This window comes from Ruegeria sp. SATB045 (assembly GCF_059613525.1).
In genome coordinates, this window is sequence record NZ_JBXWSR010000021.1 from 113131 (window position 1) to 168834 (window position 55704).

Consider the following 55704-nt stretch of genomic DNA (forward strand, 5'->3'; position numbering starts at 1 on the left):
AGTTGCGGTAAATATTCCTTGGTGATGATCGAGCGCGGCACATACCAGCTGGGATTGATCACCATATGCTCCATCTCATCCGAGAATTCTGGGCTCCGACGATCGTGAACATTTTTGCCAATAACAGCGCGGGTTTCAAAGGTTACCAGCCCACCATCCACAATTTTGGCGGAAAAATCCGCCTGATTTACCAGGATATGACGCTGTCCCCTCTCGCGGGGCAACCAGCGTTCGCGTTCGAGCGCAACATATACGGATTTCAGACGGTCTGACGCGCTTCGGTTCAACTCAGTGATCGTGCCCTGCCCGGCCACCCCATCCGACGCGAGACCATGCGCGGTTTGGAAAGCCTTCACTGCTGCAAGTAGTTCTTTGTCAAACTTGGGGCTTGCCGACGGTTTCATATACCCCATCGTGATCAGCCGATTGCGCAGCTTGATGACGTTTGGCCCGGTGTCACCGAATTCCAACTTGTCGATGGGCACACCAGCGCCCCATCCGCCCTGATCCACCAATGTCTGCAGGGCTAGCTTTTGCTTCATCAATGCGCGGTATTGCGCAGTCTGGGGCGGCAAACCGTCTATATAGGACGCACCGCCAGCAATGACGCCGCGCAAGTGATCCTTGGTTGATCTTCTCTGGACTTTACGCACCAGACCGTCGTCAATTTCGGAAGGGCGCAACGCCCCCGAGTACATGTCATTTGCATAGCGAACAAAAGCACGGGTCAACGAGATCTCGATTGCGCCGATTTCGCGCAGAGAACGAGCATTTTCCATTTTGGCCATAAGGCCCTGCGCGCCATATTTGTCTTCCGGCAACCCGTGTAAATGTACCGAAGTCAATGCCCGCATTAAATGCGCGCGGCGCGTTTGGTGTTCTTTCGACGTCCCTGTCCAGATTGGCGCGAACCCGGTTTCTCGATAGAAGTCCGCAATACCAGATCCCGCAGGTGCAAACTCGGCAACGGCCATTTGAAAGCTGGTCGCAGGCGCACGTTCCGCATGCGCAAAGCTGACAGATGCGGTCACACAAGCCGCGACTACAAAACCGGTATAAGCACGAAAAAACGTTCGCATGGGATGACCTTGACTAAACAATGACTTATGCGTCGCACTGGACGCGTTCAGACAATATGGTTTTCCTCATAACCTTATGTCCATTCACAAATACCTCAATTTGACGCTTCTTTATCCGCGTGATGCGCGTTTGCATCGGACACCCAAAAACCGAAGTAACCTGCCCTAAGTTTAAACAGAAAAGCGTCATCTGCGCAAAAAACTGCCGAAAATTCCCCCTTGAAAAGATGAATATGAAAGACTTCTTGGCGCTCTTCCGCGACTGTGCCATAAATTCGCCACCTGGGATGGGAAAAAATTAAGAACGCGCGCGTAACATCGTGTGCAGGCAGGAACAGTACGGGACGAAACATAAAATGACTACGAGCAGTTCCTCGGGCATGACCCGGCGGGCCCTATTGGGCGCATTTGCGGCAACAGCAGTGGTTGCAGCACCGACATATTCAAACGCAGCAGGTTTCCTCCGCGGTGGCGGCGATATTCGTCGTATCCGTATGTATTCCGGTCGCACAGGCGAGCGGATCGATATGATATATTGGGTTGATGGCAAGTACATCAAGGACGCTGTCAAAGAAGTGAACCACTTCATGCGTGACTGGCGGACGGACCAAGTCAAAGACATGGACCTGCGCACTATCGACATCATGGCCGCTTCGCATAATCTGCTGGACGCAAACGAACCTTATATGCTGCTGTCGGGATACCGGTCGCCACAGACAAATGCTATGCTGCGGTCTCGCTCGCGTCGCGTGGCAAAGAACTCCCTTCACATGAAAGGCCAGGCTGCAGATTTGCGTCTTGCTTCTCGGTCGGTTTCGCAGATGGCGAAGGCTGCGATTTCATGCCGTGCGGGCGGTGTCGGTAAATACTACCGTTCGAACTTTGTTCATATGGATTGCGGCGAGGTCAGGTCCTGGGGCGGTTGATACCTGCTAAAGACCATGTCTTCTCTAGCTGGCAGGCGCGATTCTTTCGCGCCTTTGTCTTTGCCGGGTCATCCAACCGAGATACCGACCAAGTGTTTGGCCTGAATTGTTCTGGTTGACGTAAAATCGGCCCCGTTGCGCCTTTTTCGACGCTACAAACAAGTTACTTGCCGATGATTCAGCGCGGGGGTGCTGTCATCTGCACATCGAAAACCGGCCACACCTCGCAAAAGGTTTCGACAAAAAAACGGCCGCAATTTCTTGCGACCGTTCGGAATTCGGAGTTCGAAACGATTAACGCTTCGAGAACTGGAACGAACGACGCGCTTTGCGCTTACCGTATTTCTTACGTTCCACAACGCGGCTGTCGCGGGTCAGGAAGCCAGCGGCTTTCAGAGCGCCACGCAGGCTGGGATCGTACAGCTGCAGTGCCTTCGAGATGCCGTGCTTGACCGCACCGGCCTGACCGGTCAGGCCACCGCCTTTGACGGTTGCAACAACGTCGAACTCACCTTCTACACCGGCAACCTGGAACGGCTGGCGCAGGATCAGCTGCAGAACGGGACGCGCGAAGTACTTGTCCTGGTCTTTGCCGTTCACGGTGACCTTACCGGAACCCGGCTTGATCCAAACGCGGGCAACAGCGTCTTTACGCTTGCCGGTGGCGTAGGAGCGGCCCAGCTCGTCACGCACGGGTTCACGCACGATGACTTCTTCGGCTACGGTTTCAACGCCTGCGACGGCGCTCAGCTCTTCGAGAGTATTGATCTGATCAGCCATCGGTCATTAGCTCCGGGTGTTTTTCTTGTTCATGGACTTCACGTCCAGAACTTCGGGCGCTTGCGCCTCATGGGGATGCTCGGCACCGGCGTAAACGCGCAGGTTGGTCATCTGCTGGCGTGCCAGACGGTTGCCCGGCAGCATACGCTTGACCGCCTGGGTCACGACGCGCTCGGGGTGTGCACCTTCCAGGATTTGCTGTTTGGTGCGCGACTTGATGCCGCCCGGGTGGCCAGTGTGCCAGTAGAAGTTCTCTTCGCGCTTCTTGCCGGTCATCTGGATTTTGTCAGCGTTGATCACGATGACATTGTCGCCCATGTCCATGTTCGGGGTGAACGACGCTTTGTGCTTGCCACGCAGGCGCATGGCGACGATCGAGGCAAGACGGCCCAGAACAACGCCCTCAGCGTCGATCAGGATCCATTTCTTGTCGATGTCTGCAGGTGTTGCAGAAAAGGTTTTCATGGCAGGATAGTCCTGTTTGATGTGAAAGACCGCCCCAAGTCAGAGCGGTCCGAATTCGATGGAGCGTATGTAGAGGGGAGTGTGGCGCAGGTCAACAACAGCAATGTCTTTTAAATCAAGCAATAACAGAGACTTATAAAATAGGTATTATTTTACCCCAATCTAAACGCTGATTTGCTCGGGCGGATTGTCTAGTAGGTTGCGCAGGCGTTGCATTGCGTCCTCGAACCTTTCCAATGAGACATGGCCGTTCATTGCAATACGCACTGCGTTCGGCGCACGACCATCCCGTAAAGCAAATTCATCAGCCGAACGCAGTTGGATGCCTTCCCGCTCCGCCGCACGACTGAACGCTGCGGCGCGCCAACCGGAGGGCAGGTTTAGCCAGACAAAAGGCACGTCCGGTGCCCAATTCAGGTCAAACCCTCCCAAAGCATTCACAGTCACGCGAACATATTCACCCATTTTCAGTCGAACATCGCGTGCAATGCGCCGCGTGCGGGGGTCGGACAACATTAACCGAGTTAACTCGGCAAGCGGCTGCGCAAGACCGAAATAACCGTATTCAGCCGACCGACGCAGATCTACACTTCGTTCGCGCGGCGCAATAGCGAAACCAACACGCAGCGCGGGCGTCAGCGTCTTGGAGATGGAGGACACGTGCCACCCCCGCTCTGGTGCAAGAGCGCGATAGCTGGGTTCACGCGCTTCGCCCATTCGGTAGCAATCATCCTCGATGATTTGTAGATCAAAGCGTCGCGCGACTTCGACAACCTCTTTCCTTCGCTCAAGTGGCGTATGCGCGCCGGTGGGATTTTGCACTTCAGGAGACACGCAAACAGCCTGGGCAGGGTTCTGGCGCAGAACGTGCTCCATTGCGCTGGGGTCGATTCCCCACTTGTCCATCTTTACGCCGACCACTTCAGAGCGCATGAGTTCCCCGGCTCTGCGGAATCCCGCGTAAGACAAGTCTTCCACCAAAACGATGGGCTTGGGTCCTCGCAGGATGGTTTGGAAGACAAGGCAAAGGCCGTTCTGCCCCCCGTGCGTAAGTACAATGTCATCATGGGACAATGCGCCCAAGGGCAGATCTGACAACCACTCGACCACCGCCTGACGCATGGGTTTGTAAGCATCTCGGGTGGGATAGTTCAGAAACAATCCCGGATCCGCATGCGAAACTTTTTGCAAGCACTCGCGGATCAGGGCCACTTGCCCCACATCGGCTAAGCGTGGGCTGAACAGGCTGACATTTGCGCTATACTTGTCCTCGCGCAAATGCAGTTGCCGTGCCCAAACGTCGTCCAGTATCGGCGATTTTGGAGGGGCAACAAATGTACCACGCCCCACCTCGGCATGCAGCAACCCCTCATCGGTCAGAATAGTATAGGCGCGCGCCACAGTGCCCGGTGTGATTTGTAACCGATACGCCAGCTCCCTTACCGGAGGCAACTTGGCTCCGACTTCCAGTAAATTGTTATCAATAGCTTTTCGAATTGTATCGACCACCAGAGTATACTTGGGGCCCTTGGATTTCGGCAGTGATTCCGGCCAAATTGTATCCATTACAATTCTTCCTTTGATTTTAACACAATGTGGAATGTATCAATCACACATACCGAACATATTACGTTTGTGTCAATACAATTTGAAAGGATACCCAAGATGACACGCGCAATGCACACCCCCGCCCTTTTGTTGCTGAACGACAGCCCTCGGCTGCCGCTGATCGCATCGCTGGCCGTGCAGTTTGCGGCGACTGTCACCAAGTGGGAGCGACAGCGCCGCAGCAGGGTAAATTTGTCAAAGCTGGATGATCGGTTGCTGCGTGATGTCGGGTTGACCCGCTATCAGGCCGACCGCGAAATCAATCGCCCGTTCTGGCACGGGTAACAAATCCCCAGTCCCATTTGGGACCTCTTCCTTGGCCGGGCTTGACCCGGCCATTTTTTATCCGAATGCTGCTGCAGCCGAGCCTTCTGGGGGCAGAGAATAAGTCATTGTCGCACGGGCCACAGGTTTATCTGAGCCCTCTGAAAACATCAGCACATCACCAACGGCCAAAGTTTTTCCAAGTTTCAGCAAGGTGCAATGTGCGATCATGTCCCGCGCTCCATCTGGTTTGCGCATAAAATCCATCGAGCAACCTGTCGTAACAGCCAGAGACTGTCGGCCTTTGCGTGCAAGAATAATCGCGTAAACGCAGACATCCGCCAGACCGAACATCGACGGACCCGACACAGTTCCCCCCGGCCGCAAATGACGGTCTTCAACAACCAGCCGCATGGTGATTTTGTCTTCGGTCAGATCTTCGACTACGAAATCGCGATGAACTTGCGGAAAGATCTGATGCATGTAGTCGCTTAACTCTTCCCGGTTCAGAACCAATGACATACTTCCCCTCCTCGATTTGCCGACCTAGAGTTGGCCCCACATCAGATCGGAGGGCAAGATGGGAATTCTGGAACGTCGCGACACGGGTGCGGTTGCAAGGTTGAAAATGAACGCACCAGAGCGGCTTAATGCCCTGAGCGACGAAATGCTGACCGCCTTGCAGGTTGAGTTCGACACGTTGCGCGAAGACCAGACGATCCGCGCTGTGATCCTGTCGGGCGAAGGCAAAGCGTTCTGCGCAGGGCATGACCTAAAACAAATGACTGACGGTCGTCAGAGCGAAGACGGAGGCAAAGCGTATTTCCAGGATCTTTTTGCCAGATGCGCGCGAATGATGTTGTCGATCCTGTCCCTACCCCAACCCGTCATTGCGCAGGTTCATGGTATTGCGACCGCGGCCGGGTGCCAATTAGTGGCCACCTGCGATCTTGCCGTCGCCGCCGAAGGTACAAGGTTTGGCGTAAATGGGGTAAATATCGGGTTGTTCTGCTCAACGCCGATGGTGGCGCTCAGTCGCAATATTCCGCGAAAGCAGGCGTTTGAAATGCTGACGACAGGCGATTTCATATCCGCTGAGCGCGCAACAGAGCTTGGGCTGGTCAACCGCGTCGTCCCTGAAATGCTGCTTGAACACGAAAGTCAGGCACTGGCGGAAAAGTTGGCAGACAAGCTTGGGTCGGCGGTCAAGATCGGCAAACAAGCTTTTTACCAGCAACTCGATATGCCAATCGAAAAAGCCTATGACTATGCCGGTGAGGTAATGGCGCAGAATATGCTGCATCGGGATACCGAGGAAGGAATATCAGCATTTATCGAAAAAAGACCGCCAAATTGGCAGCAATAACGCAAATGTTCTTAAGTATTTTATACACTGTTCGCATTTTTGGACTTTTCAAAAGGGCAACACTGTGGCAATGCTGAGACAAGGCTAAGGCCGAATTACGTATTTTGGGTCGCCGTAGGCGGAAGGTCCCTCCGAGCTGGTCTCTCTCACCAGCGTTGACATTCCCGCAGCGGCGACCCCAAAATTTCCCAGAAAATGTAAGAGCTCCGCCCCATGAGGGTTTGCGTTGCTTTGTGCTGTGCCCTATGTGGCAGCGCATGACACAGAAATTGCATATCGTGGGCGGCGGCATGGCCGGGTCCGAGGCGGCCTGGCAGGCTGCGGAAATGGGCGTTGACGTGGTGATCCATGAAATGCGACCCAAAGTGGGCACCTTTGCGCATCAGACTGGAAATCTGGCCGAAATGGTGTGTTCGAACTCGTTCCGGTCCGACGATGATGAGCAGAACGCTGTGGGTCTGTTGCATTGGGAAATGCGGGCAGCCAACGGATTGATCATGACAACCGCAGACACTCATCGCTTGCCTGCGGGCGGAGCGTTGGCCGTGGACCGCGACCCTTTTGCCGAGTCTGTCACAGACAAGCTGCACGCCCATCCACGTGTCGAAGTGACCGGAGAAGAAGTTACTGCCCTGCCCGATGACGGCCACTGGATCATTGCAACCGGTCCACTGACCTCGGCCGCGCTTGGCGAGTCGATCCGTTCTGAGACAGGGGCCGAGTCACTGGCGTTTTTCGATGCAATTGCGCCTATCGTCTACGCAGACAGTATCGACATGAGCAAAGCCTGGATGCAGTCACGATATGACAAGGGCGAGACCGAGGAAGAGCGGACCGCATATCTCAATTGCCCCATGGACCGAGACCAGTACGAGGCATTCATCGACGCTCTGCTGGCTGCCGATAAGACCGAATTCCACGAGGGCGAAACGGCGGGCTATTTCGATGGATGTCTGCCGATCGAAGTCATGTCTGAGCGTGGCCGGGAAACGCTGCGCCATGGCCCGATGAAGCCGGTCGGTCTCACCAACCCGCATCAGCCCGAGGTCAAGCCGCATGCGGTTGTACAATTGCGTCGGGACAATGCGCTGGGGACGTTGTTTAACATCGTCGGCTTCCAGACCAAGATGAAATACGGCGCGCAAACGGACGTCTTTCGGATGATCCCCGGGCTTGAGAATGCCAGTTTTGCCCGTCTGGGCGGCATTCATCGCAACACGTTCATCAACTCCCCAACCCTTTTGGATGAGCAGATGTGTTTGAAATCACGTCCCAATATCCGGTTTGCGGGGCAGATCACCGGTGTCGAAGGTTATGTCGAAAGTGCAGCCATGGGGTTGTTGGCAGGAAGGCTCGCCGCAGCCGAGATGCTGGGTCGCACCCTTCCGGACGTTCCGCAGGACAGCGCCATGGGGGCCTTGATCCACCACATCACAGGTGGGGCCGAGGCCAAGACGTTTCAGCCTATGAACGTGAACTTCGGCCTGTTCCGTCCTGTCGACGGTCTTAAGGGCGGACGTCGGGGGCGCAAAGATCGCTACAAGGCTTATACGGATCGCGCCAAGGCGGCTTGGACTGACTGGCTCACCCAATGCTGACTGGACGTGTGACGCTGAACAAGCCTAACATGGTGATATGAGCGATGATTATCTAAAGGACGTCTATGGCCTCGACACGCCCGAGGCCACGCGCGATCACTATCAGAAATGGGCCTCATCCTATGATTCAGAAGTCGAGGCGCACGGGTATGCAACCCCCGGCCGCGTGGCCGAGGCGCTCTGGTCCAAGCTTCCCGAACCTCAGACGCCAATTCTGGATTATGGATGTGGAACTGGCCTGTCTGGCGAGGCCCTGAACGCTGTCGGATTTCAGGTGATTGACGGCATCGACCCAACGCCGAAAATGCTAGAAGGCGCAAAGGCCAAAGGCGTTTACCGAACCCTAAGCACTTTTGATATCGCGGATCCAAACCCGTTGAAAGTCGGAGGCTACAAAGCCATCGCGGCAATCGGTGTAATAAGTGTAGGCGCCGCGCCGCCCGAGACGTTTGATATGCTGATGAATGCTTTGCCCACAGGCGGTCTACTCGCATTCTCCTTTAATGATCATACGCTTGAGGATCACACCTATACCTGCCGTCTGAACGATTGGCTTGATATGGGGGCCGCTCGGCTGCTATTGCGCGAATATGGTCCGCACCTTCCTGGAATGGACCTTAAATCCGACGTCTACATTGTTGAAAAAGCGTGACATTCACAACCAGGTTTGCACCTTCTCCGACCGGCCCATTACATCTTGGGCATGCCTATTCGGCACTGCTGGCCAGCGATATGGCTACGGATCAGCAAGGCGTATTCCTGTTGCGGATCGAAGATATCGACCGATCCCGCTCTAGAACGCATTGGGAAGATCAGATTTATGATGATCTTGAGTGGCTTGGATTAAGCTGGCCAAGCCCGGTTCTGCGTCAGAGCGAACGCCTGCACGTATATGAAGCAGCACTTGAGGACCTCTGGTCGCAAGGCCTGCTGTATCCTTGCACATGTAACCGCAGGGATATCGCCGCAGCCGCCAGCGCACCGCAGGAGGGTGCTCCTCTCTTAGGGCCGGACGGGCTTATCTATCCCGGAACCTGTCGTAACGCAGCCATTCGGACGGGTGCTATACCTCGAAACGTTCCTCTGCGATTGGATATGGAACAAGCCGGTCGGGTCGTCCCCCCCGAAATCGAGATGAGTTTCCTGGAAACCGGCTTTGGACTGAACCGTGAAACCGGGCAAATTTCATTCAGCCGGGCAGATTTGGTTAATACGATTGGAGATGTCGTTCTCTCGCGCCGAGATATGGGTACGTCTTATCACCTATCGGTGGTTCTGGATGATGCCGAACAGGGAGTAACGCGGGTCGTGCGTGGGCGCGATCTGTTCGAGGCAACTCGAATCCATATTCTTCTACAAATGCTTCTGGGGCTGCCGCGCCCCTCTTATCACCACCACAGCCTGATCCGTGACGATATCGGTAAAAGACTGGCCAAGCGGGATGATGCCCGCGCTATTTCCAAATACCGGGCTGATGGAGCCAGCCCGGAAGACATTCGTGAGATGGTGGGCCTACGCCATCGGTGACATCAGCTCGACCTCGTCACCGTCACGAACTGCAGTGTAAAAACAGCTGCGCCTGTTCGTGTGGCAGGCCGGTCCCGTTTGTCGCACGACGACCAGCAGGCAATCCCGATCACAGTCGACGCGAAAATCAACCAACTCCTGCACATGGCCTGAGCTTTCGCCCTTGATCCAGAAGGATTGCCGGGATCGAGACCAATAAGTTACGCGCCCGGAGGACAGCGTTTTTTCAACCGCCTGCATGTTCATCCAGGCCATCATCAACACCTCGCCCGAGTTTTCGTCCTGGGCAATGGCGGGGATTAAACCGGCCTCGTTGTATTTTAAGGTGGAAGGGTCGAAGGCGACTGTTCCTGTCATGGTAAAAACCTTTTGCATCCCGATGGATGCTGACTATGTATGGGGAACAGTCAATGAGGGAAAGCCATGTCCGGCGAAAATGACCTGATCAAGCTCTACTCCGGCCGCATTCTTGCTTTGGCTTCCGATATTCCGCATCTGGATCGGTTGGAAAACCCGGATGCCACAGTGAAAAAACGGTCGCCTTTGTGCGGGTCAACGGTAACGGTTGACGTCAAGCTAGAGAATGGGCGCGTCTCCGAATTCGGGCAGGATGTTAAAGCATGTGCTTTGGGCCAAGCCTCGGCCGCTGTCGTCGGAGCTGGCGTTATCGGAGCCACACGGGCGCAGGTCGAAACTGCGCGCGATCAGTTGTCGGCAATGTTGAAGCAAAACGGCCCTGCCCCAGACGCGCCATTTGATGGCCTTGAGGTTCTGATGCCCGCGCGAGACTATAAGAACCGACATGCCTCGATCTTACTGGCGCTGGATGCCACCGCCGAGGCAATGGAACAGGCCGAACAAGCCAATTGCGCCTAAGCGTAGCGTTTTCTTGTGATCCGGTCTAACTTCCTGTGAAATCAGCGGGGCGACCGATTTGAATAATCTGCTCGAACACTTTGTGACGCTTTGGGTCGTTATTGATCCCATCGGTACTATTCCCGTCTTCATCGCAGTCACCGCCGGGCTCGAGGCCGCGGCTCGGCGCAAAATGGCGCTGCTGGCGTCAGTTATCAGTGCCGGTGTTCTGCTGTTCTTTCTTGTCTTTGGCCAGTTGTTGATCGAGGCGCTGGATATCGGCCTTAATTCCTTCCAAGTGGCTGGAGGGATCATCCTGTTTCTATTCGCACTCACAATGATATTCGGCGAAAGTAAGCAGGACGTTGAACAGAAAGCGGCCGAGGACGACGAGCAGGACAAGTTACATCAGCACAATCCCGCGATATTTCCTCTGGCAGTTCCATCTTTGGCCTCGCCTGGCGCGATGTTGGCTATTGTCATTCTAACCGACAATAACCGCTACAGTGCCGCGGATCAGGGCATCACTGCGCTAGTTATGCTTTCAGTTGTCGCGGTTGCGTTTGTGCTGATGTTGTTAGCCGAGCCTATAATTCGCCTGATCGGACATTCCGGAGCAGCGATAATCAGCCGCGTAATGGGCATGATACTTGCTTCGGTCGCGGTGAATTCCGTCCTGTCGGCGATGTTGGAAATCATGAAAACCGGTCAGCTATGAAAAAGCCGCCGCACCTTCCGGGCGGAAAGGGCGGCGGCAGGCTGTGCGTGTCTCATGTGGGGTCCGGAGGTCCGCGCAGGGCCGAGGCATGGCCCTTCAAGGGAATTGGGACAGGCAGGTCACCCTTGATTCAGATGGGGATGACAGCGCGGGATATTCGGCACGAGATCGCAGGCAGAAAGGGTCAGAACACTGCAGGAAGGTGAAGAGCGACCATCAACATGACCACCAAAGACACCGCACCCACCGCATCTTGCAGTAAAGTTGTGTGCGAGCGGCTTATCGCGGTCTTGATCTGGGTCAGCATGGGTCACCTCCGGTCAGGGTTTTAATCCTTTGTTGACCTTTTGTTCTCATATTTCCCCGAGTCGGTAAAGAACTTTTTGAGAACATTTGCGAACTTTATTGTTAACCTACTGAAATTAAACGGATCGCTTCATCCTGCTTCATTAACCACAATAGAACGCGAACGGCTTTGCCCCGTTTAGTCGTAAGTTTTGGATCCTTACCCAGTAAATTCCGGGCATCGCTTTGGGCGATCGCCATCAACCCGGCTTGCCGCTCAAGATCGGCAATTCTGAACTTGGGTAGACCAGACTGCGCCGTGCCGATCAGATCACCGGCGCCGCGCATTTGCAGATCGGTCTCGGAAATTCGAAACCCATCTTCTGTCTCGCGCAGTACCTCTAACCGCTTGCGTCCCCCATCGCTCAGCGGCGCTTGGTACATCAACAAGCAAGTCGAATCCGCCTCTCCTCGCCCGACTCGACCCCGCAACTGATGTAGCTGGGCGAGTCCAAAAATTTCCGCGCGCTCGATTACCATGATGGAGGCGTTCGGGACATTCACCCCGACTTCGATAACAGTCGTCGCCACAAGAACTTTGGTGTGACCCTCTTGAAAGGCTTTCATCGCGGCGTCTTTTTCGGCAGCGGGCATCTGGCCATGTACCAGACCGACCACGCCTTCACCCAATATGGCGCGCATCCGCTTGAACCTTTCTTCAGCCGCAGTCAGGTCTGAGACCTCGGATTCGTCTACCAATGGACAAACCCAATAGCATTGACGACCTTCGTCGATGGCACGGCGCAGATGGCTGACAACTTCCTCCATTCGATCGGTGCTGACGATGGCGGTTTTGATGGGTTTTCGGCCCGGTGGTTTTTCGTCAAGAACCGAAACGTCCATGTCGCCATATTGCGCCAAAGCAAGGCTGCGAGGGATCGGGGTGGCCGTCATGACCAATACATCCGCGCCCTGCCCTTTTTCAGACAGTTCCATTCGCTGACGCACCCCAAACCTGTGCTGTTCATCCACAATCGCCAACCGCAGCGCGTTGAACTCTACATCACTTTGGAACACCGCATGTGTACCAACAAGGATATGAATGTTCCCCTGTTGCAGCGCCGCCAACTTGGCGCGCCGCTCAGTCCCTTTGTCGCGTCCGGTCAGGATTTCAAGCACGATACCAGCCTGTTCGGCCAGCGGGCGCAAGCCTTCCAGATGCTGTCGCGCCAAGATTTCAGTCGGTGCCATCATGACACCCTGACCACCGGCTTCGACGGCAACCAACAACGCCATGAACGCCACCAGTGTCTTCCCGGCCCCGACATCGCCTTGCAACAGTCTGTTCATACGCGCATCAGAGGCCATATCGGCAGTGATTTCGTCGATCGCCCGCATCTGCGCACCAGTCGGAGTGTATGGCAGGTTTTGCAGAACCTTGGATTGTAATCGCCCTGTGCCGATGCTCACAATACCGCGGGCCTTGCGTTCGCGTTGCCGTGCCAGTGCCAGTGTTACCTGATGCGCAAACAGTTCATCATAAGCCAGCCTTTGCCGCGCGGGAGCATGCGCGGACACATCGTCGGCCCCGTTTGGTCCATGCGCAGCTGTTATTGCATCGATCCAACTTGGCCACTCCTGCTGTCCCACCTGAGCCGGGTCGATCCACTCGTCCAAAGCGGGAGCGCGGGACAAAGCACTACGGGTCGCCTTGAACGCGACTTTTTGCGTCACGCCTTGCGTCAAATGATACACCGGTTCGAATTCGGGGATGTCACCAGCGCTTTCGATGGGCAGGATATGGTCCGGATGGACCATCTGAGCCATTCCGTCAAACAACTCCAACTTACCCGAAATGATCCTGCGCGCGCCCTCTGGCAGCACCTTCTTGAGGTAATCGCCACGTGCATGGAAAAAGACCAACTGGAATTCCGTTTGCGCATCCTCGACATGGATGCGGTAAGCACCGCCCTTGTTGCGCGATGGGCGGTGCACACCAACGGTTACCTCAACCGTCAGTGTAGTTGGCAGATCGACACCCTGAATCGTGTTCCTTCTACGCCGGTCGACAACCGCATAAGGCAGCCCGAATAGAACATCGCGCGGAGTTTCGACACCAGATTGCGTGAGATTTTGCGCAATTTTGGGGCCGACGCCGTCTAAGGTTTCCAAACGGGCAAATAAGGGAAACAGAAGTTCAGGACGACCACTCATGCCGAACCAATCAGTTGCAACCAGCCATCTTCATCAAGGGTCTGAATGCCAAGTTCGGCAGCTTTCTTTGCCTTCGATCCGGCTCCTAGTCCCGCCACAAGAATATCGGTCTTTTTACTGACAGACCCAGATACTTTGGCGCCCAATGCCTCTGCCCGGGCCTTGGCCTCGGCTCGGGTCATTTTTTCCAACGTCCCTGTGAAAACGACAGTTTTCCCGGCGACGGGGCTGCCACTTGTATCGGGGCGTTTTGCATCCTCAACGTCCAGCTGGGCAACGAGTGAATCAATCGTTTCACGTTCTGCCACTTGCGCGAAAGCCGAGACCAGAGCCCTGGCCATGACCTCACCCACGCCATCAATGGCCAACAGGTCTTCCCACTCAGGCCCGTCAAAGCTGCTGGCTGCCGTGATTGCAACTTCGAACTCATCCCAAGCGCCATAATGGTTCGCCACAAGGTTCGAGGCGGCCTCTCCCATATGTCGGATGCCGAGTGCAAATAGCAGGCGACCAAACGGAATGCGCCGCTTTTCATCAATTGCGTCCCACAGGTTACCGACGCTTTGTGCGCCCCAACCCTTTCTGTTTGCCAGCTTGTTAAGGTTCGCAGAATCCCGCAGTTGCAATGTAAAGATATCGACCGGAGTTTTGATCGGCAGATCCGGGTCATCATAGAACATTTCTATTTGCTTGGCGCCCAACCCCTCGATATCGAACGCCTTGCGAGATACAAAATGTTTCAATTTTTCAACGGCCTGCGCGGGACAAACGATTCCACCTGTGCAGCGCCGGACGGCATCCCCTTCCTCACGCACTGCATCACTGTCGCACTCGGGGCATCGTGTCGGGAAGATGAATTTTTTCGCGCTGGCTGGTCGTTTAGCTATATCAACGTCAGCCACTTTGGGAATGACGTCCCCAGCGCGATAGACCTGAACCCAATCTCCGACGCGAATATCCTTGCCGTCGCGAATTGTCCCGCCTTTGGCATCACGCCCAGCGATATAGTCTTCATTGTGCAAGGTCGCATTGGACACGACCACGCCGCCCACGGTGACCGGATGCAGCCGGGCAACGGGGCTAAGCGCTCCTGTGCGTCCAACCTGAATATCGATAGCCTCTAACCGGGTCCAAGCAAGTTCCGCCGGAAACTTATGCGCAATTGCCCATCTTGGTGTGGTGGATCTGAACCCAAGACGCGCTTGCAGCGAGAGGTCGTTTACCTTGTATACAACTCCGTCAATGTCGTAGCCTAAAGTCGATCTCTGAGCCTCGATATCGCGATAGTGGTCCAGCATCTGCCGGGTTGTGTCGCATAACGCGGTCAATCGGTTTGTTGAAAAACCGTAAGCGGCCAGTTGCTCAATCGCCGCCATCTGCGTCGTCGCCAAAGGTTGAGACAGATCGCCCCACGCATAAGCAAAAAACCGCAACGGTCGTGCGCGCGTGATCGATGCATCCAACTGCCTGAGAGACCCGGCGGCCGCGTTGCGAGGATTGGCAAAAGTCTTGTCCCCCGCCTCGGCCTGCCGCACATTCAGAGCGTCAAAATCAGCGTGCGACATGTAAACTTCGCCGCGTACCTCCAGTATCTCTGGTGCATTTTTCAGAACATGCGGAATGTCTGCAATAGTACGCGCATTGGCCGTAACATTTTCGCCAACCTCGCCGTCGCCACGCGTCGCCGCCTGAACCAATTCCCCATTCTCGTAGCGCAGTGATAATGACAACCCGTCGATCTTCGGTTCGGCAGTAAATGCCACGGGTACAGCATCGTCGAGTCCGAGATATTTCCGAATCGAGCGTGTAAAATCAGCGACATCCCCGTCTTCGAAGGCATTTCCAAGGGACATCATGCGAACCGCATGTGTCACCTTTGAGAATCCATCAGCCGGGCGCGCACCGACTTGCTCTGACGGGCTGTCGGAACGTTTTAGATGTGGGAACCTCTGCTCAATGGCAGAGTTTTTTGCTTTGAGCGCGTCGTATTCCGCATCGGAAATATCCGGTGCATCTTCTGCATGATATTTTTGGTTTGCCTGTGCAATCAGCTCTGCCAACCGCGCAAGCTCTGCCTGCGCCTGACCTTCTGTCAGCTCTGAAACCGGAATTGAATTGCTCATGGCCTCGCCCCGTCACGTCTTCTTGGACCTCAGTGATAGGGCGAGGCCATGGTCAGGTCCAGATGTGCTGTTCAGTGAGTGAGCAGGCCGCCACGGACCAAAGCGGCTGTTGTTTTGGAAAAAGTCAGGCCCCGACGGCAAGTCGGCGGTCATCCATACTGTTGCTTTGCGGATCGCGAAGCACATAACCCCTGCCCCAGACGGTTTCGATGTAATTTTCTCCGCCGGTTGCATTGCTCAGCTTTTTGCGGAGTTTGCAGATGAAGACGTCAATAATCTTAAGTTCCGGCTCGTCCATTCCGCCGTACAGATGGTTCAGGAACATCTCCTTGGTTAACGTCGTGCCTTTACGAAGGCTCAGAAGCTCCAGCATTTGGTACTCTTTGCCTGTCAGGTGAACGGTTTGCCCCTCGACCTCTACCGTTTTCGCATCCAGGTTAACGGCGACACGTCCTGTATGGATAACGGATTGCGAATGCCCTTTTGAGCGCCGGATGATCGCGTGGATACGGGCCACCAGTTCTTCCCGATGGAATGGCTTGGTCATATAGTCGTCAGCACCAAATCCGAAGCCTTTGATTTTGCTTTCGGTATCGTCGGCACCCGAGAGGATTAGAATAGGCGTTTCCACCCGCGCAATGCGCAACTGCCGCAAGACTTCATGGCCATTCATGTCCGGTAGGTTCAGGTCCAGTAAAATCAGATCATAATCGTAAAGCTTGGCCAGATCGATCCCCTCTTCGCCCAGATCCGTCGCATAGACATTCAGGTTCGCGTGGGTCAGCATCAACTCGATGCTCTTCGATGTTGTGGGATCATCCTCGACAAGAAGTATACGCATTTACTGCTCCAATTCGGTTCAATTTACCAATTCAAATCAAACCTGCTCAAAAATGGTTAATCTGACGTTAACGTTGAATCATTTATTCACTTTCATCTTTAGGTTGTAGATTTTTTTTTAATGCGGTCGCCTTCAAAGCTTCTGTTCCGTGTTCTGCGACCGCGGAAACCCACGAATTGAATTCTTCATCACTAAGCCCATAGCGTTTTTTGGCATCGGCCAAGGTGATCAACCCATAAAGGACGCCACGTACAACAATCACCTTTCGCGACGCCACCCAACGTGTGGTGGTTTCCGGAGGTAGGTCCGATCTGGATAAAACCGTTCCATCCGGCAGGGTTACGGAGCGTGGCCCTTCAACTTTGTGCAAATACATCTTTCCAACCTTTTCTGCTGCGACAAAGCTGACACCACCCTACTTAATGTGCGGTGAAACCGCCCCTTGAGAGTGTGTAGAATTTTCCTATATTCTGCCGGTCTTTCTTAACCCGCACTGGAATCGTCATGGCCCTCGATACCGAGACCCCGCTGAACTCGCTTGGCTTTGCCAAACCGCCCTCGGAAACGCGGGTGGTTGTCGCTATGTCAGGTGGCGTGGACAGTTCCGTTGTGGCAGCGCATCTGGCCGATCAGGGCTATGACGTGGTCGGCGTCACCTTGCAGCTCTATGACCATGGCGCGGCCTTGGCCAAGAAAGGCGCCTGCTGTGCGGGTATCGACATCCACGATGCGCGGCGTGTGGCGGAAGAACGTGGCTTTCCCCACTACGTCCTGGACTATGAGAACATCTTCAAGGACGCGGTGATTGACGAATTCGCCGACAGTTATTTGGCCGGTGCCACCCCGGTGCCCTGCATCCGTTGCAATGAGCGGGTGAAGTTTAAGGACCTGCTGGAAACCGCCAAGGACCTTGAAGCCGACTGCATGGCCACCGGTCACTATATTCAGCGCAAGATGGGCCCCAACGGTCCCGAGTTGCACAGCGCCGAGGATGCGAACCGCGATCAGTCCTATTTCCTGTTCTCGACCACACCCGAACAGTTGTCGTTTCTTCGCTTTCCCTTGGGACACTTGCCGTCCAAGGACGCCACACGTGAAATGGCTGCGCAATATGGGCTGGCAGTAGCGGATAAGCCCGACAGTCAGGACATCTGCTTTGTGCCCAACGGCAATTACGCAAGCGTCATCGAAAAGCTGCGCCCGGGTGCGGCTGAACCCGGCGAGATTGTTCATGCCGATGGCCGCGTGTTGGCGCAGCATGACGGTGTGATCCATTATACGATCGGGCAGCGCCGCGGTCTGGGTATTGGTGGTCTGACTGAGCCGCTTTATGTGGTCAAGCTGGACGTGGATAAAAAGCAGGTCGTCGTTGGTCCAAAAGAAATGCTGGCCACCCGCACCATCCCCGTGCGCGAGATCAACTGGCTGGGGGATGAGCCCTTTACCTCGCGCGACGAATGGCACCTAAAGGTCAAAGTCCGCTCAACCCGTCCCCCGCGCGAAGCGATCCTCCGCCCGCTTTCGGACACGACGGCCGAGGTCGAGTTGCTGACCCCCGAAGAAGGTGTCTCGCCGGGGCAAGCCTGTGTGTTTTATGCGTCTGAAGGAAGCCGTATTTTCGGCGGCGGTTGGATCTGGCGTGGGTACTGATTGCTAAAGCACGTCGGTTGGCGTGTTAAGCAAAATATAGAGACCGACCAAGATCATGACATAGGGTGTGATCCTCTCTAGCCGTGCGAAACGTGGCGCAAGGCTTTGAGCATGCGGCGCCCCTATCACGGCGATTGCGGAAACCCCCAAAATGGCGACAACCGCTCCGATCAAGGCAGCAAGTCGAAACGTCGTGGTTGAATCGGCAAGTAACGGGGTCATTGCAGCCAATGTGTCGATGGACAGGCTGAGGAACAGGGCAATAATCGACGAGACGTGGCTGTAATCCTGCGTCTCAGTCGAGCCGTGTAGGGTGAATTGCCGCCAGAGACCGCGCAGGCCCAAAACCAAGGGAATGACGCCCAGATAGCCGATCCACGACAGTATGCCAGTTTGGCTCAGCCCGCTGGCAATGGCGAGCGACACGATCAGAATACCGAGTTGGGCGATGATAAAGCCCATCGCAGCGCGACGGGCGCTGACCACCACGATCAGACCAAGTAATACCGCCAGATTGTCCAGATTGGTCGACACTGTGACCAAAGCCGCGGAAATTGCGAATAGCAGATGCTCTAGCATCGGTTCAGCGCATTCTTTCTAAGACGGCACGGGCAGCGCGCAGGCCGGGTGCCTCGCCGCCTCGCCCAAGCCGGTCCATGGTCAAATCCATCGCATGTTTTTGCGCCTCCGGCGCATTGGCCACGCCTGACAATGCCGACGCAATTTTCTCTGGCTGACACTCGTCCAGCAGGCACTCAGGCACCGTGCGGGTTTCAGACACCAAGTTGACCAGCGTAACCGTGTCAAGTTTCACCATCCGTTCGGCCATTTTCTGCGTCAACCAACTGAGCCGGTAGGCGATAACCATAGGCGTCGCCTGTGCTGCCAGTTCCAACGATACGGTGCCCGACGCGGCCAATGCCAGATCGGCAGCGGCGAAAGCAGCCCGTTTCTGAGAGACCGCCTTGTCCGAAGGTATGTCACGCGGGTCGACAACGACCGGGTTGCCGGGCCAGTTCTGGATATGGGTTTGGACAGTATCAACCATATGCGCCACAGCCGGCACCACGACGCGCGTATCTGGGCGGTCCTGCAAGTACAGGGCCAAAGCCTGACCAAAGACCGGAGCCAGCCGGTCAACCTCACCGCGCCTGGAGCCGGGTAAAGCAAGCACCAGCGGCGAATTTGCTAAATCATAGGCGTTGCGAAACGCCGCGATCTCGTCGTTGGTTGCAACAGGTTCGCTGGCGACAGGGTGCCCGACGAAATCGCACTCCATACCCGCGCGCTTCATATAGGGCGGCTCGAACGGTAACAGCGCCAACACGTGGTCGATCACCTTGGCCATCTTGTCCGCGCGCCCCGGACGCCACGCCCAAACACTGGGGGCCACATAGTGAACCGTGCGGATGTTGCTTTGCGCTTTTACCAACTTGGCGACCCGTAGCGAAAAGTCTGGGCTGTCGATGGTGATCAGAACATCGGGTTTTGTATCCAGAACCGCCTGCGCAGTCTCGGCAATACGGCGTTTCAGATGGAAGAATTTGGGCAGCACTTCGACCAGCCCCATCACCGACAGTTCCGACATTGGAAAACGGCTGTCCAAACCCTGCGCTTGCATCAAAGGGCCGCCAACCCCGTCAAACTGTACCTTAGGTTCAAGGGTGCGCAGCCCCTCCATCAAAGCGCCGCCCAAGCGATCGCCCGAGGGTTCACCGGCGACCACGAAAACACGCATCAGATGGTCCGCTCGCGCACGTAAAGGAACAGACCCAACCGGTCACATTCGGCAATGACCTGTTGGCGTCGCAGCACCATCACCCCACCCTTTTCGATGACAATCCCCGCTAAACCGGCGGCGACCGCGTCCGAAACAGTATCCGGCCCTATCGCGGGCAAATCCGCACGACGGTCTTGATCGGGTTTTGGGGCCTTGAACAGAACACCCCCGCCTGCATCCGGTCGTTGCGTCAGAGATTGCAGCATCCAGGCTGTGCCGAAAATCCCCTCAACTGCGAGCGCCTGTCCCTTCGAGACAACGCAGGCTTGCCCAATATCCGCAGCGCCCATGGCCCGCACAATGCCTGCTGCGCGATCGGCATCGGTTAGGTCCGCCTCTGATGGCCGGGCCTCGGTCAGTGACCCAAGTTCAGGCAGCAGATTGGGGGCTATTTCATGTGCGGCGCGGGCCTTGAGGCCCGCCTCCTCGAAGATCCCTATCACGGCGCGCAACGCTCCATCATCGCCAGACATGATGGCCTGCTGCAAAATGGGCACCAAAGGCATGGTTGCAGCATCGATACGGCTGGGATCAATCGCTGGTCGTTGGACCGCGCCAGCCATACAGATTTGCGTTACGCCACGCGCTTTCAAATCTGCAATGAAAGTCCCCAACTGCTCGAGTGGAAAGGTGACATCGGTATCCAGAACATCTGGTGGAAACCCTTCCATCGCACAGATGACAGGACGTTCAGTCAGTTGGGCAACCACCTCGGCGGGCAAAGCCCCTGTTCCCGCGATCAATGCCAGCATCGGTTCATTTCCTCGGGGTCAGGAAGGAACGATCTGATTGCCCGGTTACGAAATCCACGATCCGCTGGACATATTCACTCTCATTTTCGGCACCGACGCGATGCGCGCGCTCCATGAACGTCCCGTCTCCGGTCGACAGCTCTTTGAACGCGGCACGCAGAGCCGAGATATCCTCGCGCGAGACGCCTTTTCGTTTCAGGCCGACCAAATTGAGCCCGTCCAGTTCGCCCCGCGGTGCCTGAACCAAACCGTAGGGAATGACGTCATTTGGCACCATGGTCAGGGCACCAATAATGGCCCCTCGCCCGACCCGCACCCATTGATGCAAGCCCGAGATACCGCCCACGATCACGTCATCCTCGATGATGCAATGTCCGGCGGCTCCTGCGTGGTTCACCATGATGACCCGATTGCCAATCTGCACGTCATGCGCAACATGCACACCGGCCATCAACAGGCAGTCATCGCCGATCCGGGTTACGCCGCCACCGCCCTCGGTTCCCGTGTTCACGGTCACATGTTCACGGATCCGGTTACGTTTCCCAATTTCCAGCCGCGTGTTCTCGCCGCCGAACTTCAGGTCCTGCGGGATCTCTCCAATGACCGAGAAATTGAACACAACGGTCTCATCACCGATAGCTGTGTCGCCTGTGACAACAACATGCGATTTCAATTCAACGCGCTCGCCCAGCTTGGCTTGCGCACCGACATAGCAGAACGGACCGATGATACAGCCTTCACCAATCTGCGCGCCGTCTTCGATAATTGCGCTTGGATGGATGCCGTTCATGTCGTCTTTTCCATGTCCCAGTCTACATAGGCCGAGAATTCAGCTTCGGCGGCCACTTCGCCATCTACAGTCGCGCGACCTGCAAACTTAAAGATCTTCCCGCCCTTTTTGCCCCGCACGGTTTCAACATGCATTTCCAGCACATCGCCTGGAACCACTTTGCGGCGGAATTTGCATTTGTCGATGTTCATGAAGTAGATCAACAGCTCGCTGTCGATCACATCCATACCCACCCCCAGCATTACACCTGCAGTCTGTGCCATCGCTTCAACAATGGTAACGCCGGGCATGATCGGAGTGCCGGGAAAGTGACCCTGAAAATGGGGTTCGTTCATTGTGACATTCTTGATCCCAACAGCAGACTGATAGCCGGAAATATCAACGACCTTGTCAACCAGCAAAAACGGATAGCGATGCGGCAAGATCCGTTGGATCAGCTGTATGTCTGCGCTCTTGGTTTCCGTCGTCATCGTATCGTCGTCCCGTACTGGATTGCTGTTTGACGCGTGGTTAGCAACACCGCGCCTCGGGGGCAAGCAAACCTATTCGTCAGTTTGGCTTTCTAGCGCTTGACCGTCTCCGATCGCGGCGTTTATCCGCGCGATGGCTGTCTCGGTCACATCCGTACGGTCCGAGCTGAGAAAAACGCTCGACCGTTCGATGATGACCGTGGCCCCGGTCTCGCGCAACAGGTCGATCAGGACTGGTTGGATCGTCTCAAAGAACAATTGCTGCGCTTCTTCACTTCTGCGAGACAAAGCGTCCAGCTTGGCGCGTTGTCCATCGCGGTGTGTCTGAACCTTGTTGTCGAACGCCTCGGCCAAAGGACGGAACTCTTCTGGAGTCACTTGCGTGCGCAGTTCCGTCAGATCCTTTTCCTCTTTACTAAGTTCGACGACGATCCGCTCATTCTCCTCTGCCAGCAAAGTTCCTTCGGCCTCGATCTCACGCAAAACGCGCTGACCGAATTCCGAGTCCGCAAACAATCGCTCGCTTGAAATAGTCAAAACCGTCGACGATGGAACCGAGAGTTGCTGCGCCTGTGTCGCAGAAACGAAAAATGCACTCAGCAAAACGCACAGGGCCCATAAAGGGCCCTGCAACTTAGACTGTATCAAGTATGACATCGCCTGATCAGAACCGCGCCTGAATGGTCAGGTCAAAGTTCTGCTCTTGGTCAAAGTCCTCTTTCACCAGTGCCTTCGAGAAGTTGAAGCGCAGCGGACCAAACGGGGTGTCCCAAAGAAGGGATACACCGATGACATGTCGGATCGACCCGTCCTCACCCACAATGTCAGCACCGGCTGTGTTCACGTCGTCAAGATTGTACAGGTTGCCCACGTCGTAGAATACACCACCCCGCAGACCTAGCTCTTCAGGTAGGCCAAGGGGAAAATCGGATTCAAACCGCGCGACCCAGTAATAGTTTCCACCGATCGCGTCGTCTTGACCATTGGACAGGTCACGCGGGCCAATACCCGACGGCTCGAAGCCACGGAACGTGCTTGGGCCCAAGACAAAGCGGTCAAGTGTTCGGCTGAAGTCATCTCCGGTCCAATGAAGCGCGCCCAGTTCAAGCGATGCCCGCAGCACCACTTCTTCACTCAGAACTCTGGTCTGCGCGATTGCACGTGCGGTGGTTTTGAAGAACTCATTGTCCCCGCCCAATCCCGCGGCATCGACACCAACTTCAAACAGCACGCCCGCGTTGGGGTTCAAGCCACCAAGTCGGCTGTCATACACATAAGACACGCCCAAAGAACTGGTCGAACGCTCACCCTGAGCAATCTCCGACGCAATGACAGCTCCGTTTATTTCATCGTCCTGCTGCGTCATTTCGCTGTTTTCCCAATTATAGCGAAGGCGCAGCGACGACAGTTCACCGATTGCATAGCTTAGCTGAGGGGCAAAGAAGAGACGCTCGGTGTCAAAGCTGGCAAAGCTGGAATTGGTTGTTGCCAGACCAAGCCCCAAGTCAAAACGCAGCCTACGCCCCAGCAAGTAGGGTTCGGTAAAGTTGACAACGTATTGTTCCGAGTCCTGAGCCGTTGAAAGGGTAAGGCCAAGGTTTTGACCCCGTCCCAGAAAGTTAGACTCGTTCAAGCCAACGGCGATACCAAAACCATCCGAGACCGAGAAGCTACCACCGAGGCTAAGCGACCCGGTAGGCTGTTCCTCCACATCAACGTCGACAATGACCTGACTTGGAGTAGACCCTTCGCGGGGTTCAACATCAGCCACAGCAAAGAACCCAAGGGCACGGATACGTTCAGCGGCCTGCCGGATTTCACGGGGATTGAACGGATCACCTTCAACTGTGTCAAACTGGCGGCGGATAACCCGATCCAGCGTGGTTGTATTCCCTTCGATATCGATCCGTTCAACAAAAATGCGCGGCCCGCGGGTGAGTACAAATTGCACATCCAGGGTCAGATCGCTTGGATTGCGTGTGACGCGCGGTTCGACCCGCAAGAAATCAACACCCTGCTTGATCCCTAGACGCTCTTGCCGGGCAATCGAGTTTTCGATCAGTGAGGGCGAATAGGTTACACCCGGCTTGATCTTCAAAGCAGCCTGATAGTCTGCGGCGTCAACGCCGGGAATTTCACTGACTGTCGAAATCTGTCCAAACGAGAATTTTTGTCCTTCGGTGATATTCATCACCAGAAAAAACGCGTCCCGTTCCTGAGTGAATTCGACATTTGTGCTGTTGACGCGAAAATCGACATAGCCCCGCGACAGATAGAAATCCCGAATGACCTGCTGATCAAACTCGATGCGGTCCGCGATGAAGGTGTCTCCGCGCAGGAAGGTACGCAGGAAGTTTGCCTGTTTTGTTTCCAACACACGGCGCAACCTGCGGTCGGTATATGCCCGGTTGCCTACAAAACTGACGCGCTCGATCTCAATGGTTGTACCTTCAGCCACCTCGAACACCAGATCGACCCGGTTATCACTGCGGCGGATAATGCGCGGGATCACCGTGGCAGATACACGCCCTTGGGCTGAATAGATCTGAGCAATCAGGTCCGCATCTGCTTCGGCGACCTGCGGCGTAAACACCCGACGCGGCTCAGACGATATGGCTTCGATCAAAACGTCATCTTTGACGCGACGGTTCCCCTCGATGCTGATCTGATTAATGGTCGGATATTCCTCGACCTCAATCACCAGAGTATTGCCGCGCGGAGTCAGCTCGACTGTTTCAAAAACACCACTGTCAAGCAAACGCTGAAAGGCATCGTTCAGTTCTCCAGCAGTGACAGTCTGTCCGGGTTCGATTCCTGTCCTGGTGATAATCGTCGAGGTTTCGATGCGCCTGTTGCCCTCGACCTCGAACGAATTGATGGTAAAGCTTTGAGCGTGCGCGGACTGCGGTGCAGCCATCAAACCCAACAAAACACAAAAAGAAATTACGGATAGCGCTCGCCACAAAATGTTGTCTGCTTGCGTCTGCCCCCCGCAGGATGTGCCTGCGCCTCGCCTATCAGTCATATTTTTCTCTACCCAAAAATTTAGGACTTTAATGCTGAGTAGCGGGATTAATATTCCTTGTCAAAAGGCCAAAAAGCAAAGCGGCCCGATGGGCCGCTATGATACTAATTCTGACGGTGGTTAAGAATCACAACAACGTGTCGCAGACCGCGCAAAGATTGGCTGCGAGAAGGAGATACCAGCATGCCAGCAACGCCAATGCAGTCGCTCCAAAGAACAAAATCGAATCCCAGTTCAGCGTGAACAGACAGCTGAAGCTTCTGTACGAATCTTTCAATACACGTGTCATGGCTACCTCTGCGGCATTCAAACTCGTCAGAAAGTTAGTCGCAAAATGAGGCAGGAATGGGGCTTTCGCAGGTCGGTTGCGCCTTATTTAGCAGAACAGATCATTGGTGACGGAAAAGACCATCAAGCCAAGGATCAAGGAAACGCCCACCCCCATCAGTACTCGCAAAGCACCGTCACTGGGCGGCTTGCCCGCCACGGCTTCGTATGCATAGAAAACCAGATGTCCGCCGTCCAAAGCAGGGATTGGAAACAGATTCAGCAGTCCAACGGCCGTGGACAAAACCGCAATGAAGAAGATGAAACTTTGCGCGCCCTGACTGGCCATCGCGCCAGATGTTTCGGCAATTCCGATAGGACCTGACATATTACAGGTGCTGATTGCGCCCGTAATCATGTGCCACAGTCCCGACAACGACCCGTCAATGATACGCAGTGTTTGCTGTACTCCGCCGCTAAGGGAGGTCATGAGTCCAGCCGGCTCGCGTTCGGGTTCCAACATCATGCCGCCGACAATTCCGATACGCCAATGAGTCACGAACCCGCCTTCTTCCTGCGGTTCGTCCGTTCTGCGCGGCGCCAAAGCAAATTCCAATTCGGCCCCGTCGCGCCACACATCCAGCAAGAGAACCTTGCCGTCGGACCGCTCCACGTGTTCTTTAAGTTGCTCAAAGGCATAGATGGGGTCGCCGTCGACTGCGTAGATGACGTCTCCGGCTTGTAGGTCGATATCCATGGCAGCACTGCGCGGTGCAACTTGCTGGATAAGGGGCGGATACAACCAAGGACCGACAACATCCAGCGTCTGATCATCCCGAAGGACTGTGTAATCCAGAACAGGTTTGACCGGCAATGTATCCGTAAAGTCCGTCCACGATTCACCCTCATCAAACGCAGGCAGTGGCTGACCTTCGATGGCCAAAATCTCATCGCCTTCACGCAGTTCCTGAACAGTGCCAGGAAGCGGGTAGAGCTTTCCGATGGTCAATGGGCTTTTGGTAACACCTTGTGACAGGAATATTAGCCCGAACACCAATATCGACATAACGAAATTGAACACCGGTCCGGCCGCAACGGTTGCTGATCGTGCCCAAAGCGGTGCGCCATGCATTGTGCGTCGAAGCTCTTCTGGGCTTTGTTCCCGGATTTCAGACATAGCAGTCTCGTCCTTGCCGGACGCCGCGTTGGCGTCCCCAAGGAATTTAACATAACCACCAAAGGGCAAAGCCGCGAATTGCCACCGGGTGCCGCGCTTGTCTACTCTGCTCCAAAGAACCGGACCAAAACCGATCGAGAAGACCTCGGCGTGTATTCCCGACCAGCGACCAACGATATAGTGGCCATATTCATGAACAGCGACAATCGCCGACAGAGCGATCACAAACGCACCGATGGTGTACAGCAAATTACCAAACTGAGGGATCAGCGAAAATACGTCCAAAATTCTATCCTGCTCTTTGGGTCACGGCTTCATCTACCCACTTACGTGCCAAATGGTCCGTTTGCTGTATGTTATCAAGTGTCATAGGGGCATCAATAAGGCCATTTTCGGCGTCAAACCGGTCCAGCACTGCAGCGACCATGTCTGCCATGGCCAGAAAACCGATATGACGCGCGATAAAGTGATCAAGCGCCCGCTCCTTCGCGGCGTTGAACACAGCACCCGCGAGGCCACCGCGCTCCATCACCTGTCGCGCCAATGACAGCGCGGGATACCGCGTTTCGTCCGGTTCAATAAATCTAAGCTGACCAAGTTTAGCGAGGTTCAGGCGATCCACCGGAAGGTGACGTCGGTCCGGCCAATGTAACGCATATCCGATGGCATGGCGCATGTCGGGCGCGCCCATATGCGCCATAACGGCCCCGTCATCGAAACCCACCAACGCGTGGACGATAGATTCCGGGTGCACAACTACTTCTATCTGATCAGGCGAGACGCCAAAAAATTCTTTGGTTTCTATCACCTCCAACGCCTTGTTGAACATTGAGGCGCTGTCGATCGTGATCCGTTGACCCATGTTCCAGTTGGGATGGCTTGATGCCTGTTCGACCGTGGCACCTGCAAGATCTGCGATCGGCCAATCCCGAAATGCACCACCGCTTGCTGTAATGACAATACGCTCGACCGTCGCCATGTCCTCGCCGACAAGAGCTTGAAAAACGGCTGAGTGCTCGCTGTCGACCGGCAACAAACGCGCGTTGTGGTTCTGGGCCGTCTGCATCACCAAAGACCCGGCACACACCAGAGTTTCTTTGTTCGCCAAAGCCAACGTAGCGCCTTGTTTCAGCGCCTCTAAACCCGGCTGCAAGCCTGCCGCCCCGACAATCGCCGACATCACCCAATCCGATTTTCGCGCAGCGGCTTCGATCAGAGCGGTCGCGCCTGCGGCGACTTCTACACCGCTTCCGTCCAGCGCGGCCCGCAAGTCGTCCAGTTTGTCTTCATGGGCGGTCACCGCAATATCGGCATTCAGTCGGCGCGCATCCTGCGCGAGACGCTCGATATTCGCGCCTCCGGTCATCGCCACGATATCGTAGGCTTCGGGGTTGCGGTTGATCAGATCAATTGTGTTCTGACCGATAGAACCGGTCGCCCCGAAAATGGAAATCTTGCGCATTACATGGCTCCTGGCGCGTAGAGCATCCCAGCAATCAAAACAAACAGCGCAGCGCCCATCATACCGTCAAAACGGTCCAGAAACCCTCCGTGACCCGGAATAAGGTTCGAGCTGTCCTTGACGCCAAATTTCCGCTTTGTGGCACTTTCGATGATGTCTCCGGCCTGACTGGCCATCGAAGCCAACACCGAGACAACCACAAACAAAAAGCCGAACCCGGCATAGCTGGCAAAGATAACGCCGACAACCGCTGCTGCAACCCAGCCTCCGGCCGTGCCGGACCACGTCTTCTTTGGGCTAACTTTGGGCCAGAACTTGGGGCCACCTACAGCTTTGCCAACGAAGTACCCAGCCACATCCGTGGCAACGACAACGGCGATCAGCCAGATCATCCAACCAAAGCCCATATTCTCGCGGATCGAGATGAACCCAAGACCTGCTGCTGCAATCCAGAAAGCGAACAGCGCATAGGTTCCCTTGGATCGACTAACCTGCCCTGCCCCAACCAAGGCCGGCGCGGCCAAAAACGGCAATGTGTATAAGGGTGGTAAGTGATAGCTGAGAACGACCGCTGCGCCTGTCAGGACGCCAAGCTGTACCGCAACACCGGGTTTGCCGGGGTCAACCATACGGACCAGTTCCCACGTCATGAGACCACAGGCTACCGCGATGAAGGCTTCGAACCAAAGCCCGCCCAGCCAAACTTCGACAGCGCCTATGGCGACCAAAACAGCCGCCGACAGCACACGCGCGGTTAAATCAGACCATCGGCCTTCGCTCATGCTGGGATCGCTCCGAACCGGCGATCGCGTGCGCCATAACTGCGGCACAGCCGTTCCAGTTCTTCGGCCGTAAAATCCGGCCACAGAGTGTCAATGAACTCGTATTCGGAATAGGCCGACTGCCAGAGAAGAAAGTTAGAAATCCGAGCTTCTCCGCTGGTGCGGATGACAAGATCCGGATCAGGAAGAACGTGCGTATCCAAATACTTGGGTAGCGTCTCTTCATCCACGTCTTCAGGCTTCAGGCGCCCTTCGGCCACATCCAATGCCAGGCGTTTCGTTGCGCGCGCAACTTCATCCCGCCCACCGTAATTCAAAGCGATGGTCAGGTGTACCAGGTCGTTGTCCTTCGTTGCCTCTTCGAGCGTGTCCATCAAGTCGACCAACTTCGAATCCAAACGCAAACGGTCACCGATAAAGCGAACCCGAATCCCGTTTTGGGCCAACGTTTTGGTTTCTTTGATGATATACCGCTTGAACAAGCTCATCAGGCCAGCAACTTCGGCCTGCGTCCGTTTCCAGTTTTCGGTCGAAAAGGCAAAGACAGTCAAATATTTGATCCCGAGACCCGGGCAAGCTTCGACCACATCCCTCACACGTCGTGCACCGGCCTGATGTCCGAAAAGTCGCGGCCTTCCCCGCGCCTGCGCCCAGCGTCCGTTGCCATCCATAATGATCGCAACGTGATGAGGGCCATCAATCGGCGCTGTATGAGGGGTATCGGGCATAATTCTTTCAGACCTGCATGATCTCGGCTTGCTTGGTTTCAAGCGCAGCGTCGACGGCCTTGATCATCTCATCCGTCAGGTCCTGAACTTCACTTTCCCAAAGCTTCTGGTCATCTTCCGACATCCCATCCGATTTGGCTTTCTTGATCTGATCCATCCCGTCACGGCGCACATTCCGAATAGAGACCCGTGCGTGCTCGGCGTATTGGCCGGCGACTTTACCCAACTCGCGGCGGCGTTCCTCGTTCAGTTCCGGAATAGGCAGCATGATGATCGTGCCGTTCAGTTGCGGATTGATCCCCAACCCGCTTTCGCGAATGGCTTTTTCAACTTTACCGACAAGGCCCTTGTCCCAAACGTTTACCGTAACCATCCGCGGTTCAGGAACGTTCACGGTCCCGACCTGATTGATCGGTGTCATCGAACCATAAGCATCGACCATAACAGGTTCCAACATTGATGCTGATGCGCGCCCGGTACGCAAAGACGCAAATTCGGTCCTGAGGTTCGCCATCGCGCCGTCCATGCGGCGTTTCAGATCATCGGTGTCCAGTTCGAAATCGTCAGACATTCTGCTCACTCCCCGTCTTCAGGTGCTGTTTGAAAGGCTCATAAGCCATCACAATCGGGATGTATAGCAATGATGCTCGGGAATTGTGCCAATGACCAGAGGTGTTTCCGGCTTTTTCTCGGTCATTAGATGGCAAGCGCCCCGGCCAGTCACGTGTCCGGCCGGGGCGCAGGATAAAGTTCCGGATCAGGCGTTTACGTCAACCACAACGCGGCCTTTGACCTGACCCTTGAGGATGTCAGCGCCCAATTGTGGCAGATCGCTCAGCGTCGCGGGGTGCACCATTGCCTCAAGCTTGTCCATCGGCAGGTCAGTTGCGACGCGTTGCCATGCACGAACACGGTTTTCGTAGGGCTGCATGACGCTGTCGATGCCCAGCAGGTTCACACCGCGCAGCAGGAACGGAATGACGGTTGCTGGAAGCCCGGCGCCCCCCGCCAAACCAACGGCCGAAACCGACGCACCGTATTTCATCTGCCCCAGAACGCGGGCCAGCATATCACCTCCAACGGCGTCAACACAGCCTGCCCAAGTCTCGCTTTCCAACGGGCGCTTGGTTGTCTCGTTCAAGTCATCACGGGGGACAATGGTCGTGGCCCCCAGAGATTTGAGATAGTCGCCCGCTTCAGCCCGGCCTGTAACTGCCGCGACCTCGTAACCCAGGTTCGCCAAGATCGCCGTCGCGACCGAGCCAACGCCGCCCGCAGCACCGGTTACCAGAACCGGCCCGTTGCCAGGTTTAAGGCCGTGATCTTCAAGCGCCATAACGGCAAGCATCGCGGTGAAACCGGCGGTTCCGACTGCCATTGCCTGACGCGTATCCAGCCCGTCCGGCAGCGGCACCAGCCAGTCCGCTTTTGCGTTAGCCTTTTGGGTATACCCACCCCAATGGGCCTCACCCACACGCCAGCCGGTCAGCACAACCTTGTCGCCGGGCTTATAGCGATCGTCCGAGGACGCCTCGACCGTACCGGCATAGTCAATGCCGGGCACATGCGGGTAATTGCGCACCAGACCGCCACCCTTGGGCGACATGCACAGTCCGTCTTTGTAGTTGACCGTCGAATATTCGACAGCCACCGTGACCTCACCCGAAGGCAGATCATCGGTTGAAAGTTGTTTGACCACGGGGCTGGCCAGTCCGCTCTCGTCGTCTTTTTCCATCACCAATGCATTAAACATCTGATTTCCTCTCGTTTCAGAAAAGCCAGGCCCAATTCTTCACCTGGCGAAAAATATCTCGGGGGAGCCGCGTAGCGGCGGGGGCAGAGCCCCGACCCCTTTAGATCCAGAACTTTTCCTGCACCTTGGCGCGGCGCATTCCGTCCGGCGTTTCCACTTCAACAACCGAACCCGCGTCCCAGTGGCTCAGCCGCAACATGCCAATGGCGACGTTTGTCTGAAAGTCGGGGGACCACGCCGCCGAGGTCACCTGACCTACGCGCTTACCACCGGCCATCACCGACCACGGTTGATCGCAAGCAGGAACCGCATCGCCATCAATCGCAATGGGGCGAATTTGCTGAACGGGGCCTTCTTTCGCGACGCGTAGGAGCGCATCCCGCCCGATACAACCGATCGCCGTGTGCGTGTTGCAGAACTTGCCCAAACCGCACTCATGTGGCGTGTTGTCGTCTGTCATATCGTTACCATAAGACAGCAGCCCACCTTCGATCCTCTCGATCAGGTTCGGGCATCCTGCGCGCACGTTCAGGTCTTCTCCGGCTGCAAACAGTGCGTTCCAGAGGGGCATCCCGATATCCGAGCCCTCGACATAGATTTCGAAGCCGCCCTGCTTGGAATAGCCCGACCGCGCGACCGCCAGATCGCGGCCTTCGAATTCGAACATGTCAAACTTGAAGAAACGGATATCGCGCACGCGATCACCGAAGACACGCGACATCAGTTCATCCGCTTTGGGCCCCTGCACTGCCAGTGGCGACACATCGGGTTCATCCACCAGCACATCCAGCCGATACCCGTTGGCAATCCCCTTGACCCAGAGCAGCAGATCGCTGTCCGCAATGGAAATCCACCAGCGGTCATCAGACAGTTTCACCGCCACAGGGTCATTCAGCATACCACCTGTCTCATCGACGATTGGCACGTAATAGCACTGCCCTGGCAGCATCCCCCGCAGATCACGCGGGGTCAGCATTTGCATAAGCCGCGCCGCATCTGGCCCGCGCAGTTCAACCTGACGTTCGCAGGACACGTCCCAAACCTGAACATGTTCCTTCAGGTGGCGGTAATCTGCCTGGACACTTTCGAAAACCGTGGGCAAGCGCATACGGTTGTAGATGGTGTATGCTTTGACACCAGCTGCCTCGACACCTTCCGAAAACGGGGTGCGACGCAACCGGCGCGAGAGCGAAACTTGCGGCATTCAGGCCTCCTGCAAGATGGGGACCGGATCGTTGACAGGCCGCGTTGATCCATTTTCGGTCAACATCTTCTGGACCTGCCCGCGATGGTGGGTCTTGGGGTTAAGAGTGTAAGAATTCCATTGCCACCACAGCAATGTAGTGAAACATTCAGGACCCATTGGCGCTTGGGGGGATCAGCCTTGACCGCCCCGCTGCGCCATCAGGATCATCACTTTGGGCCAGTCCAATCAATCGGGCAAATTTCAGCCGACTTACCTCCGAAATCCCATACGCGTCCGTAGTCGCGCACCTTGGATTTCGTACCCCGCGCAACGATGATGTCAGGTCCCATCCAGTACTTCGAATTTGATACCATAACAGGGTGGTCAGCGTCTTTCCCGGCCAGCATCTCGACCTCGCCCTGAATCTTTCGACCAATCGAAATGCGGCGTTTGTTTCCGTCGCGCTCGATCTGGACCGGCGCTTTTTCGGCGCCAATAATCTCGCTCACCAGCATGGTGAACAAACCCGTGGTTCCGCCAGCTTGACCGCTGAAGATCTGTAGTAGCCCGTTATAGGCCTTGCCGCTTGCTCTTTCGTCAACATACGCAGCAACTTTCCACTGACCTTCACCCATCCGTCCGGGAATATCGACCAAAAGCCCAACATTCAGCCCCGACAGATCTTCGCCCTCATAGTGCCCTTCGTCGATAATGATACCCATCCAAGCATGACAATGCCCTTCAGTCGGAGGGTGCGCGCCAAGCGACACAACACACGGACAAAACACATCGCAGGAACAATTCAGGATTAGCTCACCCTTGATCGCCCAGTTCGTTGGCGACATCTCACGCCGCTTGGGATTTGGCATACGACTGTCAATACGTTGACTGATCGGCAACCTATCAGCTTCGGGTTTTCTGTTTTTTGCCATTAGCTTATCCTCCGAAAATATAGGGATAGATCAACAGGATAATACCGCCCGTGATCAGTGCAAACCCCAGCGGACGCGTGATCGCGTGCCCGATTTGGGGAAGTTTTTCGAGTACCATGAAGAAGGTCGCAAGACCCATCCACAACAGGCTCATGACGCCGCCCACAAAACCAAGCGCCATAAAGCCCCAGCAACAGCCGACACAGAATGCGCCAAGACCCAGACCCATGCGCAAGCCGCCAGTAAAGCCGGTTTTCCAATGCCCAAGGAAATAGGTCATGGGGGCGTGACAGACGCCGTGACAGACCTCTTTCGCGCGGGTGAACTGAAAAGCTCCGACCGCAATCATCAAGCCGCCTGCCACAAGCCCGGATTTGGCAATGCCCAGCATGTCCACGACGCCGCCGAACAACAAAGCCAATTGCACCCCGGTGATCAGGGCGGCAAATCCGACCCAGACCACGAAATATCCGGTCAGGACACCCAACCACCCCGTGCGCGAGCCGTTTGCGCTGCGGATCAGATCGTCATAGCTGCGCAAGGTCGGGACCAAAGTTGGCAGCATCATCGCCGCCATCATGATTGCCCACATCCAGAACAAGGGGCCGAATTCGGCCATGGGCATATACATGTCCATTCGCGGGTCCATGGCAGCCATCGCCTGCCCCATCGGACCGGGGCGGCCGATAAAATCCAAATCCATATTGCGGCTCATGGTGAACATCATCCACCACGCCCACAGGATCAGAATGTAGAATCCCAGCCACAAGCCACTGCGAAGTACAGCGCGACTCATATGCTCCTCCCGACTCAGTTCTTGCTTTTCAAATGTCAGACTTTTAAATGTCAGACAAATAAAAAAACACAGGCGGTCACAGGATTATGAAAATCGACCCTCGGAAACCTGCAGATTTATCTGCACAAATCGCACAAGCGATACGCGACGCCATCGTATCAGGCGAATTGATCGTTGATGAACGTCTGCCGTCCGAAGCCGAACTTGCCGATCAGTTTGAGGTCTCGCGCCCCACGGTTCGTGAAGCGCTGAAAAGACTTGCGGCTCAGTCTCTTATTCGTACGCAACGTGGTGCTACCGGTGGCGCTTTTGTCAATCGCCTGAGTTTCGAAGACGCCTATTCCCAACAGATTACAACCTCAACCTTACTGTTGTCGATGAACACTGTCAGTTTCGATACTGCTTGCGAAGCGCGCTATGCACTGGAACGGGCCTGCGCTCGCCTTTCGTCGGAACGTCGGACGGCCGATCAGCTGGCCACGATGCGCGCCGAAATCTTCAGACAAGCACAGCCGGGCCTGACGGACGAAGCCTTCTGCGCCTCAGACGTGGCCTTTCACCGCGCTTTGGTCGACGGCGCCGGAAACCCCGTCCTGTCCTATCAGCTGGCCGGAGCAGTCGAGGCGATGCAACCGCTTATGAACATGATCACCTTTACGGCCAGATCCCGAGAAGAGATCATTTCGCTGCATACGCAGATCGCGGATGCCTTGGAGCGCGGTGATGTGGAAGAAGTTGACGATAGCCTTTTAAGGCTCGAGAAATACACAAGAAAACTGGCGCGCGATGTCGCCGAAAAAAAGCGTAAACCAGCTTGATGAGGAACAGATGGTACCGGTCCTTAATATTGTCGCAGCCTTACTAACTATTGCCTTTGGTCTGTTCGGCTTTCTTGCACCGGCGTGGACAGCAGCTTCGTTGGATTTAGCACCAACAAGCAGCACCATGGGCCTAAGTGAGATGCGCGCATCGGTGGGAGGGCTTTTCGTCGTAACCGGGATAGCAGTTCTGTGGCTTAACGCGCCCATGGCTTATACGATGCTGGGTGTTGTTTACGCGGGCGCGGCACTCGGGCGGTTTGTGTCAGTCCTTTTGGACAACCCGCCTTTGATCAAAGCAGTGACATTCGGTGGAATCGAGGCTGTTCTGGCTATTTGGTTGATTTTGGCCAACCTAAACAAAACAACGTAAGTATCTGTTCTGGCGCGCTTCACCCGAAAAACTCGGGAATTGCATCCCGATAGCACCTCACCTATATAGAACAGGTCCTTCGGGACTATGGACATAAACGCGCTCGTAATAAGCGGATCGGACCCGGGGGCGGTACCCGGCGGCTCCACCATAAACCTTCGTTTGGGGTGTTTGGGGCCGAAATAGGATCGACGAACGTCTAAAGGGGTTAGCTTTGTCTCGGCTGTCTGCCACCGTTATCGGCGAAACTAGTACAATTGCAAACGACAATCGTGCTCCGGTTGCAGTTGCTGCGTAAGCAGTAGCAAGACCGAAACTTAAGCCCTTGCGCCTAGCCGCGTAAGGCGGGGTTCGCAGGTACCTGGCAACAGAAACCTGCATTTTCCCCAATATGTTTTTCTACTGTCTTTCCGGCGTTCAGACTTTTTTCACTCCTTTTGCGCATGCTTGACCCACAATAAAGGAGAGCTGAGATGTCTCACGCAAAGGTGCTCAGAGAATGGTATTCCGAAGTCTGGGAAAAGGGGAATACCGATGCCATTGATACCTATTTTGCGCCGGAAACAATGGCCGAAGGGCTGATTCCTGAAATGCAGGTAGGTGCTGACGAATTCCGAGACCTCGTGATAGCTTTTCGGCATATCCTGGGCGAAATCGAAGTCGACATGCCCAAAATCGTTGAAGATGGGGATTGGGTGTCAGCTATCATTCATCTGCGTACCACACGCGCCGACAACGGCGCTCCGTTGCAGGCGACCGGTAGTATGATGGGCCGGATTAGAGATAATCGCGTGGTTGAGGTCTATAATCAGTTCGACTTCATCTCACTGTTTGAGCAGCTTGGCCAGTTTCCTCAGGATACCTTACCCATATGTATGACGGGTCAGAGGTTGGATTGGGCGTAAACCGCAGTTCCAATCTTTAAGCTGCGCTGTTTCCCCAACAACTCTGAACCCGCCCTGACAATTCTTGTCTGATCCCTGCTAAAAGCCTGTAAAGCATGACGGTATCCGGATAGAAGACCCGCATAACAGGTCAGCGGATCAAAAACCATGGCGCCAAACACAGCGGAAATGATCAAAGTGTTCGGGCGCATCGGTCTTTTATCTTTTGGCGGCCCTGCAGCGCAGATTTCCCTAATGCATCAGGAGTTGGTCGAGGAACGTTCATGGTTGGACGAGCAAACATTCTTGCGCGCGCTCTCGTTGTGTATGTTGCTTCCCGGCCCAGAGGCAATGCAGTTGGCAACCTACGCAGGCTGGCGGCTACGTGGCGTTTTGGGCGGGTTGATTGCCGGCTTTCTGTTCGTTCTGCCCGGAGCTCTGGTTATTGCGGTGCTGGTGTCACTTTACGCGAATTACGGCGCGCTTCCGCTTGTGCAATCCGGGTTCTTGGGGATCAAAGCTGCGGTGATCATCATTGTTTTGCATGCTCTTAGAAACCTGTCCCGAAAAGCGCTGAAAGATACCGAGCATATTGGCGTTGCCGCTCTGAGTTTTCTGTCGATCTTTCTTCTTAACCTGCCTTTTCCATTGATAATCGTGGCCGCCGCAGTTTGGGGGTATTTTTGGTTCCAGAGCGACAGCCAAACTCGGACAATGAATAAGGTCGATGCTCCAACAGGATATATTCGGACCGGACTGACCTGGGTGACACTTTGGTTGGCGCCTTTGATTTTGCTTAGTCTGACGGGTCAGAAATTACTGGCGGACCTCGGCTGGTTCTTCGCACGTCTTGCAGTTGTGACCTTTGGCGGCGCTTACGCAGTGTTGGCGTATATGACCCAAACGGTCGTGGACAAGTACCAATGGATTAGCACACCGCAGATGATTGATGCACTTGGATTGGCCGAAACGACTCCAGGTCCTTTGATTTTAGTGACCCAATTCGTGGCTATGCTTACCGGTCAGGCGGATGGAGGGTTTCCACTTGCCCTCGCGGCCGGTGCAGTTGCGCTTTGGGCAACATTCGTCCCATGCTTTTTATGGATTTTCATGGCCGCACCTTATCTGGATCACCTCGCAAGCCGCCCAAGATTGTCAGCGGCTCTGAACGGAATCACAGCAGCGGTCGTAGGTGTGATTCTCAATTTGTCGGTGTGGTTCGGCTTAAATGTGCTGTTCCACAATGTCCCGCAGAAAGCATGGGGTTTCTTTTCGTTTCCTTGGCCTGACTATGCATCCGCGAACCTGATCGCTTTGTGTCTTGTAGTGCTGGCTTGGGTGTTGATATTTAAATTCAAATTTGGCATGGGGCGAACATTGGCCATGATGGCGGCGGCCGGAATAGCCTCTCACTTCCTTTGAACAATCCGCCTAATCGTGGTCTTTCGTTTCCGGCGAAATCGCTTATGCTTAGAACATCAATTTTGAGGAAGACACATGTCGCAGGACATTGATTACGGGAACCTTATGCACACGGCGATGCGTGGGCTAATCAAGAAGGTTCTGACAAGCGTTTCGAAAAACGGCCTGCCAGGGGCGCATCATTTCTTTATTACCTTCGACACCCAACAAGATGGGGTGGAATTAGCTGACTGGCTGCGCGACAGATATCCCGATGAAATGACAATCGTCGTGCAGCATTGGTTTGAAAACCTAGAGGTCGGCGACAAGGGGTTCGCGATCACACTGAATTTTGGCGACGCGCCTGAGCCGCTATATATCCCTTATTCGTCTATCAAAACGTTTGTTGACCCCTCGGTCGAGTTTGGTTTGCGCTTCGAAAGCCCGGAAGAGGAAGAGGTTGCTCAATTCATCGAAGACGCTATCGAAATTGAAGAAGAAGAAGAGCAACACGACGCCGACGTCGTTTCGCTCGACAGCTTTCGCAAATAACCGCTCGATTATTGACGCTTTAGAAAAGTCTCGACTGATCGGGACTTCACTCCGTTTCTGAACCGCGAAAACGACAGATTCAGACCGCCTTCGGTCAGCGTTCGATCGTATTGCTGCAGCTCGTAGCCACCGTTTTCGTCGATGAACAAGGAAAAAACTGTCATTGTTTGCCCATCGATCCGGCCCCATACGAACGGTTCGCCCTGCATCGGATCCAAAGGCACTTCGTGTCCAAAGACATTACGTCTCATTGCGGCAGAAAATACGTCTGTACGCTCGGACTCTTTGAAATCAATGGAAAACGACTGCTCTTTTATCCGACCGTCTGCTTTGTAGGTCGTTGTTTTCCAACTGACATTAAACCCATCTTTAAGTTCGTGGATCGAGACGCTCATGTCCCTGGGGACTTCACCTCCATCCGCGTCCACCATGTTTGCAGAGCCAACATAGTCACCAACAAAGGGGGCGATTTCGTCAGAAAGAACAGGTTGAGACGAAAGTATAACGCACACGAGCGCAACAACAGAGAACGTGAGCATTTTTAGGGCAAGTAGCCGTTCTGAAAGTAACACGAGACTCTCCGCAACATTGACTAACTTATTCTAGCCCACCTGTTAGCACGCACAATGGGTCGAATTGTAATCCCCTAAATAAAATGAAGCATTTGTCGATCTATACCTTTGTGAACCATAAGTTTAAGGTGCGCGAAACTGCCCGATTGCACGGTGGCGTAGTGGCAGGTAAATGGCATACGACTGTATACAAGACGGAGTGACAGATGTCCCAGACCCGCACAGAATCCGACAGCTTTGGCCCGCTGGAGGTTCCTTCGGAAAAATATTGGGGTGCTCAGACCCAGCGCTCCATCATGAATTTCCCCATTGGATGGGAGAAACAGCCTGTGGCCATCGTGCGGGCATTAGGCGTTATCAAAAAAGCCTGCGCAATGGAGAACAAGGCGACCGGTAAACTGGACGCTCGGATCGCTGACGCCATCATTCAGGCAGCCGGAGAAGTCTTCGAAGGCAAGTTCGACGACAACTTCCCACTGGTCGTGTGGCAAACCGGGTCGGGAACTCAGTCCAACATGAACTCAAACGAGGTCATCGCGAACCGTGCGATCGAGATTCTGGGCGGCGTTATTGGATCCAAGGATCCCGTGCACCCCAATGACCATTGCAACATGGGACAATCTTCGAACGACACCTTCCCCACCGCCATGCACATCGCAACAGCCATGAGCGTGCGTGACGTTCTGTTGCCTGGGCTCGAAAAGCTAGCCTTGGGGTTGGAGCGGAAATCCGAGGAATTCAAAGATATTATCAAGATCGGGCGGACTCATACACAAGACGCAACGCCGCTGACTCTGGGTCAGGAATTCGGTGGCTACGCCCATCAGATCCGTCAGGGGATCGAGCGCGTAAAGGCCGCTATGCCTGGTATCTATGAGCTAGCTCAGGGTGGCACAGCCGTGGGCACCGGTTTGAACACTCAAAACGGCTGGGGCGAAGCCGTTGCAGCAAATATGGCCGAGATAACCGGCCTGCCCTTCGTGACCGCGCCTAACAAGTTTGAGGCGCTGGCCGCGCATGACGCCATGGTCTTTTTGTCGGGCGCTTTGGCGACAATCGCGGGTAGCTGTTATAAAATTGCCAACGATATCCGTCTGTTGGGATCGGGTCCTCGTTCAGGTCTGGGCGAATTGATCTTGCCGGAAAACGAACCGGGTTCGTCAATTATGCCCGGCAAAGTGAACCCCACACAGGCCGAGGCACTGACACAGGTCGCGGCGCATGTCATGGGCAATGACGCCGCAGTAAAGTTTGCCGGTAGTCAGGGCCACTTCGAGTTGAATGTTTACAACCCGATGATGTCCTACAACCTGTTGCAGTCAATCCAGCTTTTGGGCGATGCCGCCGATAGCTTTACCGAACGGATGCTACTGGGCATTCAGGCAAACGAGCCGCGCATTGAAAAGCTGATGAAGGAGTCGCTGATGCTGGTGACGGCTCTGGCGCCCACCATCGGCTATGACAACGCCACGACGGTTGCAAAGACTGCGCATAAGAACGGCACGACCCTCAAGGAAGAGGCCATCGCCCTGGGTTTTGTGGACGAAGCGACATTTGACGCCGTGGTCCGCCCCGAGCAAATGATCGGTCCAAAGGACTGATGAGTAAGCCGGTCAATCTGAACCGGTACCGAAAGGAAAAAGCGCGGGCTGAAAAGAAGGCCCGCGCCGACCAGAATGCTATTACCTTTGGGCGTAAAAAGCCTGAAAGAGATGCAGCCGAGAAAGTACTGAACAAGCAACGCCGCGACTTGGACAACCATGAGTTGGAGGAATGAGCGGCCGCCCCGTCAAACGGTCCCTGACCCTGAAGGGACACCGTACTTCGGTATCGCTCGAGGATGAGTTCTGGCAGGCATTCCGTGACATTGCCAAAGTAAAGGATATTCCAATCAATGCGCTAGCGGCTGAAATTGACGTGTCTCGTGATCCTGAAATCGGCTTGGCATCGGCAATTCGTGTATACATTTTGAACTGGTATCGCGCCTGATATTGGGTGCTTGATTTAAAACTACCGGGCTGTGTATGCTCGACCGGAACAAAAGTGGTACATACATGAGCCAGACTACACAAGGACCGGACGGTCAGCCTCGCTGCAAATGGTGCCAGGCCGCGCCTGAGTTTTTCGATTATCATGACAACGAATGGGGATATCCCGTTGCGGATGACCAACGCTTGTTCGAAAAGCTATGTCTCGAAAGTTTTCAATCCGGGTTGAGCTGGCGGACAATCCTATCCAAGCGCGAGAATTTTCGGAGAGCGTTTAAACAATTCGAAATCAACGCTGTAGCGGCGTTTGATGATGCAGACATTGAACGTCTTTTGCACGATGAAGGAATTGTCCGACATCGCGGCAAAATTCAAGCCGTCATAAATAACGCCCAATGCGCACAATGTCTGATCACTGAGTACGGATCACTTGCTGCTTATGTCTGGCAGTATGAGGCAGATATGCCACCCGAGCCTCAGACAGCGTCAACCTCGGCTGAGTCTGTGGCCATGTCCAAGGATCTTAAAAAGAGAGGTTGGAAATTCGTTGGGCCAACCACTGTTTTTGCGTTCATGCAAGCGATGGGGCTTGTAAATGATCACGCAAATGGATGCGTCATGCGCGAAAAAGCGGCGCAGATGCGCCGCAATTTCATTGCGCCAACGTAGATCTGTTTAAATCGACGCGCGGTAGATTTTCTCGATATTCCCACCCAGAGCTGCGTTGAACTCATCATTCGATTGCTTTTTCGACAGTCCCTCAGTCAAAGCACGCGAGAAAGATGCGATCATTTTACCGTTCTGTCCCAACAAATCGCAGGCTTGTTCTGTTGAATATCCGCCCGACAAAGCAACCACACGCACCACGCGTGGATGATCGGCAACGGCGTCATACAGGTTCGCATTGGTGGGGATCGTCAATTTCAACATCACATCCTGTCCCTCGTCCAATTGATCAAGGTTTTTCAGGATCTCGGCCTTCAGAATGTCTTCGGCCTCGGCTTTGGATGCCGAATTGATGTTCACCTCAGGCTCGATGATCGGAACCATATCAGCCGCTATCACTTCCCGCGCAATGTCGAATTGTTGCGCAACTACAGCTGCGATGCCCTCGGCATTGGCTTCATGAATAACCGAGCGTTCTTTGGTTCCAAACACGCCCGACGCCTTCGCTAGGGTGTCGGCCAGACCAGGGATCGGCTTCATCATCTGAACACCATTCGCCTCGTCCTCTAACCCTTTGTCGATCTTGAGAAAAGGAACGATGCGCTTTTCCGACCAAAGGAAATCAGCGACTTTTCGGCCATTAATTTCTTCACCCAGAGTCCGTTCGAACAGGATGGCTCCGATAACTTTTTCATTGGTGAAATCATCTGCCAGGATAATCCGGGCGCGCATCTTCTGAATTTCCCCAAACATCTCCTCGTCCGAGGAATAGTCTGAAGCCTCAACCCCATAGAGTGCCAGCGCTTTGGGAGTCGAGCCGCCGCTTTGATCCAGTGCTGCAATAAAGCCAGCTCCATTGGACATTTGCTCGCGCTGTTCTGATTTGGACATATGATATTCCCGTTCGAAATGATTCCGCTGTTTTCAACCGCATACAGCATGGCGCATCGCGATGGTAGTTTGTTAGCGCTCAACGATGCGCAACCAAATTCCGTCTTTCGACCGGACAGTCAGATGCGCTACCGGAATCGGCGTTTTGCCCTCGATTAACTCGAACCGGAAGTGCTGCAGCAATTTGGACAGGATCAATGGGCCCTCGATCATGGCAAATCCAGCGCCCGAGCACACACGAGGACCAGCTGAGAACGGAATGAAGGCTTCTCGCTGGCAACGCTTGCCGTTTTCCGTGGCCCATCTGTTCGGATCAAACTCATCCGGATGATCCCAAAGGCGTTCGTGCCGGTGAACATGCCACGGGCTGATAACGATTTGAGCCCCTTTTGGAACGTCGCGGTCGCGAAAGCGTTCGGGGCACGTAGTTTCCCGCACCATCATAGGGACAGGCGGATAAAGTCGGAGCGTCTCGCGAAAGACATCTCTGCTCAGCTTTAGTTTCGACATCTCCGAGATATCGGAGAGATTTACAGCCTGAGCTTCGGCAGCAAGCTTATCTTGCCACTCTGGGTATAAGGCCATCAGGTACAACGCCCAAGCCAGAGCTGAGGCGCTTGTTTCATGGCCTGCCAGAAAGAAAATCGCAACTTGGTCGACCATCTCATTTGTGTCGAAACATGTCCCGGTCTCAGGGTCCGGAGTCGTCATGATTTTAGTTGCCAGATCGTTGGGCGCACATCCTCGCGCAATTAATTCAGCACGTTGTTGCGTCAGCTTCCCAATCAAAGCCCTTATTTCATTTGCGTTTTTTCGAGTTCTTGAAGAATGGAACCGAGGCATCCACCGTGGTAGCGGAACAAATGCGGCCAGGTTCAACAAGGGTTGCTGGCGTTGGTAATCCCTGAACTTCTGAAAGACTTGCGCTGCGACTTCATGTTCGATCGGCATTGAGAATAAGGTTCGAAAGATAACATCGGCGGCGGCATGGCTTGTTAACTCTTCACATTCGATATCGGTGCCGACCAGAGGGCGTATTCGTCGCACTGCTGCTTCCGCGGCCTGAAGCATCGCAGGGAACGTATCTTTAAGCCGTCCCCCCTCAAACGCCGGGTCGATGATCCTGCGTTGTCGTTTCCACGTTTCACCATTGGTTAAAAAAACAGACTCTCCTAAAAGTGGTCGTAAGCCTTCGCTGATGCGTTCAGATTTAGGAAAACCTTCCGCTCGTTTTTTCAAAACAGTTTCAACAAGTTCAGGCTGGTTCATCATGTATGAACGGAAGAACGGAGTCCGAAACTCGGCCATCCATGCGCGATACAGGCGTTGCGGTTGTGCGGAAAGGATATCTTGACGAAACAGCTTGAGGTACCGCCACAGCGAAACATGGTTTGGGCGTGAGGGCGGCTTTGGCGGAATCACAGCATCACCGTCCGGTGCTTTGAGACTGCGATATCGATACGAGACTTAGACGAACTACGTTCGCGGAATCTCTGGGCCAAAGACTGAGGTCCGGCCGTGATGCGGAAATAGTCGTACGCCCCGACACGATCAAAGGCGCACAAATACTGAAAATGAAGACGAAAGAAACGCCACCGCAAAGCCTGCCAACGCTCTGGCGAAAGTGTTTGCGTGAATGCTGCCGACAAGACCAAGGGCCATTTTTTACTTTCGGTTGCGACGCCGGAAACGCCGACAGGGTCGCAAAGAGCAAAAGAACATCCGTCACCCGGAGCCGATACGTCCACCCAGGTGAGATTGTACTGAACGGAAAGAAATTGAAGATCTGTCCGCAACTCTTTGGCATTTGGGAGAAACGACACCATTGGCACGACCTGACCCAAGGATAGGAAAGATAGAGCTGGTCGGAAACCTGTGTCCGGTGCACTCCTGATTACATCAGCCAGAACTGAGACCCCGATATGTGCGCCGGAACTGTGGCCAACAACCAAGACTTCATCCACGTCCGTAACCAACGCCTGCTTAATAAGTTCGGTGAATTCGGTCATGCGTTTTCGCAAAGCGGCGGGCGTTTCACCCTTTAAACTCGCCGAATAGGCGTAGTCGTGCATCAGATAATAAGCGAATAGCTTGTTGTCGATCTTTTGAAACCAACGCAAAAGCAGGCAGAACGTCAGAATGGCTGGGGCAATGGCAAAGAGGTCAAAAAACTGGCTACCGCCTTTCCAGATGCCCCAAGCGATGGCCAGTGCTGCGGCCAGCTGGAATACAAGCATCGCAAACGGATAAAGTGCAGCGATTACAGGCCCCTTGCGTAAACGCATCAGTCGTCCAAATGTCCCACTCGCAAGGTAAATCCACGCGGTTCTAACCAGTTGCACATAAGTCGCAACAACCGAGTTGGACATGCTGTCCCTGACAATATCCGACCAGACCAACACCTGAATCTGTGTCTCAACCTCGGTTCCGTCTTGTTCCGAATGGACATGCCATCCAAAGGGACCGTCCCCCATTTTGGCTGAAACCGATATCTGATATCCTGACAACGCGGACTGCGCCGCCCCTTCCGAGCGGTACAGTTCGCGGTATCTGCGAGGATGTATAGGATCATAACCGGGAATGTAAAACACCCGGCGCCGTTTGACCTGCTCTTGGTTTTCGTGACTGTTCATAGTCTTACCTTCTGCTGCGCAGATTAGCGCAGCGTTATCATCAAGGTAAGTCAGATCAGTACTTTAGCCAAAATTTGCCAGCGCCGGGAAAGCTTCCAGCAACCACCAGCTAAACTCGGTGAACAACCCGGTGATTAACATGATGCCAACGAACAGCAACAACCCACCCATCACTTTTTCGATTGTCGCCATATGAGGCTTGATCTTGTTCATAACGGTCATCGAGCGGTTAAGGAACATTGCAGCCAGCAAGAACGGTATGCCGAGTCCCGCGGCGTAAACACCCAAGAGCAACGTTCCACGGGCAACCGAGGCTTCAGACGCCGCCAAGGACAGGATCGCGCCAAGCTGAGGACCGATACACGGCGTCCATCCAAAAGCGAAAGCCAGTCCGAGGATGTAAGCTCCAAAAACAGAACCGCCCGAATCTCCGGTTTCGATCCGCGCTTCACGGTCCAGGAACGGGATGCGGAAGACATTCAGAAAGTGAAGACCGAACACAATCACCACAGCACCTGAAAGCTTCGCGAAAAGCACTTGGTTTTGCAGGACAAACGCGCCAAAGGCCGAGGCCGTGAAGCCCAGTAACAGGAAGACAGTCGACAAGCCGAGCACAAAGAACAATGCGGTCAGCGTCGCTTTGCGCCGCGCCGTAGTCTGGTCCTGCATTTCGTTGATCGACACACCGCTCATATAGGCAAGATACGGTGGCACGATCGGCAAGACACACGGCGAAAGGAAACTAATCAGTCCGCCCAGCATCGCGATGAACATGGCGGGCAGCAGGCCCGCGTCGATGATATCTATTCCAAACATAATTCAGCACATATGGTATGATGTGGCGAACGTCACGAGGCCATTCAGTCACATCCTCGTGGTTGCACGCTGGACACCCGGTCAAAGTGGAAATATTTCATCTCTATGTCAAACCCAACTGAAACTCTCGACGCCTTGGGCCTGCTATGTCCCCTGCCCGTTCTAAAGGCCAGAAAACGTTTGAAATCAATGCCCTCCGGGGCAGTTCTGCGTGTTCTGGCCGACGATCCTGCTGCGATTATTGACGTCCCGCATTTCTGCAGCGAAAGCGGTCACCACTTGCTTTCGCAAGAAGAAACCGAAGGCCATCAAGTCTACCTGATCCAGAAAAAAGGCTAAGTTTAAGACGCGAATGTTACAAAAAAGGCGGGCTCTTTCGCCCGCCTTTTTGTTTATTGTCCCAGTGACCACCATCCGCGCCGCTTGGGCTTCGCCGGTTCTGCGGGTTCCTCGGCAACGACCTCAAGTACCGGCTCTTCTGTTACTGGTTCCGGTTCCGGCGCTACCTCCGGTGCCTGGCTTTCCTCTGCGACTGCTGCTACAGGCTCTTCCGCCTCCGCCTCCGCCTCGGGTGCCTCAGTGCTTTCAGCAACAATATCGTCAGCGAGTTCGACTTCATTCGAATCCGCCGGTGCAGCCGATTCCTTTACGGTTTCTTCCACCACTTCAGTTTGCACCTCAGCAGACTCAACCGACTCGCCTTCGGCATCAACCGGTGTGGTTTCCTTCTTTTTACGACGTGGCGCTCGGCGGCGTTTAGGCTTAGCCTCTTCCTCGCCGCTTTCCGCCGGAACGGACTCTGCAGCGTCTGTTTCGTCTACTTCGACCGGTGCTTCTTCTTCTCCAGTGGGCGCCTCTGCGGCCTCAACGTCATCTGCGCTCACCTCAGCCGTTTCGCCATTTCCATTGCCCTTCTTGCGGCGGCGGCGGCGGCGCTTGCGCTTGGGCTTGGCTTCTTCGTCTGTCTGAGGCGTTTCGTCTTCGACCTTTTCCTCTTCATCCGCGTCTACAAGATCCATCAGCGATGCATCTACGGAAACGACCGGCGCTGTCGCTTCGGGTACAATCCGGCTTGCAGTCTTGAACTTCTCCATCGAGAAATCCGGACTGACCAGATGGATATCCCCTTCCACACGAACTGAAAGACCATAGCGCGACTCGATTTGGGCGATATGCTCACGTTTCTGGTTCATCAGGAAATTCGCGATGCTGACGGGGCAGCGCACCAAAACCTCGCGCGAGCGGCGCCGCGTACCTTCTTCTTCGATCTGACGCAAAATGGTCAACGCCATGTTGTCGTCCGAACGGATCAGCCCAGTTCCATGACAGGATGGGCAAGGCTGCGTCGTTGCTTCCAGCATACCCGGGCGCAACCGCTGGCGACTCATCTCAAGCAGGCCGAAGCCGGAAATACGACCAACCTGAATGCGTGCCCGATCCGTTTTCAACTTATCCTTAAGGCGCTTTTCGACGGCCGAGTTATTCTTGCGCTCGTCCATGTCGATAAAGTCGATGACAATCAGACCGGCCAAGTCGCGCAGGCGCAACTGGCGCGCCACTTCTTCGGCCGCTTCGAGATTTGTCTTGAGCGCGGTTTCCTCGATCGAACCTTCCTTGGTCGCGCGACCCGAGTTCACGTCGATTGCGACCAACGCTTCGGTTACACCGATTACGATGTAGCCACCCGATTTCAACTGCACAGTCGGGTTGAACATCCCGGCCAGATAGCTTTCCACCTGATAGCGCGCAAACAGCGGCAAAGCATCCTCATACCGTTTCACGTTCTTGGCATGGGACGGCATGATCATCTTCATGAAGTCCTTGGCGATGCGGTACCCGCCCTCGCCTTCGACCAGCACCTCGTCGATATCGCGATTGTACAAATCGCGGATCGAGCGTTTGATCAGGTCGCCCTCTTCATAGATCTTGGCCGGCGCTATGGACTTGAGCGTCAACTCGCGGATCTGCTCCCACATACGCTGCAGGTATTCGTAGTCACGTTTGATCTCGGACTTGGTCCGTTTGGCCCCAGCGGTCCGAATGATCAGGCCGGCACCTGTCGGCACGTCGATATCGGCCGCGATCTCTTTCAGTTTCTTGCGGTCCGGCGCGTTAGTGATCTTGCGGCTGATACCGCCCCCCCGCGCTGTGTTTGGCATCAAGACGCAATAGCGACCGGCCAACGAGAGATACGTGGTCAGCGCTGCGCCCTTGTTGCCACGCTCTTCTTTGACGACCTGAACCAGCAGAACCTGCCGGACCTTGATCACCTCTTGGATTTTGTACCGGCGCGGGCGCGGCTTGCGCGGAGGGCGAATGTCTTCGCTATCATCCTCATCCGCAACAGATTCGATCGTGTCGTCTTTTGCGGTAGCATCCGCGCGGGCTTCGGTATCGTCCGGCTCATCGGAGTCAGCCTTGCTTTCAGCTTGCTCAGTGTCGGCATCCGCCGGCGCGTCTTCCGACGCAACAGCGCTGGCGTCGGGTTGAGTATCAACCTGACCCGCCTCGTCGGTGGAGGATGTTTCCAAGTCCTCTGCTTGGGTCTCTTCACCCGCCGAAACCGCGGCAACTTCTTCCTCTACGGTGGGGTCGGCACTTTCCGGTTCGTCTGCGGCTGCTACAGTTTCCGCATCCAGTGCTTCCAAGTCGTCGAGCGGTTCCTCAACGGGAGTGTCCGCCACGTGATCCGCTGGGGAAGTCCCTTCGGGCACAGCCATCTCGGGTTGTTCGTCGCCCTCATCCAGATCAATCGTTTCCATACCCGAGGGTTCCGAAGACACCTCAAGCGTCTCGACTGCATCATCCGATTTAACATCGGCAGCCTTGGTCCGCGACCGCGAACGGCGTTTCTTGGGCTTGGATTCTTCCGCCTCATCCCGAGCCCTCATGGCCTCGGCATAAGCGCGCTCTTCCTCCATCAGCGCTTCACGATCGGCAACTGGGATTTGGTAGTAGTCGGGATGAATTTCGGAAAACGCCAGAAAACCGTGCCGGTTTCCGCCGTAATCCACAAAAGCCGCCTGCAAAGACGGCTCAACCCGCGTTACTTTTGCTAGATAGATGTTGCCAGCAAGCTGGCGTTTGTTTTCGGACTCAAAATCGAACTCCTCGACCTTGTTTCCATCGACCACCACAACCCGAGTCTCCTCGGTGTGGGTGGCATCGATAAGCATTTTCTTAGCCATGTGTCCTTGGTGCACCGCGCCAAACGCGTTGTCCTGACCCGTCCAGGCGGACAGGCACTTTTGGGGAGGTGTCTTGTACGGGCGATTTCGGACGGCGCGCGGCAGGGTCTGGCGCTGTGGCCCCCTGCCCGTATAGTCAATCGTTGCGCGCGCGTCATCGCGGTTCTTCTCCGACAGACGCGCCTTGACGCTGTCTGCCCATTATATTCCTTTCGCCCGCATCCACGGGCTCAGGCGTTCAACTGCCCCGGTTCGGGGCACAATCGGTCTGCGCGGCCTGTGTGGGATTAGGTCACCACCTGCGGCGTTGCAGCGAAACTCAAAGATTCGGGACTTTTGGGCACCAAAAACGGCCCGGCCCGTTCAGGTACAATAAAAGCAGTCCTGTGGAAAAGACAATGGGCAAACTGCAATCCCTGCACTTCAGACAACAGGGATCGCTTCATCTGGCCAAAAATATCTCGGGGGTGAATTGAGCTGAAGGCTCAAGAGGGGGCTGGCCCCCCTCTCTTCCGTCACAAGTAGTCCGAACGTTGCAGCCCGTATTTGGCCATCTTCTCGTTCAACGTTCGCCGCGGCAAACACAGCTCGTCCATCACAGACGCGATCGAGCCTTTATGACGGCGCATAGTATTGTCGATCAGCATCCGTTCGAACGCCTCAACATATTCCTTCAGGGGCTTGCCTTCCGTTGTCATGACGGGTTGCATTTCTTCATGATCCGACATGAGCAAAGAGGCAATCGTTCCAGAGCCGCGACGCGATTGCAAAACTGCGCGCTCGGCGATGTTGATCAGTTGTCGCACATTCCCCGGCCAAGGCGCCTGCAACAACTGCGCGGCCTCTTGTGCACTGACTTGCGGCGCATCACAGCCATATTCTTCGGCGAATTGTTCGCTCAGGCGGGTGAACAATGTCAGGATATCTTCGCCGCGCTGGCGCAGCGGCGGCATGGTGATACGCAACGCCGCCAGCCGATAGAACAAGTCCGGCCGCAGAACATCTTCAGAGGTCTTACCGGCTTCCTGAAGGTTCGAGATCGCGATAATCCGCGTCTCGGCAGGCGTACCCTGATCATTCATCACGCTCAGCAAGCGCGCTTGCAGCGTATCGCTTAGCGCTTCAACGTCTTCCAGAACCAAGGTACCGCCGCGCGCTTCTTCAACGGCAGGCAGTTGCGCGTCCTCGGGCATCATGGGGCCGAACAACCGTTTGGAAAGCGCCTCTTCTTCCAGGGCCGCACAAGAAATCAGAACGAATTTCTTACCGGCCCGACTGCCCACCGCATGCAGGGCGTGCGCCGCCAAGGTCTTGCCGGTACCGGTTTCACCGTCGATCAGCACATGACCATCGGCCTGCCCCAGATCCAGAATATCCTCACGCAGGCGTTCCATGACCGGGCTGGCCCCGATCAGCTTGTTCATGATCTGGGTACCATCGGACAATTCTCGCCGCAGTGCCCGGTTGTCCAAGGTTAAGCGCCGGGCGTTGCTGGCACGTTTAGCCAGTTCCGACATCCGGTCGGGATTGAAGGGCTTTTCCAGAAAATCGAACGCGCCCACGCGCATGGCCTCCACAGCCATCGGCACATCCCCGTGCCCGGTAATCATGATCACCGGTAGCGTACTGTCCGCTCCCATGAGTTTTTTAAGCAACTGGATACCGTCCATTCCCGGCATCTTGATATCCGAAATAACGATCCCTGGATAATCCGGCCCCAGAACTTTGAGCGCATCTTCGGCGCTGGCAAACGTTTCCGTGTCATATCCTGACAGTGCCAGCCATTGACTGATTGACTGCCGCATATCCTGTTCGTCGTCCACAATGGCGATCTTCATGGCCTGTGCCATAGTTTTTCCCCGTTATTCCGCGGCCTCTAGGCCATCGCTTCCAAGTATAGGCAGCTGCATCTCGAACACCGCGCCCCCGTTGGGGCTGTTGCGCGCAGTCAGCCGTCCCCCATGGTCGTTCACGATCCCGGAGGAGATGGCAAGCCCCAGCCCGACGCCATCGCCCGGCTGCTTGGTGGTATAGAAAGGCTCGAACAGGTTTTCGATATCCTCGATTCCATGGCCATTGTCCCGCACCGTCAGCACCGCCATATCCCCTGCGGCCAGAATGATTTCTACATCCGGTTCAGATACTGATTTGGTGGCGTCCAGTGCATTACGCAAGAGGTTGACCATTACCTGCTCAATCCGCATTCGGTCCCCCAGTGCAAACACCGGTTCTTCGGGAAAAATCTGAGTGATCTTGACGTGTCGCTGACGCAATTGCGGCTCCATCATCGACAGGGCAGAAGCCAGCGCTTCGCCAAGATTTACAGGGGAAAACGCATCCGCGCCCTTCCGAGCATAGGATTTGAGCTGACGGGTTATCGCACCCATCCGCTCGATCAAACCGTCGATACGACCGAAGCTGGCCAGAGCTTCTTCGGGGCGGTTCCGGCGCAGCAGCAGGCGCGCGCCTGCCAGATAAGTTTTCATTGCAGCCAGAGGTTGATTAAGCTCGTGACTGACAGCGGCCGACATCTCGCCCAACGCGGCCAGTTTCGAGCTTTGCGCCAGCGTCTGTTCGGCAACTTCCAGCGTCTTTTCAACCCGTTCTCTCTCAGCGATTTCCCGCTGCAGGCGTGCATTCAATGCGCGAAGCTCTGCCGACTCGCGCTGAAACAGCGCCATGCGGAACGTCGCCCGGCGGCTGAGAGCGTAGAAAGCCAAAGCAAGAAGAATCGCAAACCCCATGATTTCCAGCGCAATTACACTGTTCACCTTTTCCCGGATGGACGAGTAAGTTGTGAAAGACGTGATCGTCCAACCACGGAACGGTATGCGTGAGTCCATACGCATAACAGCTTCGCCCTGCAGATAAGCATCCGGCGGCAGCGCAGTCCAATCAGCGGTTGCGCGGATCGCCCGCTCAATGGCGTTTTCGGGCGGTTGCCGCTGAATGGCAATGCTTTCCTCCAATCCGCGCCACCGCGGTTCGGTCGACAGAATGACCGTACCCGTACTATCTGCAACCATCACAGCATCAGAAATACCCGCCCAGGCGCGTTCGAATTTCTGCAAATCGACTTCAACGACGATGACGCCCAGAATATCTGCTCCAGAGTCCATGCGGCGCGAATAGACAAAACTGTATCCCCCCGCCTCATTCTCAATGACCGAAAAAATCGTGGCATTGGAACGAACAGCATCCACATAGTAAGGCGAGTTTCGATGCGCTTCGCCTAAGCGGTTCCTGTCGGTTGCAGCCACGGTCCGCCCGTCGCTGTCCAACAACATCAATGATGCGGCGCCGATCTCCTCGACAAACGAGATAAGGCGCTGAGTGGATAGGGTATAGTCGCTGGACTGAAGCGCCGATATCAGTGTCGGATCACGAGCCAGTAGTTGCGGAACAATCGCGTTCCGCCGCAGTTCGCTCAGCAAGTTTCCCGAATACAGCGCAAGGCGTACTTCGGCTCTGTTTCGGGTCGATTCAGTAAAACGATCCGTCAGCAAACGGTTGGTCACCCAAATCGTTCCAACGGTTGCAATCAAAAGGATCGAAACCGCGACACGCAGGCGCCACCCCAAAGGAGCGCCCCGGAACGGATTTTTGATAGAAGACCAGCCAGATTGGGTGTCGGAGCTCATGCCCGGAAACTACGCGGGCTTGAGTGCAACCTCAAGTCACGCCGGTGCTAAAACACCCGACAATGCGCGGAACAATGCCGTGCCGTCTGTGCCGCCGTGACCTTCGTCTGCAGCGCGCTCGGGGTGTGGCATCATGCCAAGAACGCGACGGTTTTCCGACAAGATGCCCGCGATATCGCCAACCGACCCATTGGGATTCTCGGTATAGGTGAACGCGATCCTGTCTTGATCACGAAGTGTGGACAGTGTTGCGTCATCGGCGAAATAGTTTCCATCATGGTGCGCAATCGGAATACCAATGACATCGCCGGCATTATAAGCGTTGGTGAAAGCACTGTCGCTGGTCTCAACCTTCAAGCCTACAGTCCGACAGATATATTTGAGCCCGGCATTTCGCAGCAAAGCGCCCGGAAGGATGCCGGTCTCAGTCAGGATTTGGAAGCCGTTACAAACACCAACCGCATAGCCACCGCGTTCAGTGTGTTCCACAACAGCTTTGCAGATCGGCGATTGCGCCGCGATAGCGCCACATCGCAGGTAGTCACCGTACGAGAAACCGCCGGGGACTCCGACGATATCGACGCCCTCGGGCAGAGACGCGTCTTTGTGCCAGACCATGTCGACCTGAAAACCGGCTTGTTCAAAAGCGACGGCCAAATCCCGGTCACAGTTGGAACCGGGGAATACGATGACTGCAGCGCGCATGGCGGGGCCTCCGGAGGTAAGGGTCAGACCAGTTCGATCTCGTAGCGTTCGATGACCGTATTGGCCAACAGCTTTTCGCACATCTCGGTTACGTCTGCCTCGGTTGCACCTTCGGCCAATTCAAGGTCAATCACCTTGCCCTGACGTACGCCTTCGACCTGGTCAAAGCCCATGGCACCCAATGCGTGGCGCACGGCCTCGCCCTGTGGGTCGAGAACCCCATTCTTGAGCATCACATGCACACGTGCTTTCATTCCTGCAACTCCAGCTAAGGGCCAGCGGATACGGCCCGTTCCGTTGCGCGGGGGATAGCGCGCCTTTTGCCATTCGACAACCCTTGTCCGCACGCAGTTTGCCGCAGGCCGCGTCAGCTCTTGCCTGAAAGCCCCGGATAATGCGCGTCAATCGCGTTGAATGTCCCTGTCAGCACCATTTCAACGGCAACCGCGACAAGAATAATAGCCATGACCCGAGTGACCACATTTATCATCGTTGGCCCAAGAACGCGCGAAATCGGATCGGCGAACAACAAACCAAGCCCCACAATTGCGCAGGCTATAAGGACCGCTGAACCCAATGTTACAATCTCGGCCCCGTCTGGTAGGCTATGCGCAAACACGATGGTGGTTGCGATTGTACCGGGGCCAATAGTCAGGGGGATCGCCAAAGGCACAACGGCTATGTTGCTTTTCTTCGCCCCATCTTGCACGGCCTGCTGATCCCCCTTTGGCCGGTCCGATGCATTCAGCATAGACATGCCGACCCCGAGGATGATCAACCCGCCCGCAATTCGAAATGACGGGATGTCGATCCCGAAAACGGCCAGAATTTCTTCGCCAATCAAAACGGCAATCAATGCGACAGCGACAACCGTGGCAGTCACGATCAGCGCGACCCGTTTGCGCTCGGGTGCCGTGTAGCCATCGGTCATACCCAGGAAAATCGGGATACCGTACAACGGGTTGAAAATCGCGAGCAAAGCCGCAAGAAATTTCAGAAAAACTGCCTGGTCAAATAGTTCAGCCATTTCACGCCTTGCTTAGAATTACCTCGGCAGACAATGCGAGACAATCCATGGCACTGTCAAACGCCACCAACAAAAGAAAAAACGCCGCTTGACTAAGCGGCGTTTCGACTTGTCCTGAGGGCAGAGATTCAGTTGATCAGCGTCGGCTTGGTTACATTGCTTTTTGGCAAAACACCCAAACGACGGGCAACTTCGGAATAGGCATCTGTAAGATTGCCCAAATCTCTCCGAAACACATCTTTATCCAACTTTTGGCCACTTTCGATATCCCAAAGGCGACAGCTGTCAGGGCTGATTTCATCTGCAACGATCAAACGTTGATAATCGCCTTCGAAAACACGCCCGATCTCGATCTTGAAGTCGACCAGACGAATGCCAACGGCCAACATAATGCCGCTCATGAAATCATTTACGCGCAGCGCAAGGCTTAGAATATCGTCCATATCCTGCTGGCTGGCCCAGCCAAAAGCAGCGATGTGCTCTTCGGTCACCAGCGGATCACCCAGCGAGTCATCCTTATAGCAGTACTCGACGATGGGGCGCGGCAATTGAGTACCTTCGGCAATACCCAAACGTTTGGACATCGACCCTGCAGCATAGTTGCGCACGATGACTTCCAGCGGCACGATTTCACAGCTGCGCACCAATTGCTCACGCATATTCAGGCGGCGAATGAAATGTGTGGGCACGCCGATCTGGTTCAGGCCGTTCATGAAATATTCGCTCAGGCGGTTGTTAAGCACGCCTTTACCGTCGATCACGTCCTTCTTTTCCGCATTGAATGCGGTCGCGTCGTCCTTGAAGTACTGAACGATCGTACCCGGTTCGGGACCTTCATACAGAATTTTGGCCTTGCCTTCGTAGATTTTCTTGCGACGCGCCATAAGCGACCCTTCCAGACTGTGAAGCGAGAGATTTCCCACTTTGTTGCGCCCTCATAGTCCAAGCCCCCCTTTCCCGCAAGTTCAGTAAGCCGAGGGCCTTTGACGCAGCGCAAATCCCTTGCGTCGAAGCCTTGCTATGGTCATATCTGCAAAAGACAAGATGTAATCCAAGGGGTCCCCAACCAATGACCACATTTGACGAACGCGAAAACGCCTTTGAAGCGAAGTTTGCCCATGACGAAGAAATGCAGTTCAAAGCACAAGCACGCTGCAACAAACTGCTGGGTCTTTGGGCCGCAGAAAAGTTGGGAAAATCCGGCGAAGAGGCTGAAGCTTATGCCAAAACTGTCGTGATCGCCGATATGGAAGAGGCAGGCCACGAAGACGTCGTCCGCAAAGTGTCGGGTGACTTGGGATCACTGTCGTCTGACGATGAAATCCGCGCGAAAATGACTGAACTTCTACC

At 55.0% G+C, this 55704-nt stretch carries 59 protein-coding genes and 1 other RNA gene (2 of these 60 cut by a window edge); 21 read left to right on the forward strand and 39 right to left on the reverse strand.

Annotated elements, in window-relative coordinates; translation table 11 throughout:
- Nucleotides 1-1079 carry the 5' portion of a L,D-transpeptidase family protein gene (locus AC2FNR_RS12080; RefSeq protein WP_496849202.1) on the reverse strand. Its footprint begins 523 nt before the window's first position, so 1079 of the gene's 1602 nt are visible here — the first part of the coding sequence; it begins with the start codon at nt 1077-1079; its stop codon lies beyond the left edge, outside the window.
- 356 nt (nt 1080-1435) lie between these two features.
- Here AC2FNR_RS12080 and mepK point away from each other — a divergent pair, with 356 nt between their 5' ends.
- Nucleotides 1436-2005, forward strand: coding sequence for a peptidoglycan L,D-endopeptidase MepK (gene mepK, locus AC2FNR_RS12085; protein ID WP_170354148.1), 570 nt, complete (start codon nt 1436-1438; stop codon nt 2003-2005).
- Nucleotides 2006-2299: 294 nt separating this feature from the next.
- On the opposite strand, the gene rpsI is transcribed toward mepK, so the two are convergent.
- The 3 genes from rpsI to AC2FNR_RS12100 all read right to left on the reverse strand — a co-directional run bounded on the left by rpsI (nt 2300) and on the right by AC2FNR_RS12100 (nt 4816).
- On the reverse strand, nt 2300-2785 hold the full coding sequence (rpsI, locus tag AC2FNR_RS12090; RefSeq protein WP_039535473.1) for a 30S ribosomal protein S9: 486 nt from the start codon (nt 2783-2785) through the stop codon (nt 2300-2302).
- Nucleotides 2786-2791: 6 nt separating this feature from the next.
- On the reverse strand, nt 2792-3250 hold the full coding sequence (gene rplM / locus AC2FNR_RS12095; protein ID WP_039536983.1) for a 50S ribosomal protein L13: 459 nt from the start codon (nt 3248-3250) through the stop codon (nt 2792-2794).
- Nucleotides 3251-3412: 162 nt separating this feature from the next.
- The gene (locus tag AC2FNR_RS12100; RefSeq protein ID WP_496849203.1) at nt 3413-4816 is read right to left on the reverse strand and encodes an aminotransferase-like domain-containing protein; all 1404 of its coding nucleotides are present in this window, start codon (nt 4814-4816) and stop codon (nt 3413-3415) included.
- 99 nt (nt 4817-4915) lie between these two features.
- On the opposite strand from AC2FNR_RS12100, the gene AC2FNR_RS12105 reads away from it, so the two are divergent.
- Nucleotides 4916-5143 (forward strand): DUF1127 domain-containing protein, encoded by a 228-nt coding sequence (locus AC2FNR_RS12105; RefSeq protein ID WP_496849204.1) that lies wholly within the window; start codon nt 4916-4918, stop codon nt 5141-5143.
- A 57-nt stretch (nt 5144-5200) separates the two neighbouring features.
- Here AC2FNR_RS12105 and AC2FNR_RS12110 read toward each other — a convergent pair whose 3' ends face one another.
- The gene (locus AC2FNR_RS12110) at nt 5201-5644 is read right to left on the reverse strand and encodes a PaaI family thioesterase (protein ID WP_170354144.1); all 444 of its coding nucleotides are present in this window, start codon (nt 5642-5644) and stop codon (nt 5201-5203) included.
- 58 nt (nt 5645-5702) lie between these two features.
- On the opposite strand from AC2FNR_RS12110, the gene AC2FNR_RS12115 reads away from it, so the two are divergent.
- From AC2FNR_RS12115 to gluQRS, 4 genes are all read left to right on the forward strand, one after another.
- Nucleotides 5703-6488, forward strand: coding sequence for an enoyl-CoA hydratase (locus tag AC2FNR_RS12115; RefSeq protein WP_496849205.1), 786 nt, complete (start codon nt 5703-5705; stop codon nt 6486-6488).
- Nucleotides 6489-6745: 257 nt separating this feature from the next.
- Nucleotides 6746-8086 (forward strand): methylenetetrahydrofolate--tRNA-(uracil(54)-C(5))-methyltransferase (FADH(2)-oxidizing) TrmFO, encoded by a 1341-nt coding sequence (trmFO, locus tag AC2FNR_RS12120; protein WP_496849206.1) that lies wholly within the window; start codon nt 6746-6748, stop codon nt 8084-8086.
- Nucleotides 8087-8123: 37 nt separating this feature from the next.
- Nucleotides 8124-8738, forward strand: a complete 615-nt coding sequence (locus AC2FNR_RS12125) for a class I SAM-dependent DNA methyltransferase (protein ID WP_353389689.1) — start codon at nt 8124-8126, stop codon at nt 8736-8738.
- The gene (gene gluQRS, locus AC2FNR_RS12130; RefSeq protein WP_496849207.1) at nt 8735-9613 is read left to right on the forward strand and encodes a tRNA glutamyl-Q(34) synthetase GluQRS; all 879 of its coding nucleotides are present in this window, start codon (nt 8735-8737) and stop codon (nt 9611-9613) included. The genes AC2FNR_RS12125 and gluQRS overlap by 4 nt, the downstream gene beginning before the upstream one ends.
- On the opposite strand, the gene hisI is transcribed toward gluQRS, so the two are convergent.
- On the reverse strand, nt 9599-9988 hold the full coding sequence (hisI, locus tag AC2FNR_RS12135) for a phosphoribosyl-AMP cyclohydrolase (protein WP_496849208.1): 390 nt from the start codon (nt 9986-9988) through the stop codon (nt 9599-9601). The two genes, gluQRS and hisI, sit on opposite strands and share 15 nt — an antisense overlap.
- Before the next feature lie 48 nt (nt 9989-10036).
- On the opposite strand from hisI, the gene AC2FNR_RS12140 reads away from it, so the two are divergent.
- Nucleotides 10037-10489, forward strand: coding sequence for an iron-sulfur cluster assembly scaffold protein (locus AC2FNR_RS12140; protein WP_209197053.1), 453 nt, complete (start codon nt 10037-10039; stop codon nt 10487-10489).
- Between the two features lie 58 nt (nt 10490-10547).
- Entirely contained in the window at nt 10548-11186 is a 639-nt protein-coding gene (locus AC2FNR_RS12145) for a MarC family protein (protein ID WP_170751151.1), read from the forward strand.
- Between the two features lie 184 nt (nt 11187-11370).
- On the opposite strand, the gene AC2FNR_RS12150 is transcribed toward AC2FNR_RS12145, so the two are convergent.
- The 5 genes from AC2FNR_RS12150 to sciP form a co-directional block, all read right to left on the reverse strand.
- Nucleotides 11371-11493 carry a hypothetical protein gene (locus AC2FNR_RS12150; RefSeq protein WP_280635687.1) on the reverse strand — a complete coding sequence of 41 codons (123 nt, stop codon included), beginning with the start codon at nt 11491-11493 and terminating at the stop codon, nt 11371-11373.
- Between the two features lie 101 nt (nt 11494-11594).
- Nucleotides 11595-13685 (reverse strand): ATP-dependent DNA helicase RecG, encoded by a 2091-nt coding sequence (recG, locus tag AC2FNR_RS12155; protein WP_496849209.1) that lies wholly within the window; start codon nt 13683-13685, stop codon nt 11595-11597.
- Complete coding sequence (ligA, locus tag AC2FNR_RS12160; RefSeq protein ID WP_496849210.1) at nt 13682-15808, reverse strand: NAD-dependent DNA ligase LigA; 2127 nt, start codon at nt 15806-15808, stop codon at nt 13682-13684. The genes recG and ligA overlap by 4 nt, the downstream gene beginning before the upstream one ends.
- Before the next feature lie 124 nt (nt 15809-15932).
- A complete protein-coding gene (gene ctrA, locus AC2FNR_RS12165; RefSeq protein WP_170354134.1) occupies nt 15933-16649 on the reverse strand; it encodes a response regulator transcription factor CtrA in 717 nt (238 codons plus the stop codon).
- An 82-nt stretch (nt 16650-16731) separates the two neighbouring features.
- Nucleotides 16732-17025, reverse strand: a complete 294-nt coding sequence (gene sciP, locus AC2FNR_RS12170; protein ID WP_496849211.1) for a CtrA inhibitor SciP — start codon at nt 17023-17025, stop codon at nt 16732-16734.
- A gap of 128 nt (nt 17026-17153) precedes the next feature.
- Between sciP and mnmA the strand changes: the two genes are divergently transcribed.
- A complete protein-coding gene (gene mnmA, locus AC2FNR_RS12175) occupies nt 17154-18299 on the forward strand; it encodes a tRNA 2-thiouridine(34) synthase MnmA (RefSeq protein WP_170751143.1) in 1146 nt (381 codons plus the stop codon).
- 3 nt (nt 18300-18302) lie between these two features.
- On the opposite strand, the gene AC2FNR_RS12180 is transcribed toward mnmA, so the two are convergent.
- From AC2FNR_RS12180 to AC2FNR_RS12255, 16 genes are all read right to left on the reverse strand, one after another.
- The gene (locus AC2FNR_RS12180; protein ID WP_170354131.1) at nt 18303-18878 is read right to left on the reverse strand and encodes a hypothetical protein; all 576 of its coding nucleotides are present in this window, start codon (nt 18876-18878) and stop codon (nt 18303-18305) included.
- 4 nt (nt 18879-18882) lie between these two features.
- A complete protein-coding gene (gene lpxB, locus AC2FNR_RS12185) occupies nt 18883-20037 on the reverse strand; it encodes a lipid-A-disaccharide synthase (RefSeq protein WP_496849212.1) in 1155 nt (384 codons plus the stop codon).
- Entirely contained in the window at nt 20037-20831 is a 795-nt protein-coding gene (locus AC2FNR_RS12190) for an LpxI family protein (protein WP_496849213.1), read from the reverse strand. The genes lpxB and AC2FNR_RS12190 overlap by 1 nt, the downstream gene beginning before the upstream one ends.
- A 4-nt stretch (nt 20832-20835) precedes the next feature.
- On the reverse strand, nt 20836-21621 hold the full coding sequence (gene lpxA / locus AC2FNR_RS12195) for an acyl-ACP--UDP-N-acetylglucosamine O-acyltransferase (RefSeq protein WP_209197038.1): 786 nt from the start codon (nt 21619-21621) through the stop codon (nt 20836-20838).
- Nucleotides 21618-22091 carry a 3-hydroxyacyl-ACP dehydratase FabZ gene (gene fabZ / locus AC2FNR_RS12200; RefSeq protein WP_170354127.1) on the reverse strand — a complete coding sequence of 158 codons (474 nt, stop codon included), beginning with the start codon at nt 22089-22091 and terminating at the stop codon, nt 21618-21620. Before fabZ ends, lpxA begins: the two co-directional genes overlap by 4 nt.
- Nucleotides 22092-22163: 72 nt before the next feature.
- A complete protein-coding gene (locus AC2FNR_RS12205) occupies nt 22164-22694 on the reverse strand; it encodes an OmpH family outer membrane protein (RefSeq protein WP_269149602.1) in 531 nt (176 codons plus the stop codon).
- 61 nt (nt 22695-22755) lie between these two features.
- Nucleotides 22756-25116, reverse strand: coding sequence for an outer membrane protein assembly factor BamA (gene bamA / locus AC2FNR_RS12210; protein ID WP_496849214.1), 2361 nt, complete (start codon nt 25114-25116; stop codon nt 22756-22758).
- A gap of 376 nt (nt 25117-25492) precedes the next feature.
- A complete protein-coding gene (rseP, locus tag AC2FNR_RS12215; RefSeq protein ID WP_170751130.1) occupies nt 25493-26845 on the reverse strand; it encodes an RIP metalloprotease RseP in 1353 nt (450 codons plus the stop codon).
- Nucleotides 26846-26849: 4 nt separating this feature from the next.
- Nucleotides 26850-28022: a 1-deoxy-D-xylulose-5-phosphate reductoisomerase gene (dxr, locus tag AC2FNR_RS12220; RefSeq protein ID WP_496849215.1), complete on the reverse strand. Its 1173-nt coding sequence runs from the start codon at nt 28020-28022 to the stop codon at nt 26850-26852.
- Nucleotides 28022-28804 (reverse strand): phosphatidate cytidylyltransferase, encoded by a 783-nt coding sequence (locus tag AC2FNR_RS12225; protein WP_496849216.1) that lies wholly within the window; start codon nt 28802-28804, stop codon nt 28022-28024. Before AC2FNR_RS12225 ends, dxr begins: the two co-directional genes overlap by 1 nt.
- Nucleotides 28801-29532, reverse strand: coding sequence for an undecaprenyl pyrophosphate synthase (gene uppS, locus AC2FNR_RS12230; RefSeq protein ID WP_170354121.1), 732 nt, complete (start codon nt 29530-29532; stop codon nt 28801-28803). Before uppS ends, AC2FNR_RS12225 begins: the two co-directional genes overlap by 4 nt.
- 7 nt (nt 29533-29539) lie before the next feature.
- Complete coding sequence (gene frr / locus AC2FNR_RS12235) at nt 29540-30103, reverse strand: ribosome recycling factor (protein WP_170354120.1); 564 nt, start codon at nt 30101-30103, stop codon at nt 29540-29542.
- A gap of 186 nt (nt 30104-30289) precedes the next feature.
- Complete coding sequence (acuI, locus tag AC2FNR_RS12240) at nt 30290-31285, reverse strand: acryloyl-CoA reductase (protein WP_496849217.1); 996 nt, start codon at nt 31283-31285, stop codon at nt 30290-30292.
- Nucleotides 31286-31385: 100 nt separating this feature from the next.
- A complete protein-coding gene (locus AC2FNR_RS12245; protein ID WP_496849218.1) occupies nt 31386-32489 on the reverse strand; it encodes a dimethylsulfoniopropionate demethylase in 1104 nt (367 codons plus the stop codon).
- A gap of 209 nt (nt 32490-32698) precedes the next feature.
- The gene (locus tag AC2FNR_RS12250) at nt 32699-33403 is read right to left on the reverse strand and encodes a DUF1326 domain-containing protein (protein WP_170354117.1); all 705 of its coding nucleotides are present in this window, start codon (nt 33401-33403) and stop codon (nt 32699-32701) included.
- A 4-nt stretch (nt 33404-33407) separates the two neighbouring features.
- Nucleotides 33408-34199: a DUF2182 domain-containing protein gene (locus AC2FNR_RS12255; protein ID WP_496849219.1), complete on the reverse strand. Its 792-nt coding sequence runs from the start codon at nt 34197-34199 to the stop codon at nt 33408-33410.
- 86 nt (nt 34200-34285) lie between these two features.
- Between AC2FNR_RS12255 and AC2FNR_RS12260 the strand changes: the two genes are divergently transcribed.
- The 6 genes from AC2FNR_RS12260 (at nt 34286) to AC2FNR_RS12285 (ending at nt 38227) form a co-directional block, all read left to right on the forward strand.
- Complete coding sequence (locus tag AC2FNR_RS12260) at nt 34286-35017, forward strand: FadR/GntR family transcriptional regulator (RefSeq protein WP_170354115.1); 732 nt, start codon at nt 34286-34288, stop codon at nt 35015-35017.
- Between the two features lie 10 nt (nt 35018-35027).
- On the forward strand, nt 35028-35390 hold the full coding sequence (locus AC2FNR_RS12265; RefSeq protein ID WP_170751115.1) for a DUF4345 family protein: 363 nt from the start codon (nt 35028-35030) through the stop codon (nt 35388-35390).
- Nucleotides 35391-35425: 35 nt separating this feature from the next.
- Nucleotides 35426-35772: a transfer-messenger RNA gene (ssrA, locus tag AC2FNR_RS12270) on the forward strand.
- Nucleotides 35773-35863: 91 nt separating this feature from the next.
- The gene (locus AC2FNR_RS12275; protein WP_170751113.1) at nt 35864-36295 is read left to right on the forward strand and encodes an ester cyclase; all 432 of its coding nucleotides are present in this window, start codon (nt 35864-35866) and stop codon (nt 36293-36295) included.
- Between the two features lie 147 nt (nt 36296-36442).
- Nucleotides 36443-37696 carry a chromate efflux transporter gene (chrA, locus tag AC2FNR_RS12280; protein ID WP_496849220.1) on the forward strand — a complete coding sequence of 418 codons (1254 nt, stop codon included), beginning with the start codon at nt 36443-36445 and terminating at the stop codon, nt 37694-37696.
- 75 nt (nt 37697-37771) lie between these two features.
- The gene (locus AC2FNR_RS12285) at nt 37772-38227 is read left to right on the forward strand and encodes an SspB family protein (protein ID WP_496849221.1); all 456 of its coding nucleotides are present in this window, start codon (nt 37772-37774) and stop codon (nt 38225-38227) included.
- 8 nt (nt 38228-38235) lie between these two features.
- Here AC2FNR_RS12285 and AC2FNR_RS12290 read toward each other — a convergent pair whose 3' ends face one another.
- Complete coding sequence (locus AC2FNR_RS12290; RefSeq protein ID WP_496849222.1) at nt 38236-38799, reverse strand: hypothetical protein; 564 nt, start codon at nt 38797-38799, stop codon at nt 38236-38238.
- A gap of 206 nt (nt 38800-39005) precedes the next feature.
- On the opposite strand from AC2FNR_RS12290, the gene fumC reads away from it, so the two are divergent.
- From fumC to AC2FNR_RS12310, 4 genes are all read left to right on the forward strand, one after another.
- Nucleotides 39006-40400 (forward strand): class II fumarate hydratase, encoded by a 1395-nt coding sequence (gene fumC, locus AC2FNR_RS12295; RefSeq protein ID WP_496849223.1) that lies wholly within the window; start codon nt 39006-39008, stop codon nt 40398-40400.
- A complete protein-coding gene (locus AC2FNR_RS12300; protein WP_480865474.1) occupies nt 40400-40576 on the forward strand; it encodes a DUF4169 family protein in 177 nt (58 codons plus the stop codon). The genes fumC and AC2FNR_RS12300 overlap by 1 nt, the downstream gene beginning before the upstream one ends.
- On the forward strand, nt 40573-40788 hold the full coding sequence (locus AC2FNR_RS12305) for a ribbon-helix-helix domain-containing protein (protein ID WP_496849224.1): 216 nt from the start codon (nt 40573-40575) through the stop codon (nt 40786-40788). The genes AC2FNR_RS12300 and AC2FNR_RS12305 overlap by 4 nt, the downstream gene beginning before the upstream one ends.
- Before the next feature lie 65 nt (nt 40789-40853).
- A complete protein-coding gene (locus tag AC2FNR_RS12310) occupies nt 40854-41456 on the forward strand; it encodes a DNA-3-methyladenine glycosylase I (protein ID WP_480865473.1) in 603 nt (200 codons plus the stop codon).
- A 6-nt stretch (nt 41457-41462) separates the two neighbouring features.
- Here AC2FNR_RS12310 and AC2FNR_RS12315 read toward each other — a convergent pair whose 3' ends face one another.
- The 4 genes from AC2FNR_RS12315 to AC2FNR_RS12330 form a co-directional block, all read right to left on the reverse strand.
- A complete protein-coding gene (locus AC2FNR_RS12315) occupies nt 41463-42344 on the reverse strand; it encodes a fructose bisphosphate aldolase (protein WP_480865471.1) in 882 nt (293 codons plus the stop codon).
- Nucleotides 42345-42416: 72 nt separating this feature from the next.
- On the reverse strand, nt 42417-43766 hold the full coding sequence (locus tag AC2FNR_RS12320; RefSeq protein ID WP_496849225.1) for a cytochrome P450: 1350 nt from the start codon (nt 43764-43766) through the stop codon (nt 42417-42419).
- Nucleotides 43763-44977 carry a hypothetical protein gene (locus tag AC2FNR_RS12325; protein ID WP_496849226.1) on the reverse strand — a complete coding sequence of 405 codons (1215 nt, stop codon included), beginning with the start codon at nt 44975-44977 and terminating at the stop codon, nt 43763-43765. Before AC2FNR_RS12325 ends, AC2FNR_RS12320 begins: the two co-directional genes overlap by 4 nt.
- Before the next feature lie 63 nt (nt 44978-45040).
- Nucleotides 45041-45793 (reverse strand): cytochrome c biogenesis CcdA family protein, encoded by a 753-nt coding sequence (locus AC2FNR_RS12330; protein WP_496849227.1) that lies wholly within the window; start codon nt 45791-45793, stop codon nt 45041-45043.
- Between the two features lie 105 nt (nt 45794-45898).
- Between AC2FNR_RS12330 and AC2FNR_RS12335 the strand changes: the two genes are divergently transcribed.
- Nucleotides 45899-46132, forward strand: coding sequence for a sulfurtransferase TusA family protein (locus tag AC2FNR_RS12335; RefSeq protein ID WP_170751096.1), 234 nt, complete (start codon nt 45899-45901; stop codon nt 46130-46132).
- Between the two features lie 53 nt (nt 46133-46185).
- Here AC2FNR_RS12335 and AC2FNR_RS12340 read toward each other — a convergent pair whose 3' ends face one another.
- The 7 genes from AC2FNR_RS12340 to purC form a co-directional block, all read right to left on the reverse strand.
- On the reverse strand, nt 46186-48981 hold the full coding sequence (locus tag AC2FNR_RS12340) for an Rne/Rng family ribonuclease (RefSeq protein WP_496849228.1): 2796 nt from the start codon (nt 48979-48981) through the stop codon (nt 46186-46188).
- A 515-nt stretch (nt 48982-49496) separates the two neighbouring features.
- Nucleotides 49497-50831 (reverse strand): sigma-54-dependent transcriptional regulator, encoded by a 1335-nt coding sequence (locus tag AC2FNR_RS12345; protein ID WP_496849229.1) that lies wholly within the window; start codon nt 50829-50831, stop codon nt 49497-49499.
- Nucleotides 50832-50843: 12 nt separating this feature from the next.
- Nucleotides 50844-52622 (reverse strand): sensor histidine kinase, encoded by a 1779-nt coding sequence (locus tag AC2FNR_RS12350; RefSeq protein WP_496849231.1) that lies wholly within the window; start codon nt 52620-52622, stop codon nt 50844-50846.
- A gap of 36 nt (nt 52623-52658) precedes the next feature.
- Nucleotides 52659-53327 (reverse strand): phosphoribosylformylglycinamidine synthase subunit PurQ, encoded by a 669-nt coding sequence (purQ, locus tag AC2FNR_RS12355; RefSeq protein ID WP_170354099.1) that lies wholly within the window; start codon nt 53325-53327, stop codon nt 52659-52661.
- Between the two features lie 23 nt (nt 53328-53350).
- Nucleotides 53351-53581: a phosphoribosylformylglycinamidine synthase subunit PurS gene (gene purS / locus AC2FNR_RS12360; protein ID WP_170374301.1), complete on the reverse strand. Its 231-nt coding sequence runs from the start codon at nt 53579-53581 to the stop codon at nt 53351-53353.
- 113 nt (nt 53582-53694) lie between these two features.
- Complete coding sequence (locus AC2FNR_RS12365; RefSeq protein WP_353389634.1) at nt 53695-54354, reverse strand: MarC family protein; 660 nt, start codon at nt 54352-54354, stop codon at nt 53695-53697.
- 128 nt (nt 54355-54482) lie between these two features.
- Nucleotides 54483-55238: a phosphoribosylaminoimidazolesuccinocarboxamide synthase gene (purC, locus tag AC2FNR_RS12370; protein WP_353389633.1), complete on the reverse strand. Its 756-nt coding sequence runs from the start codon at nt 55236-55238 to the stop codon at nt 54483-54485.
- A gap of 185 nt (nt 55239-55423) precedes the next feature.
- On the opposite strand from purC, the gene AC2FNR_RS12375 reads away from it, so the two are divergent.
- A protein-coding gene (locus AC2FNR_RS12375; RefSeq protein ID WP_170751086.1) for a DUF1476 domain-containing protein crosses the window boundary here: on the forward strand, nt 55424-55704 show its 5' portion. 37 nt of this gene lie beyond the right edge of the window; the window shows 281 of its 318 coding nt (coding positions 1-281); it begins with the start codon at nt 55424-55426; its stop codon lies beyond the right edge, outside the window.

Bases quoted from the DNA above. Each gene is read 5' to 3' on its own strand.
- mepK (WP_170354148.1), top strand. From the start codon at position 1,436: ATGACTACGAGCAGTTCCTCGGGCATGACCCGGCGGGCCCTATTGGGC.
- rpsI (WP_039535473.1), bottom strand. From the start codon at position 2,785: ATGGCTGATCAGATCAATACTCTCGAAGAGCTGAGCGCCGTCGCAGGC.
- rplM (WP_039536983.1), bottom strand. From the start codon at position 3,250: ATGAAAACCTTTTCTGCAACACCTGCAGACATCGACAAGAAATGGATC.
- AC2FNR_RS12100 (WP_496849203.1), bottom strand. From the start codon at position 4,816: ATGGATACAATTTGGCCGGAATCACTGCCGAAATCCAAGGGCCCCAAG.
- AC2FNR_RS12105 (WP_496849204.1), top strand. From the start codon at position 4,916: ATGACACGCGCAATGCACACCCCCGCCCTTTTGTTGCTGAACGACAGC.
- AC2FNR_RS12110 (WP_170354144.1), bottom strand. From the start codon at position 5,644: ATGTCATTGGTTCTGAACCGGGAAGAGTTAAGCGACTACATGCATCAG.
- AC2FNR_RS12115 (WP_496849205.1), top strand. From the start codon at position 5,703: ATGGGAATTCTGGAACGTCGCGACACGGGTGCGGTTGCAAGGTTGAAA.
- trmFO (WP_496849206.1), top strand. From the start codon at position 6,746: ATGACACAGAAATTGCATATCGTGGGCGGCGGCATGGCCGGGTCCGAG.
- AC2FNR_RS12125 (WP_353389689.1), top strand. From the start codon at position 8,124: ATGAGCGATGATTATCTAAAGGACGTCTATGGCCTCGACACGCCCGAG.
- hisI (WP_496849208.1), bottom strand. From the start codon at position 9,988: ATGCAAAAGGTTTTTACCATGACAGGAACAGTCGCCTTCGACCCTTCC.
- AC2FNR_RS12140 (WP_209197053.1), top strand. From the start codon at position 10,037: ATGTCCGGCGAAAATGACCTGATCAAGCTCTACTCCGGCCGCATTCTT.
- AC2FNR_RS12150 (WP_280635687.1), bottom strand. From the start codon at position 11,493: ATGCTGACCCAGATCAAGACCGCGATAAGCCGCTCGCACACAACTTTA.
- recG (WP_496849209.1), bottom strand. From the start codon at position 13,685: ATGAGTGGTCGTCCTGAACTTCTGTTTCCCTTATTTGCCCGTTTGGAA.
- ligA (WP_496849210.1), bottom strand. From the start codon at position 15,808: ATGAGCAATTCAATTCCGGTTTCAGAGCTGACAGAAGGTCAGGCGCAG.
- ctrA (WP_170354134.1), bottom strand. From the start codon at position 16,649: ATGCGTATACTTCTTGTCGAGGATGATCCCACAACATCGAAGAGCATC.
- sciP (WP_496849211.1), bottom strand. From the start codon at position 17,025: ATGTATTTGCACAAAGTTGAAGGGCCACGCTCCGTAACCCTGCCGGAT.
- mnmA (WP_170751143.1), top strand. From the start codon at position 17,154: ATGGCCCTCGATACCGAGACCCCGCTGAACTCGCTTGGCTTTGCCAAA.
- AC2FNR_RS12180 (WP_170354131.1), bottom strand. From the start codon at position 18,878: ATGCTAGAGCATCTGCTATTCGCAATTTCCGCGGCTTTGGTCACAGTG.
- lpxB (WP_496849212.1), bottom strand. From the start codon at position 20,037: ATGCGTGTTTTCGTGGTCGCCGGTGAACCCTCGGGCGATCGCTTGGGC.
- AC2FNR_RS12190 (WP_496849213.1), bottom strand. From the start codon at position 20,831: ATGCTGGCATTGATCGCGGGAACAGGGGCTTTGCCCGCCGAGGTGGTT.
- lpxA (WP_209197038.1), bottom strand. From the start codon at position 21,621: ATGAACGGCATCCATCCAAGCGCAATTATCGAAGACGGCGCGCAGATT.
- fabZ (WP_170354127.1), bottom strand. From the start codon at position 22,091: ATGACGACGGAAACCAAGAGCGCAGACATACAGCTGATCCAACGGATC.
- bamA (WP_496849214.1), bottom strand. From the start codon at position 25,116: ATGACTGATAGGCGAGGCGCAGGCACATCCTGCGGGGGGCAGACGCAA.
- dxr (WP_496849215.1), bottom strand. From the start codon at position 28,022: ATGCGCAAGATTTCCATTTTCGGGGCGACCGGTTCTATCGGTCAGAAC.
- AC2FNR_RS12225 (WP_496849216.1), bottom strand. From the start codon at position 28,804: ATGAGCGAAGGCCGATGGTCTGATTTAACCGCGCGTGTGCTGTCGGCG.
- uppS (WP_170354121.1), bottom strand. From the start codon at position 29,532: ATGCCCGATACCCCTCATACAGCGCCGATTGATGGCCCTCATCACGTT.
- frr (WP_170354120.1), bottom strand. From the start codon at position 30,103: ATGTCTGACGATTTCGAACTGGACACCGATGATCTGAAACGCCGCATG.
- acuI (WP_496849217.1), bottom strand. From the start codon at position 31,285: ATGTTTAATGCATTGGTGATGGAAAAAGACGACGAGAGCGGACTGGCC.
- AC2FNR_RS12245 (WP_496849218.1), bottom strand. From the start codon at position 32,489: ATGCCGCAAGTTTCGCTCTCGCGCCGGTTGCGTCGCACCCCGTTTTCG.
- AC2FNR_RS12250 (WP_170354117.1), bottom strand. From the start codon at position 33,403: ATGGCAAAAAACAGAAAACCCGAAGCTGATAGGTTGCCGATCAGTCAA.
- AC2FNR_RS12255 (WP_496849219.1), bottom strand. From the start codon at position 34,199: ATGAGTCGCGCTGTACTTCGCAGTGGCTTGTGGCTGGGATTCTACATT.
- AC2FNR_RS12260 (WP_170354115.1), top strand. From the start codon at position 34,286: ATGAAAATCGACCCTCGGAAACCTGCAGATTTATCTGCACAAATCGCA.
- AC2FNR_RS12265 (WP_170751115.1), top strand. From the start codon at position 35,028: ATGGTACCGGTCCTTAATATTGTCGCAGCCTTACTAACTATTGCCTTT.
- AC2FNR_RS12275 (WP_170751113.1), top strand. From the start codon at position 35,864: ATGTCTCACGCAAAGGTGCTCAGAGAATGGTATTCCGAAGTCTGGGAA.
- chrA (WP_496849220.1), top strand. From the start codon at position 36,443: ATGGCGCCAAACACAGCGGAAATGATCAAAGTGTTCGGGCGCATCGGT.
- AC2FNR_RS12285 (WP_496849221.1), top strand. From the start codon at position 37,772: ATGTCGCAGGACATTGATTACGGGAACCTTATGCACACGGCGATGCGT.
- fumC (WP_496849223.1), top strand. From the start codon at position 39,006: ATGTCCCAGACCCGCACAGAATCCGACAGCTTTGGCCCGCTGGAGGTT.
- AC2FNR_RS12300 (WP_480865474.1), top strand. From the start codon at position 40,400: ATGAGTAAGCCGGTCAATCTGAACCGGTACCGAAAGGAAAAAGCGCGG.
- AC2FNR_RS12305 (WP_496849224.1), top strand. From the start codon at position 40,573: ATGAGCGGCCGCCCCGTCAAACGGTCCCTGACCCTGAAGGGACACCGT.
- AC2FNR_RS12310 (WP_480865473.1), top strand. From the start codon at position 40,854: ATGAGCCAGACTACACAAGGACCGGACGGTCAGCCTCGCTGCAAATGG.
- AC2FNR_RS12315 (WP_480865471.1), bottom strand. From the start codon at position 42,344: ATGTCCAAATCAGAACAGCGCGAGCAAATGTCCAATGGAGCTGGCTTT.
- AC2FNR_RS12325 (WP_496849226.1), bottom strand. From the start codon at position 44,977: ATGAACAGTCACGAAAACCAAGAGCAGGTCAAACGGCGCCGGGTGTTT.
- AC2FNR_RS12330 (WP_496849227.1), bottom strand. From the start codon at position 45,793: ATGTTTGGAATAGATATCATCGACGCGGGCCTGCTGCCCGCCATGTTC.
- AC2FNR_RS12335 (WP_170751096.1), top strand. From the start codon at position 45,899: ATGTCAAACCCAACTGAAACTCTCGACGCCTTGGGCCTGCTATGTCCC.
- AC2FNR_RS12340 (WP_496849228.1), bottom strand. From the start codon at position 48,981: ATGGCTAAGAAAATGCTTATCGATGCCACCCACACCGAGGAGACTCGG.
- AC2FNR_RS12345 (WP_496849229.1), bottom strand. From the start codon at position 50,831: ATGGCACAGGCCATGAAGATCGCCATTGTGGACGACGAACAGGATATG.
- AC2FNR_RS12350 (WP_496849231.1), bottom strand. From the start codon at position 52,622: ATGAGCTCCGACACCCAATCTGGCTGGTCTTCTATCAAAAATCCGTTC.
- purQ (WP_170354099.1), bottom strand. From the start codon at position 53,327: ATGCGCGCTGCAGTCATCGTATTCCCCGGTTCCAACTGTGACCGGGAT.
- purS (WP_170374301.1), bottom strand. From the start codon at position 53,581: ATGAAAGCACGTGTGCATGTGATGCTCAAGAATGGGGTTCTCGACCCA.
- AC2FNR_RS12365 (WP_353389634.1), bottom strand. From the start codon at position 54,354: ATGGCTGAACTATTTGACCAGGCAGTTTTTCTGAAATTTCTTGCGGCT.
- purC (WP_353389633.1), bottom strand. From the start codon at position 55,238: ATGGCGCGTCGCAAGAAAATCTACGAAGGCAAGGCCAAAATTCTGTAT.